At 46.7% G+C, this 57086-nt stretch carries 60 protein-coding genes, 1 tRNA gene and 1 pseudogene (2 of these 62 cut by a window edge); 55 read left to right on the plus strand and 7 right to left on the minus strand.

The features are described from left to right. On the plus strand, positions 1-50 hold the final stretch of the coding sequence (locus DW915_RS03305) for a VanZ family protein (RefSeq protein ID WP_118741576.1). Its footprint begins 526 nt before the window's first position; 50 of the gene's 576 nt are visible here — the last part of the coding sequence; the start codon falls outside the window, past its left edge; it ends in the stop codon at positions 48-50. Positions 51-67: 17 nt separating this feature from the next. On the opposite strand, the gene DW915_RS03310 is transcribed toward DW915_RS03305, so the two are convergent. Further along, positions 68-955: a DegV family protein gene (locus DW915_RS03310; RefSeq protein ID WP_117509396.1), complete on the minus strand. Its 888-nt coding sequence runs from the start codon at positions 953-955 to the stop codon at positions 68-70. A gap of 509 nt (positions 956-1464) precedes the next feature. Between DW915_RS03310 and iscB the strand changes: the two genes are divergently transcribed. Genes iscB through DW915_RS03325 form a run of 3 tightly spaced genes read left to right on the plus strand, consistent with a single transcriptional unit; the run spans position 1465 to position 4014 of the window. Beyond that, positions 1465-2706, plus strand: coding sequence for an RNA-guided endonuclease IscB (gene iscB / locus DW915_RS03315; protein ID WP_082424652.1), 1242 nt, complete (start codon positions 1465-1467; stop codon positions 2704-2706). Positions 2707-2764: 58 nt separating this feature from the next. Continuing rightward, entirely contained in the window at positions 2765-3541 is a 777-nt protein-coding gene (gene udp, locus DW915_RS03320) for a uridine phosphorylase (RefSeq protein ID WP_055220432.1), read from the plus strand. Positions 3542-3582: 41 nt separating this feature from the next. After that, entirely contained in the window at positions 3583-4014 is a 432-nt protein-coding gene (locus tag DW915_RS03325; RefSeq protein ID WP_117760908.1) for a cytidine deaminase, read from the plus strand. An 86-nt stretch (positions 4015-4100) separates the two neighbouring features. Here DW915_RS03325 and DW915_RS03330 read toward each other — a convergent pair whose 3' ends face one another. Beyond that, the gene (locus tag DW915_RS03330) at positions 4101-5561 is read right to left on the minus strand and encodes a DUF1846 domain-containing protein (RefSeq protein ID WP_118741577.1); all 1461 of its coding nucleotides are present in this window, start codon (positions 5559-5561) and stop codon (positions 4101-4103) included. Between the two features lie 578 nt (positions 5562-6139). Here DW915_RS03330 and DW915_RS03335 point away from each other — a divergent pair. From DW915_RS03335 to DW915_RS03355, 5 genes are all read left to right on the plus strand, one after another. Next, complete coding sequence (locus tag DW915_RS03335) at positions 6140-6751, plus strand: DedA family protein (RefSeq protein WP_055228008.1); 612 nt, start codon at positions 6140-6142, stop codon at positions 6749-6751. 319 nt (positions 6752-7070) lie between these two features. Further along, the gene (locus DW915_RS03340) at positions 7071-7490 is read left to right on the plus strand and encodes a hypothetical protein (protein ID WP_055227913.1); all 420 of its coding nucleotides are present in this window, start codon (positions 7071-7073) and stop codon (positions 7488-7490) included. A 207-nt stretch (positions 7491-7697) separates the two neighbouring features. Continuing rightward, positions 7698-8393 carry a tRNA (N6-threonylcarbamoyladenosine(37)-N6)-methyltransferase TrmO gene (gene tsaA, locus DW915_RS03345; RefSeq protein ID WP_118741578.1) on the plus strand — a complete coding sequence of 232 codons (696 nt, stop codon included), beginning with the start codon at positions 7698-7700 and terminating at the stop codon, positions 8391-8393. Positions 8394-8450: 57 nt separating this feature from the next. Continuing rightward, a complete protein-coding gene (uidA, locus tag DW915_RS03350) occupies positions 8451-10262 on the plus strand; it encodes a beta-glucuronidase (protein WP_118741579.1) in 1812 nt (603 codons plus the stop codon). Between the two features lie 20 nt (positions 10263-10282). Next, positions 10283-10942 carry a YkgJ family cysteine cluster protein gene (locus tag DW915_RS03355; protein ID WP_055220439.1) on the plus strand — a complete coding sequence of 220 codons (660 nt, stop codon included), beginning with the start codon at positions 10283-10285 and terminating at the stop codon, positions 10940-10942. A gap of 110 nt (positions 10943-11052) precedes the next feature. Here the strand turns inward: DW915_RS03355 and DW915_RS03360 are convergent, their stop codons facing one another. Continuing rightward, positions 11053-11451 (minus strand): LytTR family DNA-binding domain-containing protein, encoded by a 399-nt coding sequence (locus DW915_RS03360; RefSeq protein ID WP_158581009.1) that lies wholly within the window; start codon positions 11449-11451, stop codon positions 11053-11055. A gap of 410 nt (positions 11452-11861) precedes the next feature. On the opposite strand from DW915_RS03360, the gene DW915_RS03365 reads away from it, so the two are divergent. From DW915_RS03365 to DW915_RS03480, 24 genes and pseudogenes are all read left to right on the plus strand, one after another. Beyond that, positions 11862-12323 carry a hypothetical protein gene (locus DW915_RS03365; protein WP_147398412.1) on the plus strand — a complete coding sequence of 154 codons (462 nt, stop codon included), beginning with the start codon at positions 11862-11864 and terminating at the stop codon, positions 12321-12323. A 63-nt stretch (positions 12324-12386) separates the two neighbouring features. Beyond that, positions 12387-13499 (plus strand): annotated as a pseudogene (locus tag DW915_RS03370) (UDP-N-acetylglucosamine 4,6-dehydratase family protein); the annotation flags it as partial. Continuing rightward, positions 13462-14250 carry a tyrosine-protein phosphatase gene (locus tag DW915_RS03375; protein ID WP_118741583.1) on the plus strand — a complete coding sequence of 263 codons (789 nt, stop codon included), beginning with the start codon at positions 13462-13464 and terminating at the stop codon, positions 14248-14250. The pseudogene DW915_RS03370 and the gene DW915_RS03375, both read left to right, overlap by 38 nt. 26 nt (positions 14251-14276) lie before the next feature. Further along, positions 14277-15152 carry an immunoglobulin-like domain-containing protein gene (locus DW915_RS03380; protein ID WP_118741584.1) on the plus strand — a complete coding sequence of 292 codons (876 nt, stop codon included), beginning with the start codon at positions 14277-14279 and terminating at the stop codon, positions 15150-15152. A gap of 11 nt (positions 15153-15163) precedes the next feature. Then, positions 15164-16567, plus strand: coding sequence for a polysaccharide biosynthesis tyrosine autokinase (locus DW915_RS03385; RefSeq protein ID WP_158581010.1), 1404 nt, complete (start codon positions 15164-15166; stop codon positions 16565-16567). Next, positions 16521-18086, plus strand: coding sequence for a polysaccharide biosynthesis tyrosine autokinase (locus DW915_RS03390; protein WP_158581011.1), 1566 nt, complete (start codon positions 16521-16523; stop codon positions 18084-18086). The genes DW915_RS03385 and DW915_RS03390 overlap by 47 nt, the downstream gene beginning before the upstream one ends. Further along, a complete protein-coding gene (locus DW915_RS03395) occupies positions 18083-18706 on the plus strand; it encodes a sugar transferase (RefSeq protein ID WP_118741587.1) in 624 nt (207 codons plus the stop codon). Before DW915_RS03390 ends, DW915_RS03395 begins: the two co-directional genes overlap by 4 nt. Positions 18707-18886: 180 nt before the next feature. After that, entirely contained in the window at positions 18887-19987 is a 1101-nt protein-coding gene (locus DW915_RS03400) for a glycosyltransferase family 4 protein (RefSeq protein ID WP_118741588.1), read from the plus strand. 118 nt (positions 19988-20105) lie between these two features. Further along, positions 20106-21122 carry an EpsG family protein gene (locus DW915_RS03405; protein ID WP_158581012.1) on the plus strand — a complete coding sequence of 339 codons (1017 nt, stop codon included), beginning with the start codon at positions 20106-20108 and terminating at the stop codon, positions 21120-21122. Beyond that, positions 21119-21949: a glycosyltransferase family 2 protein gene (locus DW915_RS03410; protein WP_118741590.1), complete on the plus strand. Its 831-nt coding sequence runs from the start codon at positions 21119-21121 to the stop codon at positions 21947-21949. The genes DW915_RS03405 and DW915_RS03410 overlap by 4 nt, the downstream gene beginning before the upstream one ends. 26 nt (positions 21950-21975) lie before the next feature. Then, positions 21976-22674, plus strand: coding sequence for a glycosyltransferase family 32 protein (locus DW915_RS03415; protein WP_199676771.1), 699 nt, complete (start codon positions 21976-21978; stop codon positions 22672-22674). Beyond that, the gene (locus tag DW915_RS03420; RefSeq protein WP_118741592.1) at positions 22671-23870 is read left to right on the plus strand and encodes a glycosyltransferase; all 1200 of its coding nucleotides are present in this window, start codon (positions 22671-22673) and stop codon (positions 23868-23870) included. Before DW915_RS03415 ends, DW915_RS03420 begins: the two co-directional genes overlap by 4 nt. Before the next feature lie 2 nt (positions 23871-23872). Further along, on the plus strand, positions 23873-24979 hold the full coding sequence (locus DW915_RS03425; protein ID WP_055220464.1) for a polysaccharide pyruvyl transferase family protein: 1107 nt from the start codon (positions 23873-23875) through the stop codon (positions 24977-24979). Beyond that, positions 24972-25988 (plus strand): glycosyltransferase family 2 protein, encoded by a 1017-nt coding sequence (locus DW915_RS03430; protein ID WP_118741593.1) that lies wholly within the window; start codon positions 24972-24974, stop codon positions 25986-25988. Before DW915_RS03425 ends, DW915_RS03430 begins: the two co-directional genes overlap by 8 nt. Positions 25989-26001: 13 nt before the next feature. Next, positions 26002-27072: a glycosyltransferase family 2 protein gene (locus DW915_RS03435; protein ID WP_118741594.1), complete on the plus strand. Its 1071-nt coding sequence runs from the start codon at positions 26002-26004 to the stop codon at positions 27070-27072. Further along, on the plus strand, positions 27069-27848 hold the full coding sequence (locus DW915_RS03440; protein ID WP_118741595.1) for a glycosyltransferase family 32 protein: 780 nt from the start codon (positions 27069-27071) through the stop codon (positions 27846-27848). The genes DW915_RS03435 and DW915_RS03440 overlap by 4 nt, the downstream gene beginning before the upstream one ends. Positions 27849-27851: 3 nt before the next feature. Beyond that, positions 27852-28844 carry a glycosyltransferase family 2 protein gene (locus DW915_RS03445; RefSeq protein WP_118741596.1) on the plus strand — a complete coding sequence of 331 codons (993 nt, stop codon included), beginning with the start codon at positions 27852-27854 and terminating at the stop codon, positions 28842-28844. Then, complete coding sequence (locus tag DW915_RS03450; RefSeq protein WP_118741597.1) at positions 28831-29982, plus strand: glycosyltransferase WbsX family protein; 1152 nt, start codon at positions 28831-28833, stop codon at positions 29980-29982. Before DW915_RS03445 ends, DW915_RS03450 begins: the two co-directional genes overlap by 14 nt. 12 nt (positions 29983-29994) lie before the next feature. Then, entirely contained in the window at positions 29995-31206 is a 1212-nt protein-coding gene (locus tag DW915_RS03455) for a Coenzyme F420 hydrogenase/dehydrogenase, beta subunit C-terminal domain (RefSeq protein WP_118741598.1), read from the plus strand. Positions 31207-31222: 16 nt separating this feature from the next. After that, complete coding sequence (locus tag DW915_RS03460; RefSeq protein ID WP_118741599.1) at positions 31223-32092, plus strand: ABC transporter permease; 870 nt, start codon at positions 31223-31225, stop codon at positions 32090-32092. A gap of 10 nt (positions 32093-32102) precedes the next feature. Further along, a complete protein-coding gene (locus DW915_RS03465; RefSeq protein WP_118741600.1) occupies positions 32103-33398 on the plus strand; it encodes an ABC transporter ATP-binding protein in 1296 nt (431 codons plus the stop codon). Next, positions 33388-34176 (plus strand): glycosyltransferase family 32 protein, encoded by a 789-nt coding sequence (locus tag DW915_RS03470; RefSeq protein WP_118741601.1) that lies wholly within the window; start codon positions 33388-33390, stop codon positions 34174-34176. Before DW915_RS03465 ends, DW915_RS03470 begins: the two co-directional genes overlap by 11 nt. Then, on the plus strand, positions 34163-35173 hold the full coding sequence (locus tag DW915_RS03475; protein WP_118741602.1) for a glycosyltransferase family 2 protein: 1011 nt from the start codon (positions 34163-34165) through the stop codon (positions 35171-35173). Before DW915_RS03470 ends, DW915_RS03475 begins: the two co-directional genes overlap by 14 nt. Before the next feature lie 76 nt (positions 35174-35249). Continuing rightward, positions 35250-36092 carry a metallophosphoesterase gene (locus DW915_RS03480; RefSeq protein WP_158581013.1) on the plus strand — a complete coding sequence of 281 codons (843 nt, stop codon included), beginning with the start codon at positions 35250-35252 and terminating at the stop codon, positions 36090-36092. Between the two features lie 64 nt (positions 36093-36156). Here the strand turns inward: DW915_RS03480 and DW915_RS03485 are convergent, their stop codons facing one another. Further along, positions 36157-36348, minus strand: coding sequence for a hypothetical protein (locus DW915_RS03485; RefSeq protein ID WP_022461561.1), 192 nt, complete (start codon positions 36346-36348; stop codon positions 36157-36159). Next, the gene (locus tag DW915_RS03490; protein WP_118741604.1) at positions 36348-37478 is read right to left on the minus strand and encodes a glycoside hydrolase family 27 protein; all 1131 of its coding nucleotides are present in this window, start codon (positions 37476-37478) and stop codon (positions 36348-36350) included. Before DW915_RS03490 ends, DW915_RS03485 begins: the two co-directional genes overlap by 1 nt. A gap of 130 nt (positions 37479-37608) precedes the next feature. Here DW915_RS03490 and DW915_RS03495 point away from each other — a divergent pair, with 130 nt between their 5' ends. Then, positions 37609-38412: an AraC family transcriptional regulator gene (locus DW915_RS03495; protein WP_118741605.1), complete on the plus strand. Its 804-nt coding sequence runs from the start codon at positions 37609-37611 to the stop codon at positions 38410-38412. 10 nt (positions 38413-38422) lie between these two features. Here DW915_RS03495 and sigG read toward each other — a convergent pair whose 3' ends face one another. Next, the gene (sigG, locus tag DW915_RS03500) at positions 38423-39208 is read right to left on the minus strand and encodes an RNA polymerase sporulation sigma factor SigG (RefSeq protein WP_055227938.1); all 786 of its coding nucleotides are present in this window, start codon (positions 39206-39208) and stop codon (positions 38423-38425) included. A gap of 220 nt (positions 39209-39428) precedes the next feature. On the opposite strand from sigG, the gene DW915_RS03505 reads away from it, so the two are divergent. The 4 genes from DW915_RS03505 (at position 39429) to DW915_RS03520 (ending at position 42190) form a co-directional block, all read left to right on the plus strand. Beyond that, complete coding sequence (locus DW915_RS03505; RefSeq protein WP_055220692.1) at positions 39429-39944, plus strand: transcription repressor NadR; 516 nt, start codon at positions 39429-39431, stop codon at positions 39942-39944. 153 nt (positions 39945-40097) lie between these two features. Next, positions 40098-40171: transfer RNA gene (locus DW915_RS03510), tRNA-Arg, on the plus strand. 200 nt (positions 40172-40371) lie between these two features. After that, positions 40372-41874, plus strand: a complete 1503-nt coding sequence (locus DW915_RS03515) for an alpha-N-arabinofuranosidase (protein ID WP_118741606.1) — start codon at positions 40372-40374, stop codon at positions 41872-41874. Between the two features lie 61 nt (positions 41875-41935). Next, positions 41936-42190 (plus strand): DUF6171 family protein, encoded by a 255-nt coding sequence (locus DW915_RS03520; RefSeq protein WP_118741607.1) that lies wholly within the window; start codon positions 41936-41938, stop codon positions 42188-42190. Positions 42191-42256: 66 nt separating this feature from the next. On the opposite strand, the gene DW915_RS03525 is transcribed toward DW915_RS03520, so the two are convergent. Then, positions 42257-43603, minus strand: coding sequence for an MATE family efflux transporter (locus tag DW915_RS03525; RefSeq protein WP_118659310.1), 1347 nt, complete (start codon positions 43601-43603; stop codon positions 42257-42259). 184 nt (positions 43604-43787) lie between these two features. Here DW915_RS03525 and DW915_RS03530 point away from each other — a divergent pair, with 184 nt between their 5' ends. The 17 genes from DW915_RS03530 to DW915_RS03610 form a co-directional block, all read left to right on the plus strand. Continuing rightward, a complete protein-coding gene (locus tag DW915_RS03530; RefSeq protein ID WP_055266430.1) occupies positions 43788-44627 on the plus strand; it encodes a MerR family transcriptional regulator in 840 nt (279 codons plus the stop codon). 148 nt (positions 44628-44775) lie between these two features. Continuing rightward, positions 44776-45798 carry a dTDP-glucose 4,6-dehydratase gene (gene rfbB, locus DW915_RS03535; protein WP_022461570.1) on the plus strand — a complete coding sequence of 341 codons (1023 nt, stop codon included), beginning with the start codon at positions 44776-44778 and terminating at the stop codon, positions 45796-45798. A 59-nt stretch (positions 45799-45857) separates the two neighbouring features. Further along, positions 45858-47039 carry a MerR family transcriptional regulator gene (locus tag DW915_RS03540; protein WP_118741608.1) on the plus strand — a complete coding sequence of 394 codons (1182 nt, stop codon included), beginning with the start codon at positions 45858-45860 and terminating at the stop codon, positions 47037-47039. A 189-nt stretch (positions 47040-47228) separates the two neighbouring features. After that, on the plus strand, positions 47229-47957 hold the full coding sequence (locus tag DW915_RS03545; RefSeq protein ID WP_055227942.1) for a CpsB/CapC family capsule biosynthesis tyrosine phosphatase: 729 nt from the start codon (positions 47229-47231) through the stop codon (positions 47955-47957). 19 nt (positions 47958-47976) lie between these two features. Beyond that, complete coding sequence (locus tag DW915_RS03550) at positions 47977-48720, plus strand: YveK family protein (protein ID WP_055228010.1); 744 nt, start codon at positions 47977-47979, stop codon at positions 48718-48720. A gap of 15 nt (positions 48721-48735) precedes the next feature. Beyond that, entirely contained in the window at positions 48736-49437 is a 702-nt protein-coding gene (locus DW915_RS03555; RefSeq protein WP_055227943.1) for a polysaccharide biosynthesis tyrosine autokinase, read from the plus strand. A gap of 5 nt (positions 49438-49442) precedes the next feature. Further along, on the plus strand, positions 49443-50177 hold the full coding sequence (locus tag DW915_RS03560; protein WP_118741609.1) for an immunoglobulin-like domain-containing protein: 735 nt from the start codon (positions 49443-49445) through the stop codon (positions 50175-50177). 138 nt (positions 50178-50315) lie between these two features. Beyond that, the gene (gene yqeC / locus DW915_RS03565; protein ID WP_118741610.1) at positions 50316-51152 is read left to right on the plus strand and encodes a selenium cofactor biosynthesis protein YqeC; all 837 of its coding nucleotides are present in this window, start codon (positions 50316-50318) and stop codon (positions 51150-51152) included. Between the two features lie 25 nt (positions 51153-51177). Continuing rightward, positions 51178-51666 (plus strand): cyclic pyranopterin monophosphate synthase MoaC, encoded by a 489-nt coding sequence (gene moaC / locus DW915_RS03570; protein ID WP_022462471.1) that lies wholly within the window; start codon positions 51178-51180, stop codon positions 51664-51666. 3 nt (positions 51667-51669) lie between these two features. Next, a complete protein-coding gene (locus DW915_RS03575) occupies positions 51670-52185 on the plus strand; it encodes a MogA/MoaB family molybdenum cofactor biosynthesis protein (protein WP_022462470.1) in 516 nt (171 codons plus the stop codon). A gap of 21 nt (positions 52186-52206) precedes the next feature. Next, the gene (gene selD, locus DW915_RS03580; RefSeq protein ID WP_022462469.1) at positions 52207-53250 is read left to right on the plus strand and encodes a selenide, water dikinase SelD; all 1044 of its coding nucleotides are present in this window, start codon (positions 52207-52209) and stop codon (positions 53248-53250) included. A 26-nt stretch (positions 53251-53276) separates the two neighbouring features. Continuing rightward, positions 53277-53891, plus strand: a complete 615-nt coding sequence (yedF, locus tag DW915_RS03585) for a sulfurtransferase-like selenium metabolism protein YedF (RefSeq protein ID WP_082424948.1) — start codon at positions 53277-53279, stop codon at positions 53889-53891. Next, entirely contained in the window at positions 53888-55036 is a 1149-nt protein-coding gene (locus tag DW915_RS03590; RefSeq protein ID WP_055266420.1) for an aminotransferase class V-fold PLP-dependent enzyme, read from the plus strand. The genes yedF and DW915_RS03590 overlap by 4 nt, the downstream gene beginning before the upstream one ends. A gap of 57 nt (positions 55037-55093) precedes the next feature. Further along, complete coding sequence (locus DW915_RS03595; protein WP_022462466.1) at positions 55094-55330, plus strand: DUF3343 domain-containing protein; 237 nt, start codon at positions 55094-55096, stop codon at positions 55328-55330. A gap of 15 nt (positions 55331-55345) precedes the next feature. Then, positions 55346-55717 (plus strand): winged helix-turn-helix domain-containing protein, encoded by a 372-nt coding sequence (locus DW915_RS03600; RefSeq protein ID WP_022462465.1) that lies wholly within the window; start codon positions 55346-55348, stop codon positions 55715-55717. 150 nt (positions 55718-55867) lie between these two features. Further along, positions 55868-56713: a selenium-dependent molybdenum cofactor biosynthesis protein YqeB gene (yqeB, locus tag DW915_RS03605; protein WP_118741611.1), complete on the plus strand. Its 846-nt coding sequence runs from the start codon at positions 55868-55870 to the stop codon at positions 56711-56713. 29 nt (positions 56714-56742) lie between these two features. Next, positions 56743-57086: the 5' portion of a molybdopterin-binding protein gene (locus DW915_RS03610; protein ID WP_055220523.1), read on the plus strand. It continues 682 nt past the right edge of the window; 344 of the gene's 1026 nt are visible here — the first part of the coding sequence; it begins with the start codon at positions 56743-56745; the stop codon falls past the right edge of the window.

Here is a 57086-nt window from a genome sequence, read left to right on the forward strand (position 1 = left end):
TGTTTGTGCTTTTGCGGCATATCTGGAGAAAAAGCTCTGCCTTTTTATGAGGCAGAGCTTTTTCGGATTAATCCACCCGTTCCTTTCCCCAGAAAAACAAAGCAACCGTGCCCGGTCCGGTGTGGCTGCCGATGGTGGTTCCGATGTTGTTGATCTCGACTTTTCCGTTCAGATTGGGAAAGCGTTCCTCGATAAGATCCGCAACGGCCCGCGCATCTTCGTAGCAGGCGGACTGGGAAATGTAGCATTTGCCGGAGTAGGAGAGGCCGCCCTCGGCGTTTTCTTCCATCTGATCGACGATTTTTTTGATGACTTTTTTCTTCGTACGGATTTTAAACCGCGGAATCAGCCGTCCTTCGTTGTCCATGTTGAGCAGCGGGCAGATGCCGAGGAGGCCGCCGATTGCGCCGGAGGCTTTGGAGATGCGGCCGCCGCGCACGTAAAAGGTGAGGTCCGTGGAGAAGAACCAGTGATGGACTTTGAGGCGGTTTTTCATCGCAAAATCGTAAACCTCTTCCAGCGGTTTTCCTTCATCGCGCAGGTCGGCAAGGCGGTCCATCAGAAGACCATAGCCGGAGGAAGCGCCGAGGGAATCCACGATGAGGATTTTCCGTTCCGGGTAGCGCTCTTCAAGGTCGGCTTTGGCGATCATCGCAGAATTCAGGACACCGGAAATGCCGGAGGAGAGGCAAACGTGGAGAATGTCTTTGCCGTCCTGCAGGAATGTTTCAAAATAGGCTTCAAATTCATCGGCATTCACCTGGGATGTTTTCGTGGAAGCGCCGGCGGCCATGGCGGCATAGAACTGATCGAACGGCATGGACTTGCCGAGATCGTCCGCGTACTCGGTGTCATTTAATTTGTAATGGAAACAGATGTATGAGATTTCCCGTTTGGAGAAATGTTCTTCGGTAAGGTCTGCCGTAGAGCAGCAGCTGATGACATAGGAACTCATAAAATAATCCCTCCTCGTAAAAATGAAAGTAAGAACTCTGGTTTCTGTGCTTATTGTAGCATCCCGAATGGGAAAAGGCAACTGCGGAACGTGATTATATCCGTAATGAAAGGGGCGGTGAAATGGTGTCAAGCCTTGTATTTGCGGTGCGGCCTGTGGTAGAATAGAACTATGAGAATACGAAAATACGAAGGACTAATTGTTAAGTAACTAAAAACATAGAAATATGTATATAAATGTAAATAAGAGTGGACATATGAAATCTCTTATCTATAGCTTAACAATAGGTCTCAAGCCTAAGTGACTGCTACTGTCGAAAGACATGTTGCAGATAGGAACTATGTTAAGTAGTAAGGTAAAGACACACCTTTAGATGTAATCTTCAGTCTGAAGCTCTGTGAGTACAAACCAGGAAACAATGCTAATGTCCTGCATTGATAACAGGGAAACACATATCCTCTGCTTGACTTTGGCACGAAGAGCAATTCTCCGAAAGGAAGGTGTCAGAAATGACAAGTTATTCTTTTGTATTAGATGCTAATGGGAAACAATTAGCACCGACAAAAGAACCAAAAGCATGGTTTCTTATCCGTAAGAAACGAGCAGCATTGGTCAGCAAATATCCAATGGTAATACAATTGAAGAAAAAAATTCAAGAAAATGAAATCTGTAAAGATGAGATTCGTTGTGGAATAGATGATGGCGGACTTCATGTAGGGATTGCTCTGGTTCAGAAATGTAAAAGTAAAAATAAAGTTGTTTTCAAAGGAACCATTGAGCAACGCAATGATGTAAAACATCTTATGGAAGTTAGGCGAAACTATAGACGTTACCATCGTTATCACAAAAGATATCGGCAGGCGAGATTCGACAATCGTAAATCTTCTAAAAGAAAAGGACGAATTGCTCCAAGTATTTTACAGAAACGGCAAGCTACCATAAGAGTTATTAATCGGCTTAATAAATGGATAAATATAACAAATTATTGGCTGGAAGATGTTTCTATTGATATCCGGGTATTAACAGATGGGTATAAGTCTTATAGCTGGCAATATCAAAAATCCAACAGACTGGACGAAAATATCCGTAAAGCAACGATTCTAAGAGATGGCGGTAAGTGTATGGAATGCGGAAAATCTAATTGTAGATTAGAGGTTCACCATATTAAGCCAAGAAGACGAAATGGTTCTAATACGTTAGACAATCTGATTACATTATGTGAAAGCTGCCATCAGAAAACCGAAGGCCAGGAAGAATTATATATGGATCGATATTTTTCCCTGTTAAAATCGTCTGACAATAAAAACCTGAATTATGCACAACATGTAATGATTGGTAAGATGTGGCTTAGAAAACAATTGTCAGGTTTGGGAGTATTATATCTGACGAGTGGTGGGGATACAGCCAACAAACGCATTGACTGGAATATTGAGAAATCACACACTAATGATGCTGTCTGCATTACGGACTTGCAGCCTGATACCTGTGATATAAAAGAATGGGCAATAAAACCTATGCGCAGACAAAGCAAAGCTAAAACCGACCATGTTTTAGGAATTCATCATAGGGATTTGGTTGAATATACATTCAAAAATGGTGAAACTCACAGAGGATATGTAACAGCACTATACCCGGACCAAAAAGCGATTAATTTTCAAAGCCAAACAAAACATTGTAAAAAAGTTAATGCGAGAAAGTGCAAATTACTATGGAACTATTCAAAAATCTATTGGTTTGAGAATGCGAGCTAAACACATTTGTCTATGATTAGATGTAATTAACTATATTATTTTAAGGAGGTTTTTGCATATGCAGAATTATTCAGGAGAAGAAGGGCTGCAGTATCATCTGCAGATCCGAAAAGGCGATGTGGGACGGTACGTGATTCTGCCGGGAGATCCCAAACGGTGTAAAAAAATTGCAGCTTACTTTGAGAACCCGGTGCTCGTCGCAGACAGCCGGGAATTTGTGACTTATACGGGTACTTTGGACGGTGTAAAGGTTTCCGTTACATCTACCGGCATCGGCGGTCCGTCGGCTTCCATCGCGATGGAAGAGCTGATCCAGTGCGGCGCCGATACGTTTATCCGCGTCGGAACATGCGGCGGTATGGCACTCGATGTAGAGGGTGGCGATATCGTGGTGGCAACGGGAGCGATCCGTGCGGAGGGAACGTCAAAGGAATACGCACCGATCGAGTTCCCAGCAGTCGCAGACCTTACCGTGACGAATGCGCTGGTGCAGGCGGCAAAGAATCTTGGGAAAAAATGGCATGCGGGCGTGGTACAGTGCAAGGATTCCTTCTACGGCCAGCACGACCCGGAGCAGATGCCGGTCGGCGATGAGCTGCTGAAAAAATGGGATGCATGGATGAAGCTTGGATGCAAAGCGTCAGAGATGGAATCGGCGGCACTCTTTATCGTGGCAAGTGCCCGCGGCGTCCGTGCCGGATCGGATTTTCTTGTGATGGGAAATCAGGAGAGAGTAAAACGCGGCATGGAGAACCACATTACGCACGATACGGAAGGTGCGATTCAGGTAGCCATCGAGGCACTGCGGATTCTGATCCGGGAAGATCAGAAATAAGAAAGAAAAAATAAGGGGATACTGGAAAGGGGATGCTGGATATGAAACAGGAAATCAGTACAGAAATAAAACAGGAGCTGGTAAAACAGGCTCTGGCAGCGCGGAAATTTGCGTATGTGCCGTATTCGAAATTCCGCGTAGGCGCGGCGGTTCTGGCAAAGAATGGAGCGATTTATACCGGATGCAACATTGAAAATGCGGCGTATACACCGACAAACTGCGCGGAGCGCACCGCGGTCTTCAAAGCCGTATCCGAGGGCATAACGGAATTTGATGCGATCGCCGTCTGCGGCGGCCCGGGAGAGGCAGAGCCGGAGGATTTCTGCACACCGTGCGGTGTCTGCCGTCAGGTGCTGCGGGAATTCGTTGATCCGAACGAATTTCTCGTCCTTCTCTGCAAGGGCGACGGTTCCTGGAAAGAAATGACACTCGAGGAGCTGTTGCCAATGGGATTCGGAAAAGAAAATTTATAAACAAAAGCCGGAAAAGAAAAAATCCAGGGCAGGTACGGAAAGTACCGTATGCCCTGGATTTTTTATGTCCAAGATATAAAAATTATTTACTGAAATTTCGGCTCACAGGTCAGATCGCATCCCAGACGCTGGAACATTTTGCGGTCCACATCGGAGAGCATAACGCTGGAGTGCACCTGGCAGCCCTTTAACTGCGGCAGGCAGGAGAGTGCTTTCTGTGCATCCTCGCTCTGTGCAGCAGTAGCAGACAGCGCAATCAGAACCTCGTCGGTATGAAGACACGGGTTCTTGCTTCCGAGGTACTTGGTTTTCAGGGTCTGGATCGGAGCGATGGATTCCGGTGAGAGAACATGTACGTCATGGTCGATGCCGGAGAGCTCTTTTAACGCATTCAGCAGAAGCGCTGCACTCGATCCAAGCAGATCGCCGGTCTTTCCGGTGATGACGCGTCCGTCCGGCAGTTCCATGGCAGCAGCCGGTGCGCCGGTCGCCTCGGCACGGACGAGAGCCGGTGAAACGGTGGTGCGGTCTGCGGCAACGATGTTTTCCTGTTTCATCAGAAGCTCGATCTTGTAAGCCTCGGTCTCGGAGCGGGAGCCGTCTGCGATACCGTCCACAGCAGTGTAGTAGCGGCGGATGATCTCCTGACGGGAAGCCTCGCGGCATGCCTCATCATCAATGATACAGTTTCCGGCCATGTTGACGCCCATGTCAGTCGGGGATTTGTATGGGCTCTCGCCGAAGATCTGCTGGAAGATCGCACGCAGAACCGGGAAAATCTCGACATCACGGTTGTAGTTGACGGTTGTCACGCCGTATGCCTCGAGGTGGAACGGGTCGATCATGTTGACATCGTTCAGATCGGCGGTAGCAGCCTCGTAAGCCAGGTTGACCGGGTGCTTCAGCGGCAGATTCCAGATCGGGAAGGTCTCATATTTTGCATAGCCGGCGTTTACACCGCGTTTGTGCTCATGGTAAAGCTGGGAAAGGCAGGTTGCCATCTTTCCGCTTCCCGGTCCCGGTGCGGTAACGACAACGAGCGGGCGGGTTGTCTCGATGTACTCGTTCTTTCCGTATCCCTCATCGCTCACGATCAGCGGCACATTGTGCGGATAGCCCGGAATCGTGTAGTGAATGTAAACCGGGATGCCGAGCTTCTGCAGTCTCTTTTTGAACGCGTCTGCGCTGTGCTGGCCGGAGTACTGGGTGATGACAACGCTTCCGACATAGAGGCCGCGTCCGCGGAACTCGTCGATCAGACGGAGCACGTCGCTGTCATAGGTGATGCCGAGGTCGCCGCGGATTTTGTTTTTCTCAATATCGGCTGCGGAAATCGCCATTACGATCTCAGCTTGGTCGGAGAGCTGCATCAGCATGCGCAGTTTCGCGTCCGGTGCAAAGCCCGGCAGAACGCGGGATGCGTGGAAATCGTCGAACAGCTTTCCGCCGAATTCCAGATACAGCTTGTTGTCAAACTGGTTGATGCGGTCGCGGATATGCTCAGACTGCATTTTCAGGTACTTCTCATTGTCAAATCCAATCTTCATGGTATTTTTCTCCCTTTTTTATCCATGGTGTCTGTTAAGAAACAACTATTTTTATTCTACTATACGGAAAAGTCACGTGCAAGAAAAAATTATCGTGGGAACTTTAGAAAATTAAGGAAAAAAAGAGCTGAAAATAAAAAAATCTCCTAAAAAGGAGAGAGGCCGGGACTTGTTAGAGCCCCGGCGGTATGAAAAAGAAATCTATCTATTAGAAAGGTTGGCATTGGAGACATGCTTCCAAGGGTGCTTTGCTGTCTCCTGGTTAAAATTTATATAAAAACAATAGAGGTTTGTGTTTGTTTCCTTCGTTGTTGATGAGATTAGTATACGGAAAAATTGTGACCAGAATGTGTACATGAGATAAAGCTTTTCTGAAGAGAAGATGAAAACAAAACAAAGAAAATCTGACGGAATCGTAAACAGAGGAAAGTTTTGGCGGAAAAAGGGGTCATGCAGAGGGGCAGCGGTGCATAGAATGCAGGGGAAGAAGGAAAAAGCAGCGATTCCGTGATGCGGAGCAGAGACGGGAAAACGCCGCAGGTCTCAAAACGGTGCGGAGCTGCTGGAACGGAGAAAGCTTGCAGAACGTAATCCTGGATATGGTCAACCGCTTTGGATATGTCGGCGTCCTGATTTTGATTGCCGTGGAAAATGTCTTTCCGCCGATTCCCTCCGAAGTGATTCTGACGTTCGGCGGTTTTCTGACGACATGCACCCGTCTGCATCCGGCGGGCGTTGTGCTGTCATCCACGGCAGGATCGCTTCTTGGGGCGCTGGTTCTCTATGGAGCGGGAACGCTTGTCAGCCCGGAGAGCCTTAGTGAACTGCTCGACAGCCGCCCGATGAAGCTTCTCGGATTTCACGCGGAGGATGCCTGGAAAACGATTACATGGTTTCAGAAGAAAGGCCAGCGGGCCGTTCTGTTCGGCCGGTGCATTCCCATCATCCGAAGCCTCATTTCCGTCCCCGCCGGGATGGCACGGATGGAGATGCCGAAATTTCTGTTGTTTACAATCATCGGAAGCACGGTGTGGAACATTCTTCTCGTCGGAACCGGTGCTGCGGTCGGTGTGGCGTGGGAGCAGGCGGCGGGATATGTGAAGATGTATGCAGATATCGTTTTTCTCGTGCTGGCAGCCGGAGCGGTATGCTTTCCGGCGGTGCATTTATATAGGAAGAAACACAAATGAAAAAACGTAAGTTGCATGAAATGAGGGACAAAATGCAAAAAATATACTTGCAATTCGACAGGAAGTATGCTAATATACACATCAACAAGTAAAAGGGAGTAGCGAAACGCCGCGGGAAACAAAAACGCATCCCGGGTGGGTTTGAAATCGTCAGCCGATGTCGAGAGACGTCCGTATCAAATGAGAACGCAAGACTTTTATTGTGGCAGTCGTCATGATAGGAGTCTTTTTTTATACTCCTGAATACCAAAGACAACATGAACTGCCGGAGCAATCCAAACCGTTGCCAGCGGAACAAAAGTGGCGGAAAGAGGAATGTATGAGCAGCGAGAGAGTGAAAAAAGAATTATACGAAACAGCAATGACCGGAGAAAAGGCACTGACCAGTCTGATGTATGTACAGATGACACTGTACGCAGCCAAAAGCCAGAGAACGTATGCAAAGGTACGCGGCGAGGGCAGAGCGATGATGCGCCACACAGGAATCCACATGAATCAGTATTTAAGGGCTGCAGGGAATGACCTGGAAAGCTTTCGGATCCGCTTAAAGGAAACGCACCTGCCGGATGAACTTCAGCCGAAGGCGGGAGCGTTTCTGGTTCAGACGGTACATACTTTTGATACGACAGAGAAAAATCAGATGTACCGCCAGGAACTGCTGGGACTGGAAGCGAAAGTAAAAGAAATAGCAGAACAGATTGAAGGATTGCTGAAAGGCATGAGGGAACTTGGAGCATAAAGAGGAGAGAACAGGAATCGGAACAGCAAAACGGTTCCTGTTCTTTTTTTGCGGTCATAGGATAGAAAAACGGATTTGCAAATTATGAGAAATCCGTCCTTTTCTGACACTTTTCCGCCAACCGCCGGCTGGCAGGTGGACTTTTTTCCGGCAAAATGTTAGAATAAACCTATTCAGAGTCTGGTAAGGATAAAGGAGAAAACCGTTTTGGCAGAAGAAATTGCAGTGAAAGTGATTGCCCGGATCCACACGGATTTCCCGGAAAAGTTCGGGATTCCGCGGCAGAGCGGGCTGATTGAAGAATTAAAGAGTACGATCGTCTTTGAACCGGAGTTCCGCGATGCGAATGCGCTGCGCGGCATCGAGGAATATTCCCATCTCTGGCTGATCTGGGAGTTTTCCGAGGCTGTGCGCGACACCTGGTCACCGATGGTGCGGCCGCCGCGGCTTGGCGGAAACAAGCGGGTCGGTGTATTTGCAACGCGCTCTCCGTTCCGGCCCAATCCGATCGGGCTTTCTTCGGTAAAGCTGGAGCGTGTGGAGCAGCATCCGGCACTCGGGCCGGTGCTTCATCTGTCGGGGGCAGATCTGATGGACGGTACGCCGATTCTGGACATCAAACCGTATCTGCCGCATGTGGACAGCCATGCGGAGGCACTTGGCAGCTTTACGGAAAAAACGAAGGAATACTTCATTCCCGTTGAAATTCCGGATGAGCTGCTGGAAAAAATTCCGGCGGACCGCCGGGAGGCACTGAAAAAAGTGCTGGAGCAGGACCCGCGCCCATCGTATCAGAACAGTGAAGAGCGCATTTACGGGCTTTCCTTTGCGGGAATGGAAATCAAATTCCAGGTAAAGGACCAGGTGCTGCATGTCGTGGGGGCAGAGCGCGCCGGAACGTAAACCGGCAGGAAAAACAGGGGGATATACAAGAAAAATGGAGAAGGAGGAAACAAAAGTATGTTATATCCAAGTATGACACCGTCCCGGTTTGTCAGTGACCTTTCGGGCATCTGGGACTTTGCTTTTGACAATGGGAAGGGAATGGAAGAGAAATGGTATGAAAAGCCGCTGGCAGAGCCGCTTTCCATGCCGGTTCCGTCATCCTACAACGATCTGACGGAGAGCATTATAAACCGCGAGCACTACGGATGGGTCTTTTATCAGAAAAAAATTTCCGTCCCGTCCTTTGTAAAAGGACAGCGTGTAGTGCTCCGGTGTGATGCCGTGACACACCATGCACGCATCTATCTGAACGGGGAACTTCTTGCGACCCATGAGTGCGGATTTCTGCCGTTTGAAGTGGAACTGACCGAAAAACTGCAGCCGGGCGAGAATTTTCTGACCGTGGCAGTCAGCAATATCATCGACTACACCACGCTGCCGGTCGGCGGAAAAGCCGATATGATGGGCGGCATGATGGGAAATGCAGGCGGGGAGACGGAGAAAAAGCCGGTCAATCATCCAAACTTTGACTTTTTCAACTACGCCGGAATCAACCGTCCAATCCGCATCTATACAACGCCGAAGGATTATATTTCCGACATTTCCGTTGTCTCCGAGGTGCACGGAAACAATGCGGAGCTGATCTATGAGGTGGAGACAAAGGGCGAGGGTGCATGCCTTGTGGAGGCGTTCGACCGCGAAGGTAGGAAAGTCGCAGAATGCAGCGGAACGAAAGGTGTGCTGAAAATCGAAAACGTACATCTGTGGCAGCCGCTGAAAGCGTATCTGTATGAGATCAAAGTGACCTTCGGCGAGGATGTTTACACGCTTCCGTACGGTGTGCGTACGGTCCGCGTGGATGGAACACGGTTCCTGATCAATGAGAAGCCATTCTATTTCAAGGGCTATGGAAAGCACGAAGACACTTTCCCGGCAGGCCGCGGTTTAAATCTGCCGATGAATGTCAAAGATATTTCGCTGATGAAATGGCAGGGCGCAAACAGCTTTCGCACCAGCCATTATCCGTACAGCGAGGAGATGATGCGTCTCTGTGACGAGGAGGGCATCGTGGTGATCGACGAGACAACGGCGGTCGGCGTCAATCTGCAGTTCGGCGGCGGAGCGAACTTCCATGGAAAGAAGATCAGTACCTTTGATCCGGAGTACGGCGTGCAGACGCAGGAACATCACAAGGAAGTTGTCCGCGATCTGATCGCGCGGGATAAAAACCATGCGTGCGTTGTAATGTGGAGCATCGCAAACGAGCCGGATTCCGCGGCGGAGGGCGCATACGAATATTTTGCCCCGCTGTATGAACTGGCGCGGGAATGCGATCCGCAGAAACGGCCGTGTACCCTTGTCAGCGTACAGTTTGCAAACGGACCGGAGACGGACTGCTCGGCGAAGCTCTCCGATGTGATCTGCCTGAACCGCTATTACGGCTGGTATGCCTGCGGTGCAGATCTGGAGACCGCAGAAAAACTGCTGCGGGATGAGCTGGAAGGCTGGGGAAAGATCGGAAAACCGGTGATCTTTACCGAGTACGGAGCAGACACCGTGATGGGACTGCACGACACGACACCGGTAATGTATACCGAGGAATACCAGGTGGATTATTATAAAGTAAACAATGCAGTCTTTGATTCCTTTGACTTTGTTGTCGGCGAGCAGGTATGGAACTTCGCAGACTTTGCGACGAGCCAGAGTCTCCTGCGCGTGCAGGGCAACAAGAAGGGAATCTTCACCCGCGACCGCAAGCCGAAACTGGCGGCACATTATTTCCGGGAGAGATGGCATCAGATTCCGGATTTTGAGTATAAAAAATAAAGAACAGACAGGAAGAAAGTATGGAACGGAACGTAGATATAGACAAGATTTCAGATGGAAAACGATATGGAGCGAATGATATGGTAAAAGTGGGCTGCGACGACTGCCGCGGATGCTCCGCCTGCTGCCGCGGGATGGGCGACTCGATTGTGCTCGACCCGATGGATCTTTACCGGCTCGAGAGAAAACTCGGCAAAACGATGGAGGAGATTCTGACGGCGGGATATATTTCACTCCGCGTAGTGGACGGTGTGATTCTGCCGCATCTGAAAATGACGGAGCAGTCAGACCAGTGCAGTTTCTTAAATGATGAGGGCCGGTGCAGCATTCACGATGCGCGGCCGGGCTTCTGCCGGATGTTTCCGCTGGGACGGCTGTATGAGAACGGAACGTTTTCCTATTTTCTTCAGGTCAGCGAATGTCCGAAGGAGAATAAGACAAAAGTCAAAGTCCGCCGCTGGCTCGACACGCCGGAGCTCGGAAAGTATGAAGCGTTTACGAACGAATGGCATTATTATCTGAAAGAAAAACAGAACGAGGCGCGCCGGACAGAGGATGACGCGCTGCGGCAGCAGATCAGCATGGGAATTCTGAAGCTGTTTTATCTGCTTCCGTATGACACAAAGACCGATTTCTATGCGCAGTTTGCGGCGCGGATGGAAGCGGCAGGGAAAAACTGAAAAATAAACAGAAACAGGACAGCAGCCGTTGGTTCGAGAACAGAACCAGCGGCTGCTGTTCTTTGTATCGGTGGATCAAAGGCTGCAGGACATAGAAAATCAAAATCATATTATAAGCGGCGGGACAGTGTTCTGGCATAAGCGAGGAAGGCTTCGCGGGTTTCACGCTTCCGTCTGCGGCTGCAGAAGACGGTCTGTCCGTTTTTCAGCAGAACCTCGCCGGTTGCCTGCACGAGCGCAACGTGGGAGAAATTGATCAGCAGACCTTTTCCGTTGCGGAAAAAACGGCCGGTTGAGGCAAGACATACCGTCAGGCCGGCAAATGTGTAGCGGGTTGAAAAGTCACCCTGAACGGTATGCAGAATCAGCCGGTGCTGACAGGCCTCCACATAGATGAGATCATCCAGCGGAAACCGGATTCGTTCCGAGGCGCCCTGTGTGATGATGACCGGAATTTCGAGAAGAACCGGATCGTTGGAATTCAATGGAAAAATCAACTCTGAGTACAAAATTACCACCTCCTGAATTACTTACCGTTTGCGTCGATGTGCAGCCGTTCACGTCGAAGCGGTTGTCCGGCGCAGGAAAACATGATACTGTAACTATGAAATCATTACAGGAACGATCATACGATTACAAACTGTAGTTTAGCACATCCATAGGATTTCATTCAAGCCGAAAGGCCTCACTTCTGATAAAATCGTTCGACGAACAGTGACGCACCGCGACACCAGAACTCGAAAAAGATCAAAAAAGTAAACTCCATGTAGAAAAAACACAGAAAAGAAAGTGAAAATCGAAAGAAAAGGAGGCATAAGCAGATTGACGATGTGAGATAGATTTGGTATAATATTCCAAAAATAAATATTACATATAACATTACTACAGAAAGAAATGCAAAGAGCATATGGAGAAGAATATGAAAAAAGAAATGGAAAAAATCAAAGAAAAGGTACATACAACAGCAGATGCAGCATTATTCTTATGTTTTCAGGAGCTGAACGGAAGCCATTCCAAAGGTGTGATCCGCCTGCCGCTTCTGTATTACGATGTTCCGTTTGCGGGATACGGGGAAATGCTGCTTCGGATGAACCGGATTTATGATTTGCTCGGTATGCCGGATGCGGGAAGCTGTATGCGAAGCCTTCGGGAAGAAGAAAAAGACGAATGGGAATTTACGGAGGATATGAAAAACCGGCAGGAGACCACGCTTCCGGCCGGAACCGAGCGGATGGTCAGCATTCAGATTCAGTTCCGCCAGCACTGCAGTCTGCAGGGATTTCTGATCTGCGGAAAGCAGAAAGCCGGTTTCCGTTCGGCGCTGGAGCTTTTGTATCTGCTCGAAGACTGTCTGCAGGAGCAGGAAAAACAGGATACCTGAAAACGGGAGAAGATGTCGAATAGAATGAGAGCGGGAGCTATGAAGGAAGAAAAAAAGATCAGAAAAAAAATTAAAATTGAGGATTTGCTGCCTAGGGATCCGGTCCGCGTCGATCTCGATGCGATTCTCGATTATGTCCAGGGGAAAGCGGTTCTTGTGACGGGAGGAGGAGGCTCCATCGGCAGCGAGATCTGCCGACAGTTAGCTGGCCACGGTGTCGGTCATCTGATCATTTTTGATATTTATGAAAACAATGCATACCAGATCCAGAAATCGCTGGAATGGGAGTTCCCGAGGCTTCACATGACGGTGCTGATCGGTTCGGTGCGGGATGAACGGCGGCTGCAGTCGATGTTTTCCCGTTACCGGCCGGATATCGTCTTTCACGCAGCGGCGCACAAGCATGTGCCCTTGATGGAAGACAGTCCGAACGAGGCGATCAAAAATAACGTGATCGGAACCTTAAAGACGGCGCGCACGGCAAGCCGGTATCACGTAAAAAAATTTATTCTGATTTCGACAGACAAGGCGGTCAATCCGACGAACATCATGGGAGCGAGCAAACGGCTCTGCGAGATGGTGATCCAGATGATTGGAAAACATAGCACCACGGAGTTTGCGGCAGTGCGCTTTGGAAATGTACTTGGCAGCAACGGCAGCGTCATTCCGCTGTTCCGCCGCCAGATTGAGCACGGCGGGCCGGTGACGGTGACGCATCCGGACATCATCCGTTATTTTATGACGATTCCGGAGGCGGTCAGTCTGGTGCTCGAGGCGGGCGCGTATGCGAAAAACGGCCAGATTTTTGTCCTGAACATGGGAGATCCTGTCCGAATTGCGGACCTTGCGAAAAACATGATCCGCCTTTCCGGGTATGAGCCGGGAGTGGAAATCGAGATCAAGTACATTGGTCTGCGGCCGGGCGAAAAGCTGTATGAGGAGCTGCTGATGAATGAGGAGGGGATGCAGACGACAGAAAACAGCCGCATTTTTATCGGCCGGCAGATTGCATTTGATGAGACGGTATTCCGAAAAAAGATGAAAGAACTCGAGCGGGCGGCGGAAAACGAATGTCCGGACATCTGTGAGAGGGTAAAGAGAATGGTGCCGGAATATCAGTACGAAGGAGAAAAGAAGCATGACGGACCTTCATATACATATTCTGCCGGGGGTTGACGACGGTTCCCCGAATCTGTCCACATCCCTTGAGATGGCGGAAATTGCGGCAAAGAGCGGAGTACGTATCCTTGCTGTGACACCGCATGCAAACCAGACGGGAATCGAGGGCGTGGAGGATGGGTATGTCAATTACGATTCGGAGCAGCTTTTGGAGCTGTTTTACCGTCTGGAACAGGAAATCCGGAAGGAACACATCTCGATCAGCCTGGTGCGCGGCATGGAAATTATGAGTATCGGGCCGCTTAACGAAAAAATCAAAGAGAGAAAGCTGATACCGCTTCATGAAAGCCGCTATTATCTGATCGAGGTGCCGTTTGACATGGCACCGGACGGGATCAGAAGGCGGCTGATGGAATTTCCGGCCATGGGAAAGATCCCGGTGCTGGCACATCCGGAGCGGTATTTCTGCGTGCAGGATTCGCCGGAGCTTCTGTATGAGTTCCGGGAAATGGGCGCAGTTCTGCAGATGAACAAAGGAAGCGTATTTGGAAGATTTGGAAAAGAAGCAGAGCGGACAGCACAGTATCTGCTGGAAAACCGTCTGGCAGACTGTGCGGCAAGCGATGCCCACCGCGCCAATTACCGGACACCGGACATGAGACCGATCCGGGAATTTCTGTCGGAGTGGTACGGTGAATCGTATGCGGAGCTTCTGCTGAAGGTAAATCCGAGGAGAATTCTGGAGAACCGGCTGGTTCTGTATGAGCCGTCTCCGGAACGAAGGCGGAAAAGACGCTGGTTTGTCTGAAAAACGAAAGGAGACATCAAAAGGATATGCACAAAATGAGAGCGGCTGTTCTGATTTTATTTCTTGCCTCATCGCTCGCGTTTGGCGGGTGCCTGATGCGGCAGCGAACCGGAAAAGACGGGAAAGGGCCAGAGATTTCGATGGATAACAGTGAAATTTCGGTCAGTATCCATGCGGATGAGGCGGAGCTTCTGTCCGGCGTGACGGCGTACGATGCGAAGGACGGCGATGTGACGGATTCGCTTGCGGTAGAACATATTTCCAACTTTATCGAAAAAGGGCGGCGGAAAATCAGCATCGTTGCCTTTGATTCGGACAACAATGTCACCCACGCGGAACGGGAAATGGTCTATAACGACTATACATCGCCGGTCTTTTCTCTGGATGGGCCGCTCCGGTTCAGTGTGAATGCAGATGACCTGACGGAAGGACTTTCCGCAGAGGATTGTCTGGACGGAACGATTACGGACCGCATCCGGCTCTCGTATCAGGATGAGATCAGCAGCACGCCCGGGCTGTATCAGGTAACGTATTCTGCTGCCAACCGTGCCGGTGATGTGACGAGTCTTCCGGTGACGGTGGAACTCTACGATTCGGCGGAGGAGAGCGGAAGGCCGCAGATTACCTTAAGCGAGTATCTGATCCATCTGGAACAGCAGCGGGCGTTCGATCCGAAGGATTATCTGGAGCAGGTGAATGTGGATCAGATGACGTATGAAAAAGGAGAGGACGATGAACTTCACGCGGTTTCCGCGGAAGACGAGATCCTTGGGGAAGAAAAACTTTCCATAGAGAATCCGGTTGACACCGGAAAGGAAGGTGTCTATGAAGTAACGTATACTGTGACATCGGAGGAGGGACAGACAAGCTCCATCCGCCTGATCGTCTGCGTTAATGAATGAGGAGGTTCCAGATGGGAGAATACGACAGAACAGGAAACGGACAGAACGGCGAAGCAGACTGGGATCTTCGGAGCATTCTGTGTGATATGGCAAAAAACTGGTGGATCATCCTTCTGATTGCCTGTTCGGCGGCGATGATAACCTACACGGTGCTGACGGCAGTCCATCGGGATCAGTACACGGTGAAAACCACGTTTGCCGTGATGGGGCGCGGCGAGAATGCAAATGCAGCATCGAGCCTTTCTTCGACGTATGAGATGACGCAGAAATTTCAGGCGATTCTGGAAAACAATATTTTAAAGAAAAAAGTGATGGAGGAGCTGGGATGCTCATCCTTTCCGGCGGACATGAGCGCTTCAATTGTGCCGGAATCCAATTTAATGGAGCTTTCCGTGACAGCCGATTCGCCGGAAACAGCCTTTCGGGTACTGCGGTCGGTGCTGAAGAATTACACAACCATTTCAGATTATATTATTCCAAATGTAGTATTGGAGACTCTGCAGCAGCCGCAGGTTTCCGGCAATCCGTCGAACCGGATTCCGACGGAAAAGTACGCTGCAATGGCATTTCTGGCGGCCGCGCTTGGTACGGCGGCGCTGGTGGGCTTCTTTTCCTTTCTGCGGGATACCGTCAAAAATGAAACGGAATTTGGCCGCAAGATTGATGCGGATCTGCTGGGAACCGTGTACCATGAAAAAAAGAGGAAAAACAGCTCCATGCTGATCACGAATCCGGCGCGGAGCTTTCCCTATGTGGAATCCCTGAAGCGCATTGCTTCCCGTGTGCGCGGAAGACTCGACCGGAGAGGGGGAAAAGTGCTGCTGGTGACCAGTGTGGCGGAAAATGAAGGAAAGTCGACGCTTGCCGCCAATCTGGCGCTTGCCCTTTCAGAGGAACAGAACCGTGTCCTTCTGCTGGACTGTGATTTTCGTCAGCCGGCGCTGTATAAGATTTTTGAACTTCCGCAAAAGGCCGGAAAAGATTTCGGACAGGTAGCAGTCGGAAAGGAGTCGGCGTCCAGCGTTTTTGAAAAATACAAGGATACGAATGTTTACATGGGCATCTGCCGGGAACGGCTGGAGGAACCGTCGGAAGCAGTCGGCGGTAAAATTTTCCGGCGGATTCTGGATACGTGCCGGACAAACATGGATTATATTATTCTGGATACGCCGCCGATGGGCGCGGCCGCGGATGCGGAGGAGCTTGTGGAGCTGGCTGATGGTGCGGTTCTTGCCGTTCGGCAGGACGGCGTGCTGACACGGGACATCAACGATGCCATCGACGCGCTGAACCAGAAAGAAGAAAAGGTCATCGGCTGTGTGTTTGGCAATGTTTATCCGGGATTCGGCGAGCGGATCGGAGGCAGCTATGGTTACGGTTACGGATACGGCGCCTATAGCAGGGCAGAACGATGAGAGGGAGCAAAAGAGCATGAACAGAGAAACGTATGAAACCTATTCCGCAGCGGAACCGGAGAAAATAGATCTGATCGCCTTTCTGGCGGAGTATTTCCAGGCGTTCCAGAAATTTTTCTTTGGTGTGCTGGCACTTGTAATCCTTGCAGGAGGCGGCTCCTTTCTGACGGCAAAGCTGCGGTATCAGCCGGTCTATGAGGCATATACATCGTTCGTGGTCGGATCGAACCGTGCGGTCGGTTATTCTTATTACGATAATGTAACGGCAGAGCAGCTTGGAAAGACCTTTCCGTATCTTGTGACAAGCGGCGTACTGAAGGATGTTGTAGCGCGGGATCTTGGAATCGGGGCGGTGACATCAGAAATTCAGGCGAGCGTGATGGAAAATACCAATCTTTTTACTATCCGTGTGCGGGACGCGTCACCGGAGACGGCGTATCGGGTGATGAAATCCGTTATCACGAATTATCCGGAGGTGGCAGAGTATATCATTGGTGCGACGACACTGACGGTGGTGGATGAAAGCGGTGTTCCGGCAGTGCCGGTTAACAGCCAGGATGCGTTGCGGGCCGGCACGTATGGTGCAGCAGCAGGAATTGCAGCGGCCTTCCTGCTGCTGTTCCTCTATGTGAGAACAAGAAAAACCATCCGTTGGGCGGATGATATTAAGAAGCTGACGAATGCGGCATTCCTTGGAAATCTGCCGCAGGCGAAGATAAAAAAAAGAAGCAGCGTAAAGGAACAGACCATTACCATCTGCAATCCAAAAGTGCCGGATGCCTTCAAAGAGGCGGTGCAGCTGATCCGGACAAGGACGGAGGACAGAATAATTGGAAAAAGTGACTGTCCGGTCCTTCTTGTGACGAGTGCCGTGCCGGGGGAGGGAAAGACGACGGTTGCCGTGAACCTGGCGGAGGCGTTCGCGAAGAAGAAATACCGCGTAGTACTGCTGGACGGAGATCTGCGGAATCCTTCGGTGATGAAGTGTATGGGACTGATCGGACGGAAAGAGCGTGGAATTGCTGCCGTGCTGAAGGGACAGATGGATTGGGAGGAGGCACTTACCGACTGCCGGGATCTGACGCTGAAAATCCTGCCGGGAGCGGGAAGCACGCAGAATCCTTCGGGACTGCTGCGCTCGGTACGGATGAAGACCATGATCGAAAGCCTGAAAGAAGAGGCCGATCTTCTGATCATCGACACGCCGCCGTGCGGAGTGCTTTCGGATGCGGCACTGTTCGGCGGAATTGCCGACGGAGCAGTTCTCGTGGTACATCAGGGAACAACGAAAAACCGGGAAGTCCGGCGCGCGCTGGAATTTTTCGAGGATTCGCAGATTCCGGTCTGCGGCTATGTGCTGAACGGCGTGCAGGAGGGCACGACGGGCTACGGATACAGCAGCTATGGCAGCTACGGGTATGGAAAATATGGTTACGGTTACGGAAAGTACGGCTATGGGAAAGAGAAGGAACGCCGGAACAGTGACCGGACAGCAAGGGAGCAGGGAGGAAAAGCATGAGGGAGAAGAAAAAAGGAGTTTATCAAAAGTATCTGAAAAATCTGTTGGACCGTCTGCTGGCGCTTGTGGGAACGGCAGCATTATCGTGGCTGCTGCTGGGAGTCGGCATTGCAGTCCGCCTGGATTCTCCGGGACCGGTGCTGTTCCGGCAGAAGCGGGTGGGCCGGAACGGGCAGTATTTTTACATATACAAGTTCCGCACGATGCGCATCGACACGCCGCATGATATGCCGACACATCTGCTGAACCATCCCGGTCTCTTTATCACAAGAGTCGGACGCTTTCTCAGGAAAACATCCCTCGATGAGCTGCCGCAGCTCTTCAATATTTTAAAAGGCGACATGGCGCTCGTCGGTCCGCGTCCGGCGCTCTGGAATCAGGAGGATCTGATCTCTGAGCGGGAGCGGTACGGCGCAAACAGTGTCCGTCCGGGCCTCACCGGCTGGGCACAGATCCATGGGCGGGATGAACTTCCGATCCGGGAGAAAGCGGAACTGGATGGATATTATGTGCATCACATTGCGTTCGGAATGGACCTCGAATGCCTCTGTAAGACAGCCGGCGCGGTACTGCGGCAGGATGGAATTCATGAGGGAATGATGGAAAACAGATGGCAGTAAATGGGGAAGAGAGAAGAAAAAAGTAAAAGCAGAGTGGATGCTGTCGAAAACGAAAGAAAATCACCGGAAAATAATGAGAAAAGTAATTGCATATTAATGGAAAGATGATATAATTTATAAAAGAAATAATGAAATAAGTAATTAAATGATGCGGGATATTACATGAAACGGGAAAGAGCAATGAAAAAACGACTTCTGATTGTAACAAACCATTCGTATATGTTCTGGCAGTTTCGAAGAGAACTGGCGGAAGCATTGCAGAAAGAGTATGAAGTGATTCTGGCGATGCCATTTGTCGGGCATGAAGAAGATTTCCAGAACATGGGAATCCAGTGCATTCCAATATCCATGAACCGCCGTGGGGTGAATCCATTTACGGAAGCAAAGCTGCTAGGGGATTATGAGCGTCTGCTGAAAAAAGTGAAACCAGATCTTATACTCACCTATTCCATAAAACCGAATATCTACATAGGCCTGCTCAGCGGCCAAAAGCAAATTCCGTATTATGCCAATGTACAGGGGTTGGGAACAGCATTTCAAAAACCAGTCTTAACTGGGCTTGTTACAATTTTATATCGAAAAGCGTTCCAAAAAGTGAAATACGTCTTTTTTGAAAACAAAGAAAATGCCAGTGAATTTTGTAAAAGAAAAATCATATCCGCCGATCGCCAGATCGTCCTGGCCGGGGCAGGAATTAATCTGGAAAGATACAAAATGCAGCCTTATCCGAAGCACACACGAATCCATTTCCTGTATCTTGGACGAATTATGAAAGAAAAAGGAATCGACGAACTGTTTTATGCCGTCCGGCATCTGAAAAAAGAAAACGAAAACTTTGTCCTTGATCTGGTTGGTTTTTTTGAAGATGAATACAAAGAGCAGGTAAAAGAACTGGAAAAACACAGCATCGCCCATTTCTACGGCTTTCAGTCGGATCCACGTCCGTTTTACATAGAAGCAGACTGCGTAGTGCTCCCCAGTTACCATGAAGGAATGAGCAATGTCCTTTTAGAAGCCGCCGCCACAGGCCGCCCGGTCATCACAAGCAATATTCCGGGGTGCAGGGAGAGCGTAGAAAATGGGAAAAGCGGTCTTCTGGTTGAGGTAAAAAATAAAGAGATGCTGTATGACGCAATGAAAGAGATGCTGCATTGCAGCAGAGAAGAACGAGAGCAGATGGGACAGGCGGGGAGAGAGAAGATGGAGAGAGAGTTTCGGAAAGAAGTTGTGGTGGAGAAAACAGTGCAGAGTCTGCGAGAGGATGAAAAAAGAGACTTTTAGTAAAACAAAAGGAGAGATGTGAAAGATGTCCATAACGAACTATTGGTTTCAATTAATTTGGATTTTGACAGCAGGGATAATTCTGACAAGATTTCTGCCGAAAAAGCAGGAGATCGTTATGGGAAGGATCGAAGAAAGATGGCAGATGGCACCGGCGGTGCTGCTGGTGATTCCGTACATAATAGCAGCAGCATTACGATCTGATAATTTTGGAGACACCTATGCATACCGGAGAGTTTTCAGCGAAGCACCGAATAGGATAGCTGAGCTCTCATTCTATCTTCAGGGAATAAAAAAAGATAAAGGTTTTTCCGTTTTCATGGTGGTTTTAAAAAGCTTTATTGGAAATTCATCTGTTTGTTTTTTTCTGATCATAGCTGCAGTACAAATGTTATGCATGGCATTTATTTACCGGAAATATAGTGAAAACTATTGGATGAGTATATTTATTTTTGTTGCAGGAACGGATTACATGTCCTGGTGTCAGAATGGTATTCGCCAGTTTTTGGCAATTGCAATTATTATGGCGGGATTTCCATTGCTTCTGAAAAGAAAATATGTATCACTGACAGTAATTATCCTGTTAGGGGCAACGTTCCATGCGTCAGCGCTTCTTATGGTACCGATTATCTTTATTGTGCAGGGGAAAGCATGGAATAAAAAGAGTGTGCTGTGTATTTTAGGATGCATTTTAATACTGATATTTGTAAACAGGTTTACAGATGGGATGAACGATGCGCTGTCAAATACACAGTATTCTAATATGGTAACGGACTGGAAAGAGTGGGAGGATAATGGAACCAATCCAATCAGAGTATTCGTCTATTCTATTCCTATGATTTTTTCTGTGGTTGGACGCAGGCAGATCAAAGAAGCGGATAACCCGGTAATTAACATTATGACAAACTTCTCAATCCTAACAAGTGGAATTGCAGTTGTATCGATGAAAACTTCCGGTATATTCATAGGACGGCTGATTTCCTATGGATCTGTGTATTCTGCGTCCATTTTGCTTCCCTGGGAAATGGAAAATATTTTTACAGAGAATTCGGCGAAAATTATAAAAAGTGCTGCTGTTTTGGGATATATTGGATTCTTTTATTATCAGATGCATTTTATATGGGGGCTTATATGAAAAATCCAGAGATCAGTGTAATTATGGGAATGTATAACTGTGCGGATACGCTGTCAGAAGCAATTGAGTCGATTTTAAACCAGACAATGAAAGAATGGGAGTTGATTATGTGCGATGATGGATCATCCGATGCAACGTACGAAGTGGCAGAGCTTTATATAAAAAGATATCCGGAAAAAATGATCTTACTGAGAAACAGAGAAAACAGGGGACTTAATTATACCTTGAACCGATGTCTGAAAGCGGCCAAAGGAAAGTACATTGCAAGAATGGATGGGGATGATATCTGTCTGCCGGAACGATTTGCGGCTGAATATGAAACATTGGAAACAGAGAAAACAATTTCAATCGTAAGCACAGATATGGGATATTTTGATCAAACAGGAATATGGGGAAAGATAAGTCATCCGGAATATCCAAAGAAAAAGGATTTTCTGTATGGATCTCCGTTTTGCCATGCACCATGTATGGTAAGAAAAGAAGCATACGATGCAGTGGCTGGATACACAGAGAAAAAAAGTATTTTACGGGTAGAAGATTATCATTTATGGATAAAAATGTATGAGGCGGGATACAGAGGTAAAAATATTCCAAAACAGCTTTATCTCATGCGGGATGACAGAGCAGCATATAAGAGAAGAAAGCTTCGATACAGAATAAATGAGGCCTACGTAAAAGGAATAGCGGCCCGAAAACTGGGGCTGCCGATAAGCGGATACCTATATACGATGCGGCCAATTCTTGTGGGAATTTTGCCAGAGAAAGTCTATGACTATTTTCATAAAAGAAAATTAGAAAGCAATGCAAGAATGATAACCAGTGAATAAAAGATGTGATAGAAAGGGATGGATGTATGATACCGAAGAAAATACATTATTGTTGGTTTGGGAAAGGGAAGAAATCCCGATTAGCTTTAAAGTGCATAGAAAGCTGGCATCAGTATTGCCCGGACTATGAAATGATCGAATGGAATAAAGAAAATTTTGACATAGACATGAATGGATATACACGAATGTGCTATGCGGAAAAAAAGTATGCATATTTAAGCGATTATGTCAGACTTTGGGCGGTGGAAAAGTATGGAGGGATCTATTTGGATACAGACGTGGAAGTGATTCGGCCACTGGAAAAGCTATTGCGGGAAGATGCATATTTCGGATTTGAAAATAAGCGGTATGTAAATACGGGACTGGGCTTTGGGTCCATTGCGCATGGAACAGTAATTCAGGCGATGCTGAAAGAATATGATGCACTGTTGGATGGAAAGAATGGAGTAAGAATGTGTCCGGAACTGAATACAAAAGCATTGACAGCATTAGGCTTAAAACAGAATGGGCAGAAACAAAAAGTATGGGAAGCGGCAGTGTATCCGGTGAATGTTTTGAATCCATATGACAGTGCAACGGGAAAGCTGGAAAAAACAGCAGATACGGTTTCTATTCATTGGTATGCGGCATCCTGGATGAACACAGCACAAAAATTACGAGGGAAGATAACAAGACCGATTCATAGGATTTGGGGAGTAGATGTATTTAAGAGGTTTCGAATATGAAGAGAACAATGTTAATTGTATCACATGCACTGGAATTGGGTGGTGCGGAAAGAAGTCTGATAGGATTTTTAGAAGCACTGGATGAAAGCAAATGGGAAATAGATCTTTTTTTGCTTCGTCAGGAAGGAGAATTAATGGATGCGATTCCGGATAAAGTCCATCTGCTTCCGCCAAAAGCTGCGTATACAGTTTTGGCGCACCCAATGAAGGCAACTTTAAAAGAGGGACATGTTTTATTAACAATGGCAAGGCTATATGGAAAAACAGCGGCGGTGATTTATGATCATAAGCATAATTACCGAGACAGTGATGTGAATTTAGAATATAGCCATAAATATACCAGCCCTTTTATGCCGCGAATACAACCCCAAAAGGAGTATGATCTGGCGGTAAGTTTTCTGACACCACATTATATTGTAACGAAGAAAGTAAATGCTAAGAAAAAAATCGCATGGATCCATACGGACTATTCCCAGGTGCAGATTGATATTTTATCCGAAACAAAAATGTGGAAGGCATATGATTATATCGCATCTATCTCAGAGGCAGTTACAAAAGAATTTTTGAAGAAATTTCCTACATTAAAAAATAGAATTATATTGATAAAAAATATTTTGCCGGAACAGCTCATCAAAAGACAGGCAGAAAGTTTTTCGGTGGAAAAAGAAATGAATGCATCGGGGATAAAAATATTGTCAATTGGCAGGTTCTGCTATGCTAAAAATTTTGATAATGTGCCGGATATCTGTCGGCAAATCAGGCAGAATGGATTGGAAGTAACCTGGTATTTAATTGGTTTTGGAAAAAATGAAAAGCAAGTCCGTAAAAGAATATGTGAGACAGGAATGAAACAATATGTAAAAATTCTGGGGAAAAAAGAGAATCCATATCCATATATCAGGGCGTGTGATGTTTATGTGCAGCCATCAAGATATGAGGGGAATTGTGTAGCTGTAAGGGAAGCTCAAATGCTTGGAAAACCGGTGATTATTACGGGATATCCAACAGCAGAAAGTCAGCTGAGAAACGGAATAGATGGAATCATAGTGCCGCTGGAAAACAGAGCGTGTGGAGAAAAAATCAGTGAAATATTACGGGAACCGAAATGGCTTGAAAAGCTGGTGCAGGAGTGCAGGAAAAAGGATTATTCTAACAGGCAGGAAATCAACAAAATAGAGTGTATTTGCAGAGAATAGAAATGAGAATACGAATTATCACTTGCCATGATGTATATAATGCAGGCGCAAGCTTACAGGCATATGCATTAATGCAATATTTGAAAGACTGCGGTCATGAGGTAAAAATTATTGACTATAAGCCGGACTACCTAAGCAGGCATTATAGTCTGAAAGCGGTAAATAATCCAGAATATGACAGGGCAGGAATTCGAGAGATTTATTTGCTGGTGAAGATGCCAGGAAGAATAAAAAAATTATTCAGTAAAAGAAAATATAGATTTGATGCTTTCCGGAAAAATGCGTTAGAACTGACAGATACAACATATAGAACGTGTGAAGAACTAAAAAATATAGAAGAAGCAGACCTGTATCTGGCAGGGAGCGATCAGATATGGAATCCAATCTTTCCAAATGGAAAAGATCCTGCATTCTTTCTGCAATTTACGGAAAAGGGAAGAAGGGCATCGTATGCGGCGAGTTTTGCAGTTGATGCGTTAAAAGAAGAAGACCGACAGCGTATGAAGGAATGGCTTAAATCCTTTGATGCTGTTTCGGTCAGAGAGCAGACAGGAGCTGCATTGGTGAAGCAAATGGGACTTCAGTCTCAAAGAAATTGTGATCCCGTTTTTTTGCTGAAACAGTGTCAGTGGAAAAAAATATTGCCGGAAACAGAGACGAATAAAAAGTATGTGCTGCTTTATGATTTTGATAAAAACTGCGTGGCAGAAGAAATTGCGGAAAAAATTTCTAAAAAAACAAAAACAGAGATCTGGTCGGTTTTTAAAACAGAAATCTGTGACAAAGTATGTGCAGATATTGGGCCGTTGGAATTTGTAAATTTAATTTTAAATGCGGAAGCTGTAGTTTCTAATTCATTTCATGCAACAGCGTTTGCAATAATTTTCCATAAAGAATTTTTTGTGATCGAAAGAAAAGAACGTATCAATACGCGGATGAATGATTTATTGAAAGTATTTGGAGTGGAGGACAGGAAGATGGATCATGTGAAAAAACTGCAGACAGCAAAAAAGATAAACTGGCAAAGGATCGAGTTCATCCTGCAGAAAGAGAGGAAAGAAGCAGAAGAATATTTAGCGAAAATAACAGGAGAAAAGAAAAATGAATAGGCCGATAATATCTGTTGTTATCCCCGTTTATAACGTCGAAGCCTACATAGAACGTTGTGTAAACAGCGTGCGGAATCAAACGGTAGAAAATATAGAAATCATATTGATTGATGATGGATCACCGGATCAGAGTCCGGTTTTATGCGATCAATATGCGGAAAAAGATAGAAGAGTGCGAGTGATTCATAAAAAAAATGGAGGACTTGCGTCTGCAAGAAACAGGGGAATAACAGTGGCAACTGGAAAATATATTTTCTTTTTGGACAGTGATGACTGGCTGGAAAAAGACGGTCTGCAGCAGCTCTATGAGCTGGCGCAGAAATATCAGGTAGATTTCGTCAGATATAGAGCATTTCGGACAGAATGGCCAGGGATGGAAAGAAATGTTCCATGTCGAGTGGAAACAGTAAGAGAAATGCAGGGAGGAATTTATGATAGAAAGAGAATTTTACAAGAAATATATCCAAGACTGCTGGCTACGAGGCAATTAACTTTGGGACCTGTTGTTGGGGCATGGGGAGCATTGTATAGAACGGATTTTTTGAAGAAAAATCAGATATTTTTTTTCGAAGAGATTAAGTTTAGTGAAGACATCCTTTTCAGTGCAAAAGTGATTTTATGTACACAAAAATTTTACTATAAAGAAGAAGCCGGAATTTATCATTACTGGTATAATCCAGATTCTATTTCGAAATCATTTCGAGAGGGAAGATGGGAATCGTGTAAGAAAATAATAGAACATGCAGAGATAGAATTCAAAAATAGAAAAGAGTATTGTTTTGAGCAGCAATTGAACTGGCTGACATGGTTTGTTATATTAGTTGGACTGAAGGAAAGAGGTAAAATGACAGACAGGAGTGAGAGAAAAGTGTATTGTAGGAAACTACTGAACGATCCTGTAGTGAGAAGATGTCCATTAAAAATACAGGAACTTGATGTGTCCGAAAAACAAAAAATATTGTTGTATATGATAAAGAAAAACTGGTGGTGGATATTCAGCCTGATTTAAAGGGAGGTTGAAAATGATTTTTAAAAGAATAGCGGCATGGATTGCTTATGAGATACGGGAAGAAAAGATTACACTTTCTTCACAGGATGCGAAGAGAATACTGATGGATGTTGCACCGCCCGTGTCGCCGGATGTATTTTCGGAAAACAGGAGCAGAGAGATTCGATATGATCTCACGATTATAGTGCCTGTATATAACTCGGAAAACTGGCTGAAGGAATGTATGGAGTCGATCGTCCTGCAAAAAACAAAATATTCCTTTCAGATAATTGCAATTGACGATGGATCGACGGATCGAAGCGGGCAAATTTTAAATCAATACATAAAAAATCCATGTGTAGAAGTTATTCGGCAGGAGAATAAAGGGTATTCGGGTGCAAGAAATGCAGGACTTGAAAGAGTAAAAAGCAAATACATTATGTTTGTTGATTCGGATGATGTTTTATTGCCGAATGCAATAGAGTGTTTGCTGTCAAAAGCGTATCTGGAAGATGCGGATATTGTAGAGGGAAATGGCTATCGCTTTGATAAAAATGGTTTTCTTGGAATGATAAAAAAAGAACATTTGCCAAAAGAAAGAAATCAATATTGGGGAGGCCCCTGTTTAAAGGTGATGAAAGCAAAACTGTGGGAAGGATTGAAATTTCCGGAGGGCTATTGGTATGAGGATGCAATTATCGGAGCTGTGATTTTTCCAATGGCGAATAAAGTGGATTGTTTGTCTGATGTAGTGTATGCATATCGAATTCATGGAGAGAGTATTACACAGAAGCATGATGAAAATCCAAAAAGAGTAGATTCTTATTGGATTATGCTGTTAATGGCTGAGATTCAGAAGAAAATGGAGATTCCTTTTGACTACGAGAATTATCAAAGGGTAATGAGACAGATTGTATTTACCTGCCGGAGGATTGTTATGCTGCCGGAAAAAATAAAAAAGGCTGTATTTGCAGGGGAATGTGAATTTGTCTGTACTAATTTTAAAGAGTATTTGAAAAAAAAGGACAGATATTATTTTCTTGCAAAAGCAATTTTAAATAAAGATTATACAAAATATTCTATTTATTGCCAGGAGTTTATATGATACCGAAAAAAATTCATTATTGTTGGTTTGGGGAAAACGAAAAACCATTGCTGGTAATTGAATGTATTAAGAGCTGGCAGAAATATTGTCCGGATTATGAAATTATGGAATGGAACAGCAAGAATTATGATGTTCATAAAAATAAATATATGGAGCAGGCGTATCAGGCAAAACGCTGGGGGTTTGTATCTGATTATGCCAGACTGGATATTATTTACCAGTATGGAGGAATCTATCTTGATACGGATGTCGAACTAATTCGATCACTGGATGATTTGTTAGAAACAGATGGCTATATCGGATTTGAGAAGAAAGTGGATGAAGAATGTGATGAGGTTTATGTGAATACGGGACAGGGGTTTGGCGCATCTGCTTTTCATCCGGTCGTGAAGGCGATGATGGATATTTATAAAGAGATTGATTTTGTTGAGCAGGAAAAAGAAAATTTAAAAACGTGTCCTTATTATAACACAGCGGCACTGGTAAAACTGGGAATGAAGAAAGAAAATGTGGAACAGGAAATTTGTAAGTTTCATATTTATCCAGCAGAGTATTTCTGCCCGATCAATTGGAAAAGTCATAAGTGTGAATTGACAGATAATACATATTCGATTCATCATTTTGAAGCATCATGGCTTACAGAAAAAGAAAAGAAAAAAAGAAAATATCTAAGAAATATGGACTGTATGATTCATCTGCCGAACAGAATATGCAGAAGTATTTTAGGAAAAGAGAGGTATGAGAGCATAAAGGAAAAAATAAAATGGAAAGGATAGCGTATGGATGTTTCAATTATTATTGTTAATTACAATTCCATAGACTTAACAATCGATTGTGTCAATTCAATATTTCAACAAACTGCGGATGTAAAATTTGAGATTATTATCGTGGATAATGCATCAAAGAACAAAGAAGCAGAAAGATTGCAGGCGGAATTTGAAAACAGCGTTAAGATGATAGAGGCAAAAACAAATCTTGGATTTGGAAAAGCGAACAATCTGGGAACAAAATACGCAGCGGGGGATTATGTATTTTTTCTTAATCCCGATACGGTTTTGATGAACAATGCAGTAAAAATTTTATGGGAAGAGATGAAAAACAATCCAGATATGGGATGTACAGGCGGAAATTTATATACACCGGAGAGAATGCCGTGTCCGTCTTTTTGTTTAAGGTTTGATGATTTGGGAACGGAAAAGAGATATGCATCCTGGCGGTATTTGATGCTGTCAAAAGCAGAACAAAAATTATACAGAAAACATCCTGCATTGCAGATACGAAGAAAAGATTTTAACGATACTAATCAAAAGATAGAAGTTGCCTATATATTTGGGGCAGACATGATGGTGAAGAAAAAACTCTTTGAGCAGTTGGGAGGATTTGATGAGGATTTTTTTATGTATGCAGAGGAGGAAGAGCTGTCCTGGAGAATTAAAAAAAGAGGTGAAAAAATTTATAATATACCACAGGCAAAGATTATTCATCTGGAGGGAGCGACTTTAGAGAAACAGCATGATTTTAATGAAAAACAATTCACACTTCGAATAAATGGAACGATGACGTATTTCTGGAAACGATATGGGAGAGAAGGTATATATCAATTTTACAAATTTCGTGCATTAAGATATCAGAGACTCAAAAAAATTGCTGAGATTCAGAAGAAAAGCGATGTGAGCTTTCAGTTTGAAACTCGTTTGAGATGTCTTTTGAAATGTTTTGAAAAAATCATGGAAAAAACAGAAGGTGAGGGGAAGAAAAATGGCAGAAGTTAAGGATGGGAAAGGAGTTAAGCTGATTGCATTTTACCTGCCTCAGTTTCATGCAATACCATTGAACGACCAATGCTGGGGCAAGGGGTTTACCGAATGGACAAATGTACGAAAAGCACAAGCATTATTTTCCGGGCATGATCAGCCCAAAATTCCACTGGACCTTAACTATTATGATTTAATGGATGATCAGGTAAAGATCTGGCAGAGTAATCTGGCAAGAAAATATGGGATTTTCGGATTTTGCTATTATCATTATTGGTTTAAACATGGTGAGAAGTTGTTGGAAAAACCGGCGGAACAAATGCTGAAAAACAAAAAAATAGAGATCCCATTTTGCTTTTGCTGGGCCAATGAAAACTGGAGTAAGAACTGGGATGGTGGAGATCAGGAAATTATCATGGAGCAGGATTATGGCGGAAAAGAAGAGTGGGAACGGCACTTTCAGTATCTGCTGAATTTTTTTCAAGATGAACGATATATAACAGTAGATGGGTGCCCATTGCTCGTTGTTTATAAGCCGGAACAAATGATCGATATTTATAAGATGGCATCGTATTTTAGAAGAAGAGCAAAAGAAGAAGGTTTTCCGGATTTATGTCTGGCCTTTCAATTTCCGGCGTATTATTCAGATATGTATTACAGAAACGATATTTTTGATTATCAAATTGAATTTGAGCCTGTATATTCACGAAATATCGAAAGCCAGGAGCTGCCTGGAACAAGCAGAAAAATTTCTTTGATCAGAAAATTTTGTGGAGAGGAAATGGTGTCGTTTTATCGAAAATGTCGAAAGAAGAAAGGAAGAATGTATTGGAAGAAAGAGCAGAGTCTGGGAATGTATTTTTACGATGAGATATGGGATTTGATTTTAAATGCGAAATGGAAGAAAAATTTTTGGCCGGGGTGTTTTGTGGATTGGGATAATACGCCAAGAAATAAACATGGAGTTATGGTCAGTGGATTTTCCGTAGAAAAGTTTGCTGAATATATGAAAATACTGGTACAAAGAGCACGAAAAGAGGAAAAGCCGGTAATATTTATTAATGCATGGAATGAATGGGGAGAAGGTGCTTTTTTGGAACCGGACACAAGATATCAGTATCGAAAGCTTGAAGCAATAAAAGAAGCATTAGAATAGGGAAAAGGGTAAATGAGAAATATAATTTCCGAAAAGAATGAGACAAATTGCTGTGGATGTGGAGCCTGCAGTAAATGCTGCCCCAGACATGCGATTTACATGGAAGAGGATGAAAATGGTTTTGATTATCCCAAAATAGATGAATCGAGGTGTACGGAGTGCGGAAAATGTTTAAAAGTCTGCAGTTTTGAGAAAAAAGAGCAATCACGAAAAGAAACGTATGCGGCACAGGCAAAGGACGCTGATCTGGAAGAAAATGCTTCGGGGGGAATCTTTACCGTGCTGGCGCAGGAAGTGTTAAAAAGAAAAGGAATTGTCTATGGATGTGCTATGCTTTATGAAAACCAAAACTTAGTAATAAAACATATCGGGATAGATAAGATAGAGGAACTTTGTAAATTAAAGGGTTCAAAATATGTACAAAGCAATTTGGAAAATGTATATGTTGAAATTAAGCGGCATCTGGAACATAACGAGACTGTGTTGTTTAGTGGAACGCCTTGTCAGATAGCAGAACTGAGAGGATACCTTCAGAGAACGTATGCAAATTTATATACAATAGAAATTATATGTCATGGTGTACCGAGCGCAAAATTATTCCAGAATTATTTAGGATACATAGAATCGAAAGAAGGAAAAAAAATAGCAGGATTTTATTTTCGAGATAAAAGCAGCGGGTGGAAGTTATACGGAAAAATGATATTGGAGAACAGGGATGGAAGTCAGAAAGAAAGATATTTTGAACCGGAAGAAAGCTCCTATTATCAAATGTTTTTAAATGGATACACATACCGGAAAAGCTGCTATTTTTGTCCGTTTGCATCAGAATATCGTCAGGGTGATATTACCATAGGAGATTATTGGGGGATAGAGCTGGTGCACCCGGAATATTTGAAAAAATATGGAGGTGAAATAGAGAAAGAAAAAGGAGTCTCCTGCCTGATTGTGAATAATGAGCAGGGAAGGACTATGCTTGCGAAATATGGAAGTAACATTATAAAATATCCGTCATCTTATCAGCGGGCAGCAAAATATAATGCACAGCTGGTACAGCCGTCTGCACTGAAACGGCAGCGGGAGAAAGTAATGAAACTGCAAAAACAGAACTATGCATGTGTGGAACGGTGGTATCAGAAACGAAGAAACAGAATTCTGTTTGTGAGAAAACTTCGTTCCATGATACCGAAAAGAATCAAAATATTTATAAGAAAAATCAAAGTTTAAGGTTAGAGAGAAAAAGATGGAACAACAATTTAAAACAGTTATTACGGCAAATTCAAAATGGATCAATCTTCATTTAAAGGAAACATATGAGTATAGAGACCTGATTTTTTTATTTGTGAGAAGAGATTTTATTTCGAAATATAAACAGACGATTTTAGGGCCTTTGTGGGCGGTGATACAGCCCCTGTTAACAACCATAGTGTTCACTGTGATTTTTGGTTCACTGGCAAACCTGACTACGCTGGATGTGAAAGCAACAGAAGAAACCGTAATTCCGGCATTTCTGTTCTATATGGCAGGTACGATCTGCTGGAGCTATTTTTCATCGACGGTCAGCAGTACGGCAAACACATTTATAACAAACAGTTCTATTATGGGAAAGGTATATTTTCCAAGGCTGGTATCTCCGGCAGCGTCAACCATATCTAATTTGATTTCCTTCGGTATTCAATTTGCCATGTTTTTGATTTTTTTGCTGTATTTTATATGGAAAGGGAAAATGGAAATTCGATTGTCCGGGTATCTCTTTCTATTTCCAATATTGATCATTCAGATGATGATGCTGGCGATGGGAGTTGGAATTATTGTTTCAGCGCTTACAACAAAATATCGTGATTTGGCGATGCTGATAGGCTTTGGATTACAATTATGGCAGTATGGAACGCCAGTTGCATATGGATTGCGGCTTGTACCTGAAAAATATATGAAGATTTATATGCTGAATCCAATGACACCGATCATCACTTCATTCCGCTATATTTTTTTCGGAACAGGATATTTTCATGCAGGATACTATGGAATGGGGTGGGGAAGCACAATGATCTTATTTGTACTTGGAATTGTGTTATTCAATAAAGTGGAAAGAACATTTATGGATACCATTTAAGGAGAACAGGATGGCAGAAAAACAGATTATGGTCAAAATAGATCATGTATCAAAAGAATATAGACTGGGTGCAATCGGGGGAACAACATTACGGGAAGATCTGGAACGATTCCATGCAAAAATAAGAAAAAAAGAAGATCCGACACTGAAAATAGGCCAGAAAACACCAGAGTATGGAAAACGTTTTATGGCGCTGAAGGATATTTCATTTGAGGTAGAAAAAGGAGAAGCAGTAGGGATTATCGGACACAATGGAGCAGGAAAATCGACATTGCTGAAACTGCTGTCAAGAGTAACGGCACCGACAAAAGGAAGCATTGGAATGAATGGCCGTGTGGCATCTATGCTTGAAGTAGGAACGGGATTTCATCCGGAATTAACGGGACGTGAAAACATTTATATGAATGGGGCAATATTGGGGATGAGCCGTGCAGAAATCGGAGAAAAACTGGATCAGATTATTGCATTTTCCGAATGTGGAGAGTTTATCGATACGCCTGTAAAACGATATTCCAGTGGGATGTATGTTAAACTTGCATTTTCTGTGGCAGCTCATCTGGAGAGTGAAATTATGATTATGGATGAGGTTCTGGCTGTCGGAGATATGAAATTCCAGCAGAAGTGTCTTGGACGGATGGGAAAGGCGGCAAATTCAGAAGAAAAAACGATTCTTTATGTGAGTCATAATATGAATACCATTCGTCAGCTTTGCACCCGCTGCCTTGTACTGGATCACGGCGAACTGATATTTGACGGCGGGGTAGAAAGAGCAATTGATTTGTATATGGATACAGCTGTTAAAAACGGAAGTGTAGATATTGATCTGAAAAATAAGAGAATGGCACATCTGTCGCCAGTTATTAAGGCGAAAATGATACATGTGCATCTTGTGGACAAACAGGTACCGGTATATGAATTTGAGGAAAAGCTGAAATTTGATTTGTCGGTTGAGGCCAAAACAAATATTTCAAATCTATCCGTGAGGGCAGAAATAAGATCAGCAGATGGAGGATCTGTTGCAGCGGGAATTTTGCAGGAATTTACATCCTTTTCGGCAGGAAGAAGCAAAATATTGGAAATGGAATTGCTGCTGCGTGGACTTGTACCGGGAAAATATTTCGTATTGCTGGTGATTTATAATGTAAACGAAATGGGAACTTACGATGACTTGGATGCAGTGTTTCCGGCATTTACATTTGAAATTCAGGATAGTAAACATGCTTTAAAGATTAACTGGAACGTAAATGCCTGGGGAAAAATTCGATTAGACGATTTGAAATGCGTGGGTGAGAGAGATGATTCCTAAAAAAATACATTATTGCTGGTTTGGGGGAAAGCCAATTCCAGATTCGGTCAGGCGATGCATGCAAAGCTGGCAGAAGTTCTGTCCAGACTATCTTATTGTAGAATGGAATGAAAAAAATTTTAATATAAAAGAATGCCCTCAGTATGTAATTGACGCATATCATAGGAAAAAGTGGGCATTTGTTACAGATTATGTAAGACTCCGGGTTGTGTATGAATATGGAGGGATATATTTTGATACAGATGTAGAATTAGTGAAAAAGATTGATTTTCTGCTAAAATACAGTGCTTTTTTTGGATTTGAAAATAAAAAATATATTTCTACGGGGCTTGGATTTGGCGCTGAACGGGGATGCGGTTTGTTGTATGAAATGATGGAGATGTATCAAACGATCCCGTTTATTTTAGAGGACGGATCAGAAAATAAGAAGACATGCCCGGTTATTAATACAGAAATCTTTTTGAAACACGGACTGGAACAAAAGGATAAGCAGCAGATTTTAGAGGGAAATATTATGATTTTACCATCCATTTGTATGTGCCCCATTGATTTTGAAACAGGATATAGAAGAAAATCAAAAAAAACAATTTCGGTTCATTGGTTTCATGCAAGCTGGATGGAAAGAGCAGAAAAAGAGTATCATAAAAAACATCGTCAGGCATTGTTAGAGGAAAAGAAAAATGATTGGAAATATCTTCCCAATCGTATGATTAAAAAGCTTTTGGGAGAAAAAATCTACTTGAAAATAAAAGGATGGATCAGACATGATAACGGTTAGTATTATAATTCCGGTTTATCAAGGGAAAAGCTATTTAAAACGGTGTATCGACAGTGTGCTGGCACAGAGTTGTCAGGAATATGAAATTATTTTAGTGGATGATGGTTCAACAGACGGTTCGGCCGAGATATGTGATGAATATGCTGAAAAACAGAAGACAATAACGGTGATTCATAAAGAAAACGGGGGGCTTTCTTCTGCTAGAAATGCGGGCTTAGAAATTGCATCAGGGGAATACGTAATGTTTATTGATGCGGATGATGTGGTGCATAGTAAAATGCTTGAAACAGAGCTGAAAGTTTTGAAAGAGGAAAACGCGGATATCTTTATCTGCGGATTAAAACATTTTGCTGAGATAGAAGAAGTAGATACATGCGCTGAGTTACAAATCAAGAATTGTGTGGAAATCCAGTCTGGATTGGAAATTGAAAGCAAACTTTTTTGTGGTCAAAACGTGGAAAAATATATATCCTGTTGTGGAAAATTATTTAAGAAAACAGTATTTAATGGAATCCGTTTTCCGCAAGGGAGGTTATTTGAAGATGAATATATTACGTATCAATTGTATTATAGAAGTGAGAGAATAGCAGTAACAGATATTGTATTTTATTTCTATTTTACAAATCCGTGTGGAATAACAAAAAATTTGACGCTCAATAAACGATTTGACGAATATGATGCACAGGAAGAAAGAATAAAATTTTTTAAGAAAAAAAGGTGTAAAGAACTTTATCAGGCGGCATTGTTAAAACTGCTGAATTCAGCGCAGTGGGATTTGATAAAGTGCCAAAAATGGAAAGAAGATTTTGATAAAGAACGAGGAGAAAAATTTCAACAGCAGTATAGAGAAGCACTGGAGCAGGCAGAAAAAGAGGGGATTGTACATTTTAAAAATAATTATGATTTTTATGTATTAGCATATCCTGAAAAAGTCAACTTTTTTAGAGTGAGAAGACAATGGCAGAATCTGCTGAGAATGATTCGATCTAAAATATAAGATGGTTAGAAATAGAATGAGAAAACGATGTAAAAACGGGTATAAGCTGCGTAGGGTAGTGGGCATATTGGTTGTTATGCTTCTGTGCATAACAGGAAAAAGTGTTATAAAATCGAAATATAATCTAAACAGCATAACATATATACTGCAATCGAAGAAAATTTCGGAAGAAATTTGTCTGATACAAATAACAGATCTCCATAACAGCATCTTTGGTTCGGATAATAAACATCTGATTTCTAAAGCAGCAATGAAGTCACCAGATTTGATTATGATCACCGGTGATCTTCTAAATGCAAATGAGCCAGATAATCATATTGCGGTAACGCTGCTGGCAGAATTATCTGCAATCGCCCCAACATACGTCTCCCTCGGCAACCATGAACTGGAATACGAGCAGAACTACGGTACAGACATTACCGCTCTCTACGAATCTGCCGGCGCCACCGTCCTGAACTATGAATATAAAGACATCACCATCAACAGCCAGACCCTCCGTATCGGCGGCATTTACGGTTACTGTCTCCCGGACAAATATCTGGAAACTGGCGAAGCGGATCCAGGAGAGTGTAAGTTCTTGTGGGAGTTTGAGAACACCGACCGTTACAAAATCCTGCTCAGCCATCTTCCGATTGCCTGGCTGAAAAATGACGGGCTGGAGGAGTGGGACATTGACTGCGTATTTTCCGGCCATCTTCACGGCGGCCAGGTCATTCTGCCTGGCATTGGCGGTGTTTATGCGCCGGACATGGGATGGTTTCCGGGACAGATGAAGGGGATTTTTGATTCGGAGGATGGAAAACGGCATCTGGTGCTGTCGTCCGGACTTGGAAATACGGAATTGGTTCCGCGGTTCAATAACATTCCCGAGATTGTCTGCGTGGAACTGATGCCGGACGGAAACCTTCATAAAACATAAAAATAACACAGAGCCGGATTCCAGATGCATGGAAATCTGACTCTGTGCGTTACATGCAGCGGCCTTATACAAACAGGGTACATCCCTGTCGCTTGAACTGTTCGATCTTTTCGTCAATGAGCTCCGGCGTTACACCGAGATGCTCGGCAAGACACTGCTTGCAGAAAAACTGTTCTGCGCCGCGGTTGATAAATTTACGGTGGGCGCCGATCTCGTTATGTGTGAGTTCTTTGCCGCACTGCATACAGCGTGCCATCAGAGTTTTACGACCTTTGCACGGTATACTTTTGATGCAAACGGCTCGAGCTCTGTGACAAGGGATGCATTGTTTGCACACAGGTTCTCGCAGGTCCAGACCTCAGTAAGTTCCAGAGTACGGCCAGTGGAGAACGGAAGGCCGATCTCATCCAGATTCATGGCTGCACGTGATTTTTCATCACTGAGATTGAACATGCCGATGGCGAGATCTCCGTCTGCGAGTGCCTTCACATAGATCAGAACCTTGTCATTCCATGCATGGTTTTTCACTTTATACGGCTGACGGCAGAGCGGATCCTGGTTGATGCGGATCATTTCGTCATTCATGAGAATGCGGCGGGTTTCGTCGCTCATCTCGCGGATGTCGCAGCCGATCATCAGCGGGGAGCCAAGGAATGCCCACAGTGCATAGTGTGTCTGATACTGGACATCGCTGCAGCCAGCCAGTCCAACATTTCCTTTTCCATGCATGCCGACGATCAGCATGTCCATATCGTTGAAGCAGCCGACGCCGTTGTACGGATGCAGTTTTTCCTGCTGTGCCACGAGATCTTTGACAGAATCCCAGGTATCAAAGATGTCGCCGGTGGAACGCCACATGGAAGCGCCGGTTTCTTTGATCCACTCATGCGTTTCATCGGCACCCCAGGAGCAGGCAGAGAAGAGAATGTCGCGGCCGCAGTTCTCGAGTGCCAGTCCCATGCGGCGGTACAGATATTTTCCATGCAGGATCGGGCTGTGGTAGCAGTAGTCGTATTTTAAGAAATCAACATCCCAGGATGCGAAGGTTTCTGCATCGATAAACTCATGCTCATAGCTTCCAGGGTAGCCGGCACACGTCATGTTTCCGGCGCAGGAATACATACCGAATTTCAGCCCTTTAGAATGAACGTAATCGGCAACGGCTTTCATACCATGCGGAAATTTTTCCGGATCCGGCACAAGACGGCCGTTTTCATCGCGTTCACGTAAAGACCAGCAGTCGTCGATGACAAGATATTCGTATCCTTTATCGCGCAGGCCGCTCTCGGCCATGACATCAGCAGTTTCAAAAATCATTTTTTCATTGATATTTTCTCCGAAGGTGTTCCAGGAATTCCAGCCCATCGGCGGTGTAAGTTTGATCATAGTATTGACCTCCCGTAAGTTTTGATGTACTTTGAGTATAGATGGATTTCCAGAGCAAAACCATGGAATTTTAAGACAAAAGCATGGATTTTTGCTTCATAAAGAATAAAATACGGGAAAAGGAAAGAATATGCTTGTATCAGAAATGAACGGGATCCGGCCTGTCGATGCCGGGCGGCAGGACTGCCATGATCTGCATTCCTGGGGGCCGGGTGTACGGCAGTGCTATATTATACATTATATTATAAGCGGAAAGGGAACGTTTACCTGCGGGAAAAAGACGTACACACTTACCGCCGGACAGAGCTTTTTAATCTGTCCAGAGCAGGTGGTGCAGTACGCGCCGGATGAGAACGAGCCGTGGGAATATGTGTGGGTGGATTTTGTCGGGGAACAATGCCGGCAGATTCTGGCACGGTCGGTACTGAACCCACAGCAGCCGGCGGCGCCGCCTCTCCGTCAGGAAAGGCTTCTGCCGTATTTTGAGCGTCTCTGCCAGATGGAACTCTATCGCCGGAACAGCCAGGAGGCCGTCGGTGTGCTGCTTGCGCTTCTGGGCGTGTACCAGGATCTGGCGGAGCCGCAGCGGGAGGAGAGAAAGAAGGAAGATCCGCGGATCATGGAAGCGATGGCTCTGATTGCCGCAGGGTATCACTGGAGTGAGTTCTGCGCGGAGACAATTGCGCGGAAAATGGCGGTCAGCCGCACAACGCTGAACCGTCTGTTTCAGAAGAAAATCGGCCGGTCACCAGGACAGTATCTGCTGGAATATCGGCTGCAGCAGTCAGAAAAGCTGCTGCAGATGGGGATGACGGTCAAACAGACGGCGCTGTCGTGCGGATTTGAAGATCCCTTTTACTATTCCCGTGTGTTCCGGAAACACTATGGAATGCCGCCGTCGGATTACCGGCTGCAGTTTGCAGAAATTCAGTGAACGGCGGGCGTTACCGCTCGTCGGAGAGATAATTCCGCATAGAGCGCAGGGCGGACTTTTCCAGCCGGCTGACCTGCGCCTGCGAGATGCCGATTTCCCGGGCAACCTCCATCTGGGTCTGCCCCTCATAGAAACGCATGCGGATGATCTGGCGTTCGCGCTCATTGAGACGGGCGACCGCGTCCTGCAGGGCGAGGTTCTGCACCCAGTTTTCTTCTTTATTTTTCTTATCACTTAACTGATCCATGATATACAGGGTATCGCCGCCTTCCGTGTAGACGGGTTCATACAGACTCATCGGGCTTTGGATTGCGTCGAGGGCATAGACGATATCCTCTTTTCCAATGCCGATTTCAGCGGCGATTTCCTCGATCGAAGGCTCTTTCTGGTTCTGCTTGAGATAAAGTTCGCGGGCGCAGATGGCGCGGTAGGCAGTATCCCTGAGGGAACGGCTGACGCGGATCGCATTGTTGTCACGCAGATACCGCCGGATTTCACCGATGATCATCGGCACGGCATAGGTGGAGAAACGGACGTTTAAGGTCGTGTCGAAGTTATCAATCGCCTTAATCAGGCCGATACAGCCGATCTGAAAGAGATCGTCGGCGTTTTCACTGCTGTTGGAGAAGCGCTTGATCACGCTTAAGACAAGGCGCAGATTGCCCTGAATGTAGCGTTCGCGGGCAGCAGCATCTCCTTCGCGGGCCTTTTTCAGCAGAGTCTCCTTTTCTTCGGCATTCAGTACGGGAAGGCGTGATGTATTGACTCCGCACAGTTCAACTTTATTGATCGCCATGGTATGCATCCTCCTGAAACATGGAACGTATGGTTACCGTTCGTTACTGTTATACGTTCATGATTGGCAGTTGGCGGGACGAATATACGAGAGCCCGGAAAATTTCATAAAGTTTTAGTCCTTGACAAAGCTTTTGGAAAATGATTTCCTGCTATTGTAGAAACGGCGGAAAGTGTGATAAGATAAGGGAAGTGTACGAAATGCGAGGTCTTGTTTTATGATGAGTGGAAAGGAACGAAGAGAAGAGATTCTTCAAAGAATAACAAACAGTAAGACGCCGGTCTCCGGTGCAGCGCTGGCGAAGAGCTGTGAAGTCAGCCGTCAGGTGATTGTCCAGGACATTGCCCTGATCCGCGCTGCCGGATACGATGTGATTGCGACAAACCGCGGCTACATCTGCAGCAGCCCGGTAAGAGAGACGCGGGTCTTTGAGGTGAATCACACGGATGAGCAGATGCAGGACGAGCTGAATACAATTGTGGATTTCGGCGGCGTTGTGCTGGATGTGATTGTGCGTCACGAGGTTTACGGAGAACTGCGTGCGGAACTGAATATCAGTTCACGAAATAAGGTGGCACTGTTTATGGAAGAAATCCGGCAGGGAAAATCACGGCCGCTGAAGAATATCACATCAGGGGAACATTTTCATACCGTATCGGCAGACTCTGCGCAGACCCTGGATCTGATTGAAGAGGAACTGCGAAAGAAAGACTACCTGGTGCGGACTGTGAAATAGGGGAAAAAGCCCTTATTTTCACAAAAAACTGTTATTCGAAAAAATTTTAAAATTTTTTCAAAAAGGTGTTGACTTTTCTCTTAGGATAGTGTAATATACATGATGTCAGCGGGAACGAGTGATAAACAAAGAGTTCTAAAGCGACAAAAAAATGTGCGTTTAGCTCAGCTGGATAGAGCGTTTGGCTACGGACCAAAAGGTCGGGGGTTCGAATCCTCTAACGCACGGACGGTAACCGTCCTGGTGAAAACCAGGGCGGTTTTTTCGTATGCAGAATGAAAAATAAAACAAGCGGCCTTTTGGTCAGCAGCAAGACGGCCGCACTTTTTGAAAAAATCATGGGGAAACAACTTGTACGCTCATTGACACAAGTGAGATACATCTCCTATAATAAAGCCAAATTTAAGATCTCGAAAGGGGACAAGTTATGGCTAAGTTAGTAATTGATGCGAACAGAAAGCTTTCAAAAATCAATAAGGAAATCCAGGGACAGTTTTCGGAGCATCTGGGAAGATGTATTTATGAAGGACTCTATGTAGGAGAAAATTCCGATATTCCGAACGTGAACGGAATGCGTACCGATGTTGTTGAAGCACTGAAAAATATCAAAGTTCCGGTACTGCGCTGGCCGGGCGGATGTTTTGCAGATGAATATCACTGGAAAGACGGTATCGGACCGAAAGAAAGCCGCAAAAAAATGATCAACACCAACTGGGGCGGTGTTGTCGAGGACAACAGCTTCGGTACCCACGAGTTTTTTGAACTCTGCCGTCAGATCGGATGTGAAACCTATATCAACGGAAATATGGGAAGCGGTACTGTACAGGAGATGTCGGAGTGGGTTGAATATATGACATTTGACGGGGTATCTCCGATGGCAGACCTTCGTGCGGAAAATGGCCACGAAAAGCCGTGGACCGTCGATTTCTTCGGCATCGGCAATGAGAACTGGGGCTGCGGCGGAAATATGAATCCGGAATTCTACGGAAATATGTACCGCAGATATCAGACCTTTGTGCGTGATTACGATGGAAACAAAAAGATCCGGAAGATTGCCTGCGGCGCCAATTCGGATGATTATGAGTGGACGCAGGAAGTGATGAAAGCATGCTTCCGCAGAATCTCCCCACAGCAGCATGGCATGATGGATGGCCTGTCCCTTCATTACTATACGGTGCCGGAAACCTGGGATCACAAGGGAAGTGCAACGGAGTTTGCGGAAAAAGACTGGTATAAGACCATGAAAAAGACGATGTATATGGAAGAGCTGATCCGTCGCCACAGCGCCATTATGGATCAGTATGACCCGGACAAAAAGGTCGGCATGATCGTGGATGAGTGGGGTACCTGGTATGATGTAGAGCCTGGAACAAATCCGGGATTTCTGTATCAGCAGAATACCATGCGTGACGCACTGGTCGCAGGAATCAACCTGAATTTCTTCAACAAACACAGCGACCGTGTCAAGATGGCAAATATCGCACAGATGGTCAATGTTCTGCAGTCGATGATCCTGACAGAGGGTGAAAAAATGGTCAAAACTCCGACGTATCATGTTTTTGATCTGTATCAGGTACATCAGGAAAATGATCTTCTGGCAAGCTCTCTGGAAACGGAGCAGGTTGGTCTGGAAGACGAATACATGGTTCCGAATCTGACGGAATCTGTTTCGATAGATGCCAACGGTGTACTTCATATCACGATGACGAATGTGGATCTGGAGAAAGCATATCCGGTAGAAGCGGTAATTCTTGGAAAAAAAGCCGACGAGATCAAAGCCGAGATCGTAACCGGCCATATGCAGGATAAGAACACCTTTGAAGCGCCGGAGACGGTTGGCGTTCAGACCTTTGACGGTGTACAGGCAACCAAAGAGGGAATTTCCTTTACCATTCCGGCATGCAGTGTGCTTCATATCGCCGTAAAATAGGGAAACCATAAAAACCAGAAGATATCTGGGATGAAAAAAGATTCAGTTCCGGAGGAGTTTGATGGACGGAAATACCAGGATCTGTAAAAAATGCCTGCTTCGTGAGATGGACGAGGCAGGCTTTTTTCAGAATATGTATGATTATATTGCAAGAATTCCGGCGGACGATAAAGCGCCGGAGGAGGAATACGAGCGGCGGCTTTCCATTTGTAAGGAGTGTGAAAAGCTGCTGTCCGGCATGTGCCGCATGTGCGGCTGCTACGTGGAGATGCGGGCAGCGATTGCACTGCGGGACTGCCCGGGGAAAAAGTGGTAGCAAAAGAGAAACCCCGCACAGCGGATCCGATGAAAACAACGGATCTATTGTGCGGGGTTTTGAGAATCAACGCATTTCTGTCTCCGGTGCGACTTTTGGATCCCTAAAATAGCGGGACAGCTTCGGCACGGAGATGAACAGCGTCAGAAATTCGGCGACCGGAATCGACAGCCACACACCGTTGGTGCCAAGCACGAGCGGCAGAAGCAGCGCGGAGAGAACGATAAAGACGAAGGTGCGCAAAAAGGAAATCAAAGCAGAGGTCTTTCCGTCTGACAGTGCGGTGAAAATGCCGGAGGCGACGATATTCGTACCGCAGAACAGGTAAGCGATGGAGAACAGGTATCCGCCGTGGCGGGTCAGTTCAAAGCCGTACGTGCCTTTCTGCATGAAAACGGCGGAAATGACCGGAGAACCGAAGGCAGCCACAAGTGCAATGATCACAGAGCTTATCACAACGAAACGGATACTGATGCGGTAAAGCCGGATCAGCCGCTGTTTGTTCCGGCTGCCGTAGTTGAAGCTGAACACAGGTGCAACGCCGATACTGTAGCCGAGGTACAGCGCAACAAAGAGAAACTGTCCGTACAGAATCGCCGTGATGGCGGCAACACCGATTTCGCCCTCAAATTTCAGCATCAGCATGTTGAAAAGGTAAGTGACAACGGCTGCAGAAAGATTGCTGACCATCTCGGAGGAACCGTTGAAGCAGCTTGTGGAGAGCAGGCCTTTGGAAAATTCCGGACGGGTGAAGCGAAGGCCTTTGCGGGCAAAGGTAAAGTATAAAATGCCGGCAACGGCCGGAATGCACTGGCCAAGGCCGGTGGCAAGGGCAGCTCCGGCAACACCAAGATGGAGCGGAACGACAAACAGATAGTCCAGAAGCATGTTGGTAATGCCGGCGGACACCGTAAGGGAAAGTCCGAGTCCCGGGCGCCCTGCTGTTACAAAGAAGGACTGGAACAGCGCCTGGAGAAGACAGACCGGGGCAAAGGAAAGGATCGTCCGCAGATAGGCGGTACCGTAATCCATCAGCACCGGCGTTGCACCGAGCAGACTGCAGATCTGACGGCAAAACAGGTTGCCGAGCACTGCGCCCAGAATACCGATGATCAGTGTGGTAAGGGTAAGGGCCGAAAAGTTACGGTTGGCTTCCTCCTGTTTTCCCTGTCCGATCTTTGCAGCGACGACGGCGCTGCCTCCGGTACCGAACATGATGCCGACGGCAAGAAGAATGCTGACGGCAGGATAGACGATATTGGCGGCGGAAAGCGCCATGCTGTCCACGTACTGTGCGATGAAAAAGCCATCCACAATACTGTAGAGAGACATAAAGATCATCATGATGATCGATGGAAACGCAAACTTCAGCAGGGAGCGGAAGTTGAAATCCTTGGCGAGTGACTGGCTCATAATCAAAAACCTCCTTTTTATGTGTGAAAAGCCTTTTTCAGACACGCTTTAGATGGGAAAGATTTCTTGTGAAAATTTGAATCGTTTGCTATTATAAAGGATAGGGTAACCCTATAGTCAAGTGCAAAAAAGGTGAAAAACAGGAAAAATTCCGAGAGCACATATTCAGGAAAAGGAGTCAGAAATGGGAAAACAGGAGTATTTAAGCGCGGGGCGATTTGCAGCGCTGGTAGGCACGACAAAGGAAACGCTCTTCCATTATGATGAGATTGGGCTGTTCGTACCAAAAAGAAGAGGGACAAACGGCTACCGATATTATGCGATGGATCAGATTGAAACGTTTGATGTGATCGGAATGCTGCGGGAGCTGGGCATGCCGCTGGCAGAGATTCGAAATTATCTGGAACAGCGAAGTCCTGAAAAATTCGGAGTACTGCTGGAACAGGAGGAGAAGGTGGTGCGCGAAAAAATGCAGCGGCTCCGCGAGATGCAGCGCTGGATAGGGGAAAAGAAGCGGTTTCTGGCACAGGCATCGGCGGAATGCCGTGAGGCGTTTGAAAAAGATCCCTTCTGTCCTGTAGGGATTCATACTCTGCCATTGCAGTATCTTGTCACAAATCACAGCGAATCAGCGGATAATCTGGCAGTCAATCAGAAAATCGGAGAGCTCTATGCTTACTGTGGGCAATACGGAAATCGAAGTTCGTATAATGTTGGGTTTGTTCAGAAACGGGAAACACTGGAAACGGGGAATTTTCTGGATTACCGTGATTTCTATCTGATTTTTGATCGTGTGCCGGCGAAAGTGCGATACACGGTTCGGCCGGAGGGAGAGTATCTTTGCTATTATTATAAAGGACCATGGCAGGGAATTGAAGCGGCGTACCGGAAGCTGTTCCGGTATGCCACGGAACAGAGACTTTTGCTGGACGACCGCTTTTATGAGGAATATATGGTGGATGCGCTGACCAGTCAGGAAATGGAACAGTATATTACGAGAATCGCCGTAAAAATTTTAAGATAGATGTATTCCGGAGGGAAAAACAAGATTTTCACAAACTTTTTTCATTCTCCTCTTGACCATGACGCAACGTCACCCATTATAGTGAGAGTACAACAAGTTGAATTGACATAAAACTGAGACGATAAACACACCAAAAAGGAGAAAAAGCATGAAAGTATTAGTAACAGGCGGAGCCGGATTTATCGGCGGAAACTTCGTACATCACATGGTAAACAAATACCCGGATTATCAGATTGTAAACCTGGACCTGCTGACCTACGCAGGAAACCTGGAGACTCTGAAACCGGTTGAGGACAAACCGAACTACAAATTTGTAAAAGGTGATATCGCAGACGAAGCTTTCATCATGGATCTGTTTGAAAAAGAGAAATTTGACGTTGTTGTCAACTTCGCAGCAGAGAGCCATGTAGACCGTTCCATTGAGGATCCTGGCATCTTTGTTCAGACCAACGTAATGGGAACCCGTGTACTGCTGGATGCTTCCAGAAAATTCGGCGTAAAGAGATATCATCAGGTATCTACCGATGAGGTTTACGGAGACCTTCCGCTGGATCGCCCGGACCTGTTCTTTACAGAGAATACCCCGATCCATACCTCTAGTCCGTACTCTGCATCCAAAGCAAGCGCAGACCTGTTTGTACTGGCTTACCACAGAACCTTCGGTACCCCGGTTACCGTTTCCAGATGCTCCAACAACTACGGCCCGTATCACTTCCCGGAAAAGCTGATTCCGCTTATGATCAGCCGCGCACTGGCAGACGAAGAGCTTCCGGTATACGGAAACGGTGAGAATGTCAGAGACTGGCTGCACGTATCCGATCATTGCGAAGCAATCGACCTGATTATCCATAAAGGTAAAGTAGGCGAGGTTTACAACATTGGCGGACACAACGAGAGAACAAACCTTCAGGTAGTACAGACCATCCTGAAAGCTCTGGACAAACCGGAATCTTTGATCAAATACGTAAAAGACCGCCCGGGCCATGACAGAAGATATGCAATCGACCCGACCAAGATCGAGACTGAACTTGGATGGAAACCAAAATACAACTTCGATACCGGAATTGCACAGACAATTCAGTGGTATCTGGATAATGAAGACTGGTGGAAACACATCATCAGCGGTGAGTATCAGAACTACTTTGCTGAGATGTACAAAGACCGTCTGTAAGAGAGAAAAGTGAAATGCAAAGGCCGCAAAAAAGCGGCTTTTGCGAAGGAGTGGTGGATATGGATCAATATTATACCACTGGTGAATTTGCCCGGATGGCCCATGTGACCATTCGGACAATTCGCTATTACGACAAAAAAGGGCTGCTGAAGCCGAGCTTTATTAACGAATCCGGTTATCGGATGTATTCGGATGAGGATTTTCTGAAGCTGCAGAAAATTTTATCGCTGAAATATCTCGGATTTTCCCTGAATGAGATCGGAAATATGACGATTCACGATACGAGTGCGGATATTCTGAAATCATTGAAAATGCAGATCGGACTTGTGCACAAGAAGATGGAAAATCTGGAGCAGATGGAAAAGGCGCTGCAGAATACGACACAGATTCTGGAGGAGACGAACCAGATCGACTGGACCGGCATTCTGAACCTGATTCATCTGACCGATATGGAAAAGATGCTGGTGGAGCAGTACAAAAACGGGGAAAACCTGAATATCCGTATTTCGCTGCACGAGCAGTATTCCCAAAATAAAAAGGGATGGTTCCCGTGGCTTCTGGAACAGATGGATTTTAACGGTGCGCGCCGGATTCTGGAGATCGGCTGCGGAAACGGGCAGCTCTGGAAAAAAGCGGAGCCATCCGTACTGAAAGGAAAGTATATCTGTCTGTCTGACCTGTCGGACGGCATGATCCGGGATGCGGCGGAAAATCTGGGAGAAGAAAAGGCATTCTGTTTTGATTTCCGGACACTGGACTGCCAGAAGCTTCCGTTTCCGGATGCGGAATACGACCGGATTATTGCAAATCATGTTTTGTTCTATGTCCAGAATCTGTCCCGCGGTCTGCAGGAAATCAGCCGTGTGCTTTCAGATGACGGCGTGTTCTACTGCAGTACATATGGAAAAGGCCATATGAAAGAGATTACCGATCTGGTACAGGAGTTTGATCCGCAGATCAATCTTTCGGAGGTGGCGCTGTATACTATTTTTGGTCTGGATCACGGAGAAAAGCAGTTAAAGCCTTATTTTGGCAGCGTAGAGAAAAGAATCTACGAGGACAGTCTCTGGGTCGACCGGCCGGAGCCGCTTCTGGACTATATCCTTTCCTGCCATGGAAATCAGAATGAGTATCTGTATCCGAGACAGCGGGAATTCAAAGAATTTCTGGAAAAGAAAATTCAGAAACACGGCGGAATTGCGATCACAAAAGAGGCAGGGGTTTTCATCTGCAGAAAATAACAGGAGAGGCTGACATGAAAATGGAGGTCTCTTTTTTATCCCTCATTTTAGGCAAGTTTGACAAAAATGTTAAAAAATAAATACAGAGTATGTTTTTTGTATTGCCAGAGATCACAAAAGGATGTATACTAAAATAGAATGTGTAAGTATGCGTGACTTGAAGAAAGAACACAAAAAGAGGGATAAGGTATGAAGGAATTATTTGATGTACACTGCCATATGGTCCCGGGGGTAGACGACGGTGCAGCTGACCTGGAAGAGTCGCTGGCGATGCTGAAAATGCAGCACGAGGACGGGGTCAGGAAGATTATCATCACACCGCATTATCGGCGGCGGATGTTTGAAACACCGGCAAAAAAGGTACATGAGCAGTTTCTGAAACTGCAGGAAGCGGCAAAAAAGGAATATCCGGATATGTCGCTTTATCTCGGGTGTGAACTTCACTCGAACATGGATCTTCAGGATATCCTGGAAAAACGGAAATATGTGACCATGGCCGGTTCATCCTATGTTCTGTTGGAATTTTCCGAGGGAGATTCCGCACAGCATATCCGTGAGAGAGTCTACAATGTACTGTCCTGCGGTTATGAACCGATTATCGCGCATGTGGAGCGCTATCAGGCAACGGTAAAGAGCGTCGGATTTTCCAGCGATCTGGTGGATATGGGCGCAAGACTGCAGGTGAATGTGGAAAGTATACTTGGAAAGTATACGTGGGGGGCAAAACGCTACTGCAGAAAACTGATGAAGGAAGATCTGCTCGGTTTTGTCGGCAGCGATTCCCACAACACAAAAACACGTATTCCCAACATAGGAGCAGGCGCTGCCTATGTTTCAAAAAAAATGGGAGAGGCATATGCCGAAAGGATTTTCCACGATAATCCGATGGAAATCTTAAGGGATGCCGGAGAAATCTAAAAAAAGTCAGGAGAAGAAGATGGAAACGAATCAACAGAATCAGGATGAAATTGAAATCGATTTACTGGAACTGCTTCGTGTGCTCTGGAGCAAAATTGGCTATGTGATTTTAGCTGCATTGGCACTTGGCCTTCTGATGGTACTGGTCAGCAAAGTATTTATGAAGCCGCAGTATGAATCGACGACAAAAATGTATGTACTGTCAAAACAGGACAGTAGCAGTACTGTAACAAGTGGAGATCTGCAGGCAAGTTCTCTTTTAACCAAAGACTATGCGGAGCTGATTCAGAGCCGTCAGGTTGTTGAAACCGTTATTGCACAGTTAAATCTGGATCTTACCTATGAGGAGTTTTTGAACAAAATTACTGTTACTACACAGAACGATACGCGTATCCTTTCGATTACAGTAAAAGACGAAGATCCGTATGTAGCAAGCCAGATGGCGGATGCAATCCGTGTAGCAGCATCAGATCATATTCAGAACGTTATGAACACAGAAGCTGTAAATGTGGTAGATGAGGCGAATATTCCAGATGAGCCGGTAAGCCCAAGTATTAAGAAAAACGGGCTGATCGGTGCAATAGCAGGGGCATTTATCGCGATTGTCATCATCATTATTGTTTATCTGACAAATGACACCATCCAGACCTCCGAAGATGTAGAACGTTATCTGGGTGTCAGTACACTCGGCATAATTCCTCTTGCAGAAGGACAGAAAAAGAGCAAGAAGAAAAACAAAAACGGCCGTGGAAGAAAGAAATAAGGGAGGATACGGAACGTGAATCAGGTAGTAGTAAAACAGGAAAAATCAGGCTATCAGATTGTGGAAGCCTACAAATCTCTTCGGACCAACCTTCAGTTCTGCGGAGAAGATAAGAAAGTAATCGCGGTTACAAGCTGTACACCAAATGAGGGAAAGAGCAGTGTTTCTATGCAGCTCGGCATTTCTCTTGCAGAGAGCGGAAAAAGAGTGATTTTGATCGATGCCGATCTTCGGAAATCGGTTCTTCTTGGAAGAACGAAAACACAGAAATCTGTTCGCGGACTGGCACACTTCCTGTCCGGTCAGGCAACTCTGGAGGATGTCATCTGTTCTACCAATGTAAAGAACTTTTACATGATTTATTCCGGCCCGTTTCCGCCGAATCCGGCAGAGCTTCTGGGGGGAAAGAACTTCCGAAGTCTTTTAAATGCACTTCGTAAAGTTTACGATTATGTGATTGTGGATACTCCTCCGCTTGGAAGCGTTATCGACAGTGCAATCGTTGCAGAAATCTGTGATGGTTCAATCATGGTCATTGAGTCCGGTGTGATCAGCTATCGTTTTGCACAGGAAGTAAAGAGCCAGCTCGAGAGAAGTAACTGCCCGCTGCTTGGCGTTGTCCTGAACAAGGTGGATATGCAGAAACAGGCGTATGGTAAATACGGAAAATACGGTCAGTACAAATATGGAGATTACGGCCAGGAGGAGGACGATTAACTGCCATGAAAAAAGGGATTGTTGCAGGTTTGATTGTCCTGTGCGTGGCGCTAGGAGCCGGTACAGCAGCTGTCGTAGTGACGGACGACCGAAAAGGCCCGGAAATCGAGCTTCCAGCTGATGGGGATGTAACGTATGAGGAAGGCAGTGATACAGCGCCTTTGCTGGAAGGCGCTACTGCAACGGATGAGAAAGACGGAGATGTGACAGATTCGCTGGTGATTGAAAACATTTTCCCGAACGATGACCATACCAGTGCATCGGTTGTCTATGCGGCAAAGGACAGTCACAATAATGTATCAAAAGCAACACGCCGCGTGAATTATAAAGCTGCAGCGGAAGATACCCCGGCGGAAAATGAGGCTACGCAGGAAACGGATAACAGTGGGGCGGCAGATGAGTCTGCACCGGCAGCAGAGGAGCCGCAGCAGAATGACACAGAGGGCACAAAAAATGAGACAGATGCGCAGATGGAAATCGAAGCACTGCCGGCGGAAAGCCCAAAACTGTACCTGAATACGTATGAAGTAACAGTGGAAGCCGGAAACGATCTGGACAAAACCAGCTATATCAAAGAGATGACCGATGATGCAGACAGCCAGGAGTCACTCTTTAACCAGATTGAGATCGACGGCGATGTGAATACTGCAGTGCCGGGAGATTACACGCTGACGTATCATGTGACGGACAGCGATGGAAACAGATCAAATGCGGCGGTGCTTACCGTACACGTTCAGTAAGAATAGAAGAACTGCTCTGATTGGGATGCCCGATCGGGGCAGTTCTTTTTTCAAGTTTTTTCGGCGTGAGTAAAATTTGACAGCCCAAAATGAGTATGGTAGAGTGAGAAAGAAAGACGGCAGAAGGGGGCAGAGGAGATGCTTCGAATCTGGCAGAAAACAGAAAAACAGAAGCTGGAGCCGGTAGGAATGGGAACGGCGTTCCCCTTTTTAAAGGAAAAGAACCATGTAGTTTCTATCATCGGCGGCGGCGGAAAAACGACGCTGCTGTACGAGATGGCAGGCTTTTGCGTAAAAAACGATCAGAAGGTACTGGTGACAACTTCGACGCACATTTACCGTCCGCCGAAGGAATGGCATGACCAGAGTCTGGAAGCGGTCGAAAGAAAATTTCGCACAGGCCGCGCAGCGATTATCGGGAGTGCCTGCCGGGATCCGGAAAAGCTTTCCATGCCGGAAACGGAACTATTTGAAGCGGCACGCAAAAAGGCCGATCTGACGCTGATCGAGGCGGACGGCGCGAGGCACCTGCAGTGCAAGGCACCGGCGGAACATGAACCGGTGCTGCTTTCCTCTTCAGATCTTGTGATTGGTGTGACAGGTCTTTCGGCACTGGGACAGCCGCTTGGCAAGGGCTGCTTTCGGGCAGAACGGGCGGCGGAACTGCTTGGCTGTACGATGGAACACCATATCACGGAAGAAGATCTGGCACGGCTGATCGCATCGGAACAGGGACAGCAGAAGGATTTGAAAGGCAGAACGTTTTATGCGGTACTGCACCAGTATGAGGAAAAAGAACACCGGGCGGCCGTCGAGAAACTTGTGGAGCTGCTGCGCAGGCAGGGGATCGAGCATGTTCTGGTTACGTGCGCGACAGGAAACAGAAGACAAAGCGGTGAGAACACGAATCCCTGGTATGGGAGAGCAGAGCTTCCCGTGCGTGAAGCGGAAGAAGAGTGGGAACCCGGAGAATAAAACGGAAATAGAACGGAGGAGACAGATGGCGGAATTTACCCATTTTAAGAAAGACGGCAGCGCCGTCATGGTCGATGTCCATGAGAAGCCGGACACGTACCGGGCAGCATCGGCGACGGGAACCATACAGGTAAGCCCGGAGGTATTTGCAGCCGTGCGGGACCATACGGCGAAAAAAGGCGATGTGCTCGGCGTTGCACGGCTGGCAGGCATCATGGGGGCGAAGAAGAATGCGGAGTTGATTCCGCTGTGCCACATTGTGCCGCTGACGAACTGCGAAGTGACATTTACCACGGACGAGAATACAAATTCTATTACGGCCGTGTGCACCACATCATGTGTCGGAAAGACCGGCGTGGAGATGGAGGCGCTGACTGGTGTTTCCACAGCGCTGCTCACGATCTACGATATGTGCAAGGCGATGGACCGCGGCATGGTGATTCGTGATATCCACATTCTGGAAAAGGACGGCGGAAAGAGCGGTCATTATATCTATCAGAAAGAGGAAAAATAAAGCATGGCAGAAAAGAAAGATTTCCCGGTTTTCCGGGTGGGAATTGTAACGTTAAGTGACAAAGGCTATCAGGGCGAGCGCGAGGATAAGAGCGGCCCAAAGATCAAAGAGCTGCTTCCGGCGGAGCAGTATGAGGTCGTTTCGATGCGCCTTCTGCCGGATGAGCGGGCGATGATCGAGGAGGAACTGATCCGGCTTGCCGATCTGGAGCAGTGCGATCTTGTCCTCACGACAGGCGGCACGGGATTTTCCATGCGGGATGTGACACCGGAGGCAACTCTGGCGGTATCCGGCCGTGTGGCACCTGGCATTGCGGAGGCGATCCGCGCGGGCAGCATGGCGATCACAAAACGGGCGATGCTGAGCCGGGCAGTGAGTGCAATCCGTCATCGGACGCTGATTATCAATCTGCCGGGAAGCCCGAAGGCGGTGGAAGAGAGTCTTGGATTTGTACTTGATACCCTGCCGCATGCGCTGGGACTTCTGCGCGGAACGGACGGAGAGTGCGGAAGAAGCTGAAAAAAGAGGGAACAGGTAACGATGGAAGAAGAAAAAATTATTTTCTGTAAGAGCGGCGGCTGTACGGCAAAGCTCGGGGCAGGCGTGCTCGAACATATTTTGGAGAAGCTGCCGAAAGGGGAAAAGGATCCGAATCTGCTGGTGGGCTATGACAGCAAAGACGATGCATCCGTCTACCGGCTGACGGACGACCTTGCGATGGTCCAGACGCTGGATTTCTTTCCGCCGGTGGTGGAGGATCCGTACACGTTTGGAAAAATTGCGGCGGCGAATGCCTTAAGCGACATCTATGCGATGGGCGGAGAGGTGCGGACAGCCCTGAATATCGTCTGCTTTCCGGAACAGATGGATCTGAATGTCCTCGGAGAAATCATGCGCGGCGGCGCGGAAAAGGTGCAGGAAGCGGGCGGATCGCTCTCCGGCGGTCATTCGATTGCGGATGACAGTGTAAAATACGGCCTTTCTGTCACGGGAACCGTGCATCCGGACCGGATCTGGCAGAACAATACGGGCCGCGTGGGTGATCTGCTCATTCTGACGAAACCGCTCGGAACCGGCATTCTCTGTGCGGCGCACCGCGTCGGGGAGGAAAACCCGGGGGGATTTCAAAAGGCAGTGGAATCGATGATGACGCTGAATAAGTACGCCTCGGAGACGGCACGGAAGTATAACATTCATGCCTGTACCGATGTAACGGGCTTTAGTTTCCTAGGACATCTGCATGAGATGATGGAGTCGGGCGTGTCCTGCCATATCTGGGCGGATCAGATTCCGGTGTTCCCGGGGGCTGTGGAAGCGGCGGAGGAGTTTCTGATCACTGCGGCAGGCCAGCGGAACCGGAATTATCTGGAGCAGCATGTGACCTTTAAGGATATACCGTTCGGCATGCAGGAGGTGCTGTTTGACCCGCAGACATCGGGAGGGCTTCTGATGGCCGTGGATGCCGTGGATGCAGAAAAAATGCAGAGAAAACTGCTGGAGCAGGGGATTCCGGCAGCAATCGTTGGAAAAGTCACAGAGCCGGCAGGAACCGAAATTTATGTGACACAGAGCAGGAAATGGTAAGGCAGGGAGGATGAAAAATGGCAGAGATGGAGAAAAAGACAGTAAACGCAATGGGTGATGTGTGCCCGGTACCGCTGGTAAAGGCAAAAAATGCGATTGCAGAACTTGCGGGAAGCGGAAAAGTGGAGGTTCTGGTGGATAATGAAATCGCCGTGCAGAACCTGGAAAAAATGGCGCAGCAGAAAGGATATGGCTTTCTGGTAAAAGAGAAGAAAGAAAAAGAGTATCATGTGGAGTTCACCGTATCGGAAACAGAGCCGGCTGAAACAGAAGAGAAAACCGTATGCCTCGTACCGGCGGCAAAGAAAACAAAACTCGTCGTTCTTTCTGCAGACCATATGGGCGAAGGAGCCGAGGAGCTGGGTAAAATTCTGATGAAGAGCTTCCTTTATGCACTGACCCAGCAGGATGAGCTGCCGGATACGATTCTGTGTTACAACGGCGGTGCAAAGCTGACCTGCGAGGGTTCCGAGTCCCTGGAGGATCTGAAAGATCTGGCAGCGCGCGGCGTTGAAATTCTGACCTGTGGAACATGCCTGAACTTCTACGGCATCACCGAAAAGCTGCAGGTCGGCAGTGTGACCAACATGTATGACATCGTGGAGCGCATGAGCAGCGCAGACCGCGTGATTAAGCCATGATTTACCTCGATTCGGCGGCAACGTCGCTGTGGCATCCAAAAGAAGCAGAGGAGCGTATGATCCAGGCACTGCGCGGCTGTGGAAATGCAGGCCGCGGTGCACACGATGCGACACTGGATGCGGGCCGCATCGTCTTTGAGACGAGAATGCGGCTGGCAGAGTTGTTTCACGCGGAGAGTCCGGAGCGGATTGCATTTACGTGCAACGATACGGAGGCACTGAACACGGCAATTTTCGGACTCTTCGGGCCGGGGGATCATGTGATCACGACAGTCTGCGAGCATAATTCCGTTCTGCGCCCGCTGTATGCACTGGAAAAACAGGGACTGGAGCTTTCCGTGATCCCGGCGGATGTATCTGGAAGGATCGATTACGATCAGATGGAAGCGGCAGTGCGGAAAAACACGAAAGCGTTTGTCGTCACGCATGCCTCCAACCTGACCGGAAATATCACGGATCTTGCGCGGGTGTGCGAAATTGCGGAACGCCATTCCCTGCGTCTGATCGTCGATGCGGCGCAGACAGCGGGGATTCTGCCGATTGATGTACAGAAAAGCGGGATCGACGTGCTCTGTTTTTCCGGCCACAAGGGACTATTAGGGCCGCAGGGAACCGGCGGAATCTACGTCCGTCCGGAACTTTCGATCCGGCCGCTCAAAATGGGCGGAAGCGGAATCCGAAGCTATGAAAAAGAACAGCCTGCGGCGATGCCGGAGCACCTGGAAGCGGGAACTTTAAATGTCCACGGAATTGCGGGACTTCTGGGAGCGCTGGAATATCTGGAGAAGACGGGGATTGAAATGATTTACAAAAGAGAGAGGGAGCTGATGCACCTCTTTCTGGAGGAAATTCAGGGAATCCCGGGACTTACTTTATATGGAACAGACGATCTGCAGCAGCGGGTACCAACGGCGGCATTAAACATCGGCTCCTGTGATTCGGGATATGTCAGCGACTGGCTGTATGAGAACTATGGTATTGCAGTCCGAAGCGGGGCACACTGCGCGCCGCTGATGCACGAAGCACTCGGGACACGGGAGCAGGGAGCCGTGCGGTTCAGCTTTTCCCATGTACTGACGGAAGAAGAAGTCCGGATTGCCGCGCAGGCTCTGCGGGAGTTTGCCGAAGAAGAAATGCAGCAGTGAGAGAGGCGGCAGCCGGCATCCGGGATACAAAAGAAGCTGGAAAAAGGAAGAAACGATATGAGACAGCGAAAAGAAACCTGGATTCTGACGTTTGCGGGGACAACGCAGGCGATGCAGATGGAGCAGTATGCGAGAGCGCACGGCCTGCCGGGAAGGATGATCCCCGTTCCGCGGGAAATTACGGCGGGCTGCGGCCTTTCCTGGAAAGCAGCGCCAGAAGAGGGAAAAGAAATCCTTGCGGCACTTCAGACGGCGGGACTTGCCTATGAGGCGGAGTACCGTGTGCTGCTGTAGAGGTGTGAGGTGGAGATGGAAGAAAAAGAAGAAACATTACGACAGAAGCTGCGGTACGACATGCGGCTGCGCGTCAGCCGGACGGATCATGCCTTCGGTCCCGGTGTGGCGGAGCTGATGGAGCATGTGGAGGCAACCGGCTCCCTTTCGAAGGGCTGCAAATGCATGCAGATGGCGTACTCGAAGGGATGGAAAATCTTAAAGCGCGCCGAGGAGGATCTCGGCATCCCGCTGGTACAGGGCAACCGGGGCGGCAGCAACGGCGGCCAGACGGTACTGACCCCGGAGGGAAAAGAATTCCTGAAGCGGTACCGGAAGTTTGAACAAGAAGTCCGCGCAGGCGCCGATGCGTCGTTTCAGAAGTGGTTTGGAACAGAAGAAAAATAACATTTTTTACGGGGACACGTTGACAAAACGGGTCCTTTCCTGTATTTTATTAATGGAAAAAGCGTTATTCTTGCACGAGAATAACGAAGCAGACCGCGGAAGACGGAAGAAAACGGCGGCTGCTGAAACGAAAGAAGGAAGACAGCGAAGATGAAAAAGAAAGATCTGATCGTGGTACGGGGAGCAGGAGATCTTGCAACCGGTACGATCCATCGTCTGAAAAAAGCGGGCTTTCGTCTGCTGGTTCTGGAAGCAGAGCACCCGGCGGCGATCCGGCGGCAGGTGGCTTTGAGCGAAGCGGTATATGCTGGCAGTGCCAGGGTAGAGGACGTGGAAGCCGTGCGCATGGACGTGGATCTCGCAGAGAAAAAGAACCGGAAAGAACTTCTTGAACAGGAAATGGAACGGATCTGGAAGAAAGATGGTGTTCCGGTGCTCGTGGATCCGGCGGGACTAAGCATTGCAGCACTTCGCCCGGCCGTCGTGGTCGATGCGATTCTGGCGAAGAAAAATCTCGGGACGACAAAAGAGATGGCACCGCTTGTGATTGCCCTCGGACCGGGCTTTACGGCAGGAGAAGATGTGGATGCTGTAATTGAGACGAAGCGCGGTCATAATCTTGGACGCGTGATCCGAAGCGGGAGCGCGGTTCCGAACACTGGCATTCCGGGCATCATCGGCGGGTACGGAAAAGAGCGTGTGATGCATGCACAGGCGGAAGGTATTCTGCGGAATGCGGCTTCGATCGGAGACATTGTGGAAGCCAGGGCTGTGATTGCAGAGATTGAGACAGAAAAAGGGACGGTACCTGTGGAAGCATCTCTCTCCGGTCTGCTGCGCGGGCTGATCCGCGACGGCTATCCGGTGACGAAGGGATTTAAGATTGCGGACATCGATCCGCGGAAAGAAGAACTGCAGAACTGCTTCACGATTTCCGATAAGGCGCGGTGCATCGCCGGAAGCGTGCTGGAAGTGATCTGCGGGGAACTGGAATAGATTCAAATAGAAAAAGTGAGGCGTTTCAGATGAAACTGATGAAAACAGAAGACGCGGTAGGCCAGGTGCTCTGCCACGATATTACACAGATTATCAAAGGTGTGACAAAAGATGCGGTATTCCGCAAAGGCCACATCATTACGGAAGAAGATATTCCGGTGCTGTTAAGTGTCGGAAAGGACAACATTTACATCTGGGAAAAGGACGATACAATGCTGCATGAAAATGAGGCGGCACAGATTCTTTACGATATGTGTAAAAACGATCACATGCATCCGTCCGATGTCAAAGAAGGAAAAATTGAACTGATCGCGGACTGCGACGGTCTTTTGAAAGTGGACCGCGAGAAGCTGAAAAAAGTAAACAGCCTCGG

Origin of the sequence: Blautia sp. AM42-2, assembly GCF_003480245.1 — a bacterium.
Classification (GTDB): domain Bacteria; phylum Bacillota; class Clostridia; order Lachnospirales; family Lachnospiraceae; genus Fusicatenibacter; species Fusicatenibacter saccharivorans.

Excerpts from the sequence above, each read along its gene's own strand:
- DW915_RS03435 (WP_118741594.1), top strand. The coding sequence starts at position 26,002 with ATGATTTTTAAAAGAATAGCGGCATGGATTGCTTATGAGATACGGGAA.
- DW915_RS03400 (WP_118741588.1), top strand. The coding sequence starts at position 18,887 with ATGAAAAAACGACTTCTGATTGTAACAAACCATTCGTATATGTTCTGG.
- yedF (WP_082424948.1), top strand. The coding sequence starts at position 53,277 with ATGGAGAAAAAGACAGTAAACGCAATGGGTGATGTGTGCCCGGTACCG.
- DW915_RS03455 (WP_118741598.1), top strand. The coding sequence starts at position 29,995 with ATGAGAAATATAATTTCCGAAAAGAATGAGACAAATTGCTGTGGATGT.
- DW915_RS03430 (WP_118741593.1), top strand. The coding sequence starts at position 24,972 with ATGAATAGGCCGATAATATCTGTTGTTATCCCCGTTTATAACGTCGAA.
- DW915_RS03495 (WP_118741605.1), top strand. The coding sequence starts at position 37,609 with ATGCTTGTATCAGAAATGAACGGGATCCGGCCTGTCGATGCCGGGCGG.
- DW915_RS03525 (WP_118659310.1), bottom strand. The coding sequence starts at position 43,603 with ATGAGCCAGTCACTCGCCAAGGATTTCAACTTCCGCTCCCTGCTGAAG.
- DW915_RS03410 (WP_118741590.1), top strand. The coding sequence starts at position 21,119 with ATGAAAAATCCAGAGATCAGTGTAATTATGGGAATGTATAACTGTGCG.
- DW915_RS03480 (WP_158581013.1), top strand. The coding sequence starts at position 35,250 with ATGCTTCTGTGCATAACAGGAAAAAGTGTTATAAAATCGAAATATAAT.
- DW915_RS03380 (WP_118741584.1), top strand. The coding sequence starts at position 14,277 with ATGCACAAAATGAGAGCGGCTGTTCTGATTTTATTTCTTGCCTCATCG.
- DW915_RS03420 (WP_118741592.1), top strand. The coding sequence starts at position 22,671 with ATGAAGAGAACAATGTTAATTGTATCACATGCACTGGAATTGGGTGGT.
- DW915_RS03520 (WP_118741607.1), top strand. The coding sequence starts at position 41,936 with ATGGACGGAAATACCAGGATCTGTAAAAAATGCCTGCTTCGTGAGATG.
- iscB (WP_082424652.1), top strand. The coding sequence starts at position 1,465 with ATGACAAGTTATTCTTTTGTATTAGATGCTAATGGGAAACAATTAGCA.
- DW915_RS03590 (WP_055266420.1), top strand. The coding sequence starts at position 53,888 with ATGATTTACCTCGATTCGGCGGCAACGTCGCTGTGGCATCCAAAAGAA.
- sigG (WP_055227938.1), bottom strand. The coding sequence starts at position 39,208 with ATGGCGATCAATAAAGTTGAACTGTGCGGAGTCAATACATCACGCCTT.
- DW915_RS03415 (WP_199676771.1), top strand. The coding sequence starts at position 21,976 with ATGATACCGAAGAAAATACATTATTGTTGGTTTGGGAAAGGGAAGAAA.
- DW915_RS03405 (WP_158581012.1), top strand. The coding sequence starts at position 20,106 with ATGGGAAGGATCGAAGAAAGATGGCAGATGGCACCGGCGGTGCTGCTG.
- selD (WP_022462469.1), top strand. The coding sequence starts at position 52,207 with ATGGAAGAAGAAAAAATTATTTTCTGTAAGAGCGGCGGCTGTACGGCA.
- DW915_RS03330 (WP_118741577.1), bottom strand. The coding sequence starts at position 5,561 with ATGAAGATTGGATTTGACAATGAGAAGTACCTGAAAATGCAGTCTGAG.
- DW915_RS03385 (WP_158581010.1), top strand. The coding sequence starts at position 15,164 with ATGGGAGAATACGACAGAACAGGAAACGGACAGAACGGCGAAGCAGAC.
- DW915_RS03395 (WP_118741587.1), top strand. The coding sequence starts at position 18,083 with ATGAGGGAGAAGAAAAAAGGAGTTTATCAAAAGTATCTGAAAAATCTG.
- DW915_RS03575 (WP_022462470.1), top strand. The coding sequence starts at position 51,670 with ATGGCAGAAAAGAAAGATTTCCCGGTTTTCCGGGTGGGAATTGTAACG.
- DW915_RS03595 (WP_022462466.1), top strand. The coding sequence starts at position 55,094 with ATGAGACAGCGAAAAGAAACCTGGATTCTGACGTTTGCGGGGACAACG.
- DW915_RS03515 (WP_118741606.1), top strand. The coding sequence starts at position 40,372 with ATGGCTAAGTTAGTAATTGATGCGAACAGAAAGCTTTCAAAAATCAAT.
- DW915_RS03485 (WP_022461561.1), bottom strand. The coding sequence starts at position 36,348 with ATGGCACGCTGTATGCAGTGCGGCAAAGAACTCACACATAACGAGATC.
- DW915_RS03365 (WP_147398412.1), top strand. The coding sequence starts at position 11,862 with ATGAAAAAAGAAATGGAAAAAATCAAAGAAAAGGTACATACAACAGCA.
- DW915_RS03505 (WP_055220692.1), top strand. The coding sequence starts at position 39,429 with ATGAGTGGAAAGGAACGAAGAGAAGAGATTCTTCAAAGAATAACAAAC.
- DW915_RS03600 (WP_022462465.1), top strand. The coding sequence starts at position 55,346 with ATGGAAGAAAAAGAAGAAACATTACGACAGAAGCTGCGGTACGACATG.
- DW915_RS03460 (WP_118741599.1), top strand. The coding sequence starts at position 31,223 with ATGGAACAACAATTTAAAACAGTTATTACGGCAAATTCAAAATGGATC.
- DW915_RS03560 (WP_118741609.1), top strand. The coding sequence starts at position 49,443 with ATGAAAAAAGGGATTGTTGCAGGTTTGATTGTCCTGTGCGTGGCGCTA.
- DW915_RS03475 (WP_118741602.1), top strand. The coding sequence starts at position 34,163 with ATGATAACGGTTAGTATTATAATTCCGGTTTATCAAGGGAAAAGCTAT.
- DW915_RS03530 (WP_055266430.1), top strand. The coding sequence starts at position 43,788 with ATGGGAAAACAGGAGTATTTAAGCGCGGGGCGATTTGCAGCGCTGGTA.
- uidA (WP_118741579.1), top strand. The coding sequence starts at position 8,451 with ATGTTATATCCAAGTATGACACCGTCCCGGTTTGTCAGTGACCTTTCG.
- udp (WP_055220432.1), top strand. The coding sequence starts at position 2,765 with ATGCAGAATTATTCAGGAGAAGAAGGGCTGCAGTATCATCTGCAGATC.
- DW915_RS03490 (WP_118741604.1), bottom strand. The coding sequence starts at position 37,478 with ATGATCAAACTTACACCGCCGATGGGCTGGAATTCCTGGAACACCTTC.
- DW915_RS03540 (WP_118741608.1), top strand. The coding sequence starts at position 45,858 with ATGGATCAATATTATACCACTGGTGAATTTGCCCGGATGGCCCATGTG.
- DW915_RS03545 (WP_055227942.1), top strand. The coding sequence starts at position 47,229 with ATGAAGGAATTATTTGATGTACACTGCCATATGGTCCCGGGGGTAGAC.
- DW915_RS03445 (WP_118741596.1), top strand. The coding sequence starts at position 27,852 with ATGGATGTTTCAATTATTATTGTTAATTACAATTCCATAGACTTAACA.
- DW915_RS03310 (WP_117509396.1), bottom strand. The coding sequence starts at position 955 with ATGAGTTCCTATGTCATCAGCTGCTGCTCTACGGCAGACCTTACCGAA.
- DW915_RS03470 (WP_118741601.1), top strand. The coding sequence starts at position 33,388 with ATGATTCCTAAAAAAATACATTATTGCTGGTTTGGGGGAAAGCCAATT.
- DW915_RS03425 (WP_055220464.1), top strand. The coding sequence starts at position 23,873 with ATGAGAATACGAATTATCACTTGCCATGATGTATATAATGCAGGCGCA.
- DW915_RS03390 (WP_158581011.1), top strand. The coding sequence starts at position 16,521 with ATGGTTACGGTTACGGATACGGCGCCTATAGCAGGGCAGAACGATGAG.
- DW915_RS03440 (WP_118741595.1), top strand. The coding sequence starts at position 27,069 with ATGATACCGAAAAAAATTCATTATTGTTGGTTTGGGGAAAACGAAAAA.
- DW915_RS03465 (WP_118741600.1), top strand. The coding sequence starts at position 32,103 with ATGGCAGAAAAACAGATTATGGTCAAAATAGATCATGTATCAAAAGAA.
- DW915_RS03340 (WP_055227913.1), top strand. The coding sequence starts at position 7,071 with ATGAGCAGCGAGAGAGTGAAAAAAGAATTATACGAAACAGCAATGACC.
- DW915_RS03550 (WP_055228010.1), top strand. The coding sequence starts at position 47,977 with ATGGAAACGAATCAACAGAATCAGGATGAAATTGAAATCGATTTACTG.
- DW915_RS03355 (WP_055220439.1), top strand. The coding sequence starts at position 10,283 with ATGGAACGGAACGTAGATATAGACAAGATTTCAGATGGAAAACGATAT.
- moaC (WP_022462471.1), top strand. The coding sequence starts at position 51,178 with ATGGCGGAATTTACCCATTTTAAGAAAGACGGCAGCGCCGTCATGGTC.
- yqeB (WP_118741611.1), top strand. The coding sequence starts at position 55,868 with ATGAAAAAGAAAGATCTGATCGTGGTACGGGGAGCAGGAGATCTTGCA.
- DW915_RS03375 (WP_118741583.1), top strand. The coding sequence starts at position 13,462 with ATGACGGACCTTCATATACATATTCTGCCGGGGGTTGACGACGGTTCC.
- yqeC (WP_118741610.1), top strand. The coding sequence starts at position 50,316 with ATGCTTCGAATCTGGCAGAAAACAGAAAAACAGAAGCTGGAGCCGGTA.
- rfbB (WP_022461570.1), top strand. The coding sequence starts at position 44,776 with ATGAAAGTATTAGTAACAGGCGGAGCCGGATTTATCGGCGGAAACTTC.
- DW915_RS03325 (WP_117760908.1), top strand. The coding sequence starts at position 3,583 with ATGAAACAGGAAATCAGTACAGAAATAAAACAGGAGCTGGTAAAACAG.
- DW915_RS03450 (WP_118741597.1), top strand. The coding sequence starts at position 28,831 with ATGGCAGAAGTTAAGGATGGGAAAGGAGTTAAGCTGATTGCATTTTAC.